Origin of the sequence: Massilia sp. Root418 (assembly GCF_001425265.1) — a bacterium.
Lineage (GTDB): Bacteria > Pseudomonadota > Gammaproteobacteria > Burkholderiales > Burkholderiaceae_D > Rugamonas.
Genome location: NZ_LMEC01000026.1, coordinates 1 through 57390 on the forward strand (window position 1 = coordinate 1; position 57390 = coordinate 57390).

Genomic DNA, 57390 nt, shown 5'->3' on the forward strand with positions numbered 1-57390 from the left:
CGACGCAATCAACAAACAACTTGCAGCCGCAACGGATGCCTTGGCGAAGGTCGATGCCGACTTGGCCTGGCAAGCAACCGGCGTCGCCGCCGACATCGCCGGCACGATTGACCCTACTCCTGTTTCCGACCTGGTCAGCGCTGGGGTGTCAGTGCGAAATGGCGACCTGTGGGGAGCCGCTCTCAGCACGGTAAGCATGGTCCCGTATCTTGGCGATGCGGTCGCAAAACCAGTCAAAGCCGTTCGGGCAACGAAAGCGATAGCTGGCTTGACGGAAAAGGCGACTGCGCTCAGGAAGACCATCACCGACCTGACCAAGGCAAAAAAAGAAGCTGAAGCGGCTGCCGAAATAACGGCCAAAGAAGCTAAAATCGCGAAAGAGGCCGAAGCGGCGAAGGATGCGGCCGCCCAGCAAGAAAAATCGACAGCTAAGAAAGCAAAGGATTGTGAGGATTGCGAGTTAGCAGGGAAGAAATCCTCGATTGGCGCCAAGTTTGGTAAGGCTGCGAGTAATGATTACAAAGCCACATTCTTCAAGGCGAATCCAGAATTACAAGGTAAGGTCGTAGTTCACCATGCGGTGGAGCAACAGGTCTTGAAGAAGTTTCCCGGCGTTGTGAGCGAAAGCGAAATGCATTCGTTGGAAAATTTGAGAGGGATACCTACAGAAATCAACGGCCCAGTGCATTTAAGCGAAATACGAGTCGAGTGGAATAGATTCTACAAACCGTTTATCGCAAACGGCACTTCACCAACCAAAGAACAGCTATTAAAAAAAGCTACTGAGATTGACCTAAAACTCGGAAGCCAGTTTAAACCAAAATTGGGAAATTAACATGCAATATTATTCGATTGAGCCGGAAGTGGCCGGGGGATTTGGTGAAAATACCGTTATAAGTCGGCCTAATGGAAAGATGATTGTAGAAAAACTTCATTACGAATTTCAAGGCTGGCTTGGCGATCCCATCCTCGAAAGTGTCCCCTGCTATATTATTACGACCGAATTGGCCTCAAAAATGACAGCCAGCGGGCTTACTGGTTTCTCCGTTGATAAGGTTGAAGTATCGGAGTCGGATGATTTTAGGCTTATCCAGCCAGATACGGTTTTACCGAAATTCGTATGGCTGAAAATCAGTGGTATTGCAGAAGAAGATGACATTGCTTTATCCGATAACCTGGAACTTGTAGTTTCCGAGCGAGCATTGGATATTTTACAGAAGAGTGGAATGACCCACGCAGAGATAGTTTCTTACCCTTAGGCAGATAACCCTCACAACTACGTGCACGCGCAATAGTAGTCGCTGTTCGACGGCACGCCCGCAGCACATCTGGTCGCCGCCGCGCCGCTCCTGATCGCCACTTCGCGCGAGCACGAAGCGCTGATCAAATGGCTGCTGCAGCTGGAACAGGCAGCGCCCAGCGTCAGCTGGATCGGCAGTCCCTACGCGCTGCCCGTGCTCACCCCCATGCTCACGCGCCGCCTGGACTGCGAGATCGACGACAGTCAAAAGGTCGTCATGCGCTTCTACGACCCGCGCATCCTGCTCGGCCTGCCCTCCGCGCTGGACGCGCACTTCGCCCCCGTAAGCGCCTATCAAACCGCAATCACACAGATCCACGCCGAAGTAGCCCGTAACGCGAAGGCATCGGTGCGCGAATTCGACCGGTTGGTGGAGCATGTGCTCTCGTTCTGTGATACCGGGTGCATTGCTCCGCTGCTGCTCTGCCTGGACGACCGGTTCGAAGCGCACGAGGCGATGTTTTCCATCATTCATGCCGCCGAGTCGTTCGCGGACGAGCCGTACATTCAAGCCTGCCTGGCGGCGCGGCCCGGGGTGATTGTCGATGCGCCGGAATGGGCCGACATCCTCTTAAGGCGTATCCAGAACAATGACGACAGCCGCGCAGTGCTGGAGTCATTGCTCGCAAAAGATTACGCACAACAGAACCGGAACGCTGCCCCATGTGATAAGCAGCAAGCCCTCCTCCAAAAGGCATAGCCGGCCATTTTTCCTTGCACCTGCCGCGTGGCGCTGGCTAAATCAGGGGCATGACAATATTGCCCACCCGACTTTTCCTGCGCGTCGCCCTGCTATCGGTGCTGGCTCTGCTAGCCAACTTCCCCGCCCGGGCGCTTGATCCCGCCGTCCCCATCACCGAATACCATCACGACATCTGGACCAGCCGCGATGGCGCGCCGCGCGAGGTGGACACCATGGCGCAGACCGCCGACGGCTGGCTGTGGCTTGGCACGGTCACCGGCTTGCACCGCTTCGACGGCGTGCATTTCGAGCCGTTCAAGCCGGCGCCCGGCGAGAACCTGCTGGGCAAGCGCATCACCTCGCTCACCGCCCAGCCGAATGGCGACCTGTGGATAGGCTACACCTTCGGCGGCCTAAGCCGGCTGCGCAACGGCCGCCTGCAGCACTTCGCCTCCGGCCCGGGCAATCCCATCGGCGCCACCTACAACTTGGCGGTGGAGTCCGACGACAGCATCTGGGTCGCGTCCACCAGCGGCTTGATGCACTACAGCGGCGGCCGCTGGGAAAAGATCGGGGCCGACTGGGACTACCCGGCCGGGCGCGCGGAGTGCGTCCACCTGGACCAGCACGGCCGGCTTTGGGCAGCGGACGGTAAGGCGCTTTATTTGCTGGACCGTGGCGTCCGCAAGTTCCGCCCCACCGGCCACGCCACGAGCTCGCCCCTGGTACTGGAGTCCCCCGATGGCCGCCCGTGGCTGATCGGCAAGGACAGCATGGCGCCGCTGCCGCCCGCGCCCGGCCAGCCCATGCCGCGCTCGCCGTGGACCAATCGCGCTGCCGCCCACTCCAGCCTGTTCGACCGCCACGGCAATTTCTGGACCGGCAACTGCCCCACCGGCCTGTGCCGCATGCTGCCCGCCACCTGGCAAACACAGGGCGGCGCTTTCCCGCGCCGCAGCGTGGACGACAAGCTGGACCAGCCCTGGCAGATGAGCAGCCTGAACGTGCATTCCATGCTGGAAGACCGCGAAGGCAATATCTGGGTCGGCACGCCGGCCGGTCTGGAGCGCCTGCGCCCGAACAAACTGAGGACGACAATTTTCCCGCCCGAGGCCGGCCGCCTGTCGCTCGCGCAGGAAGCGGACGGCACCACTTGGGTCGCTTCCTCGGAGACCGGCCTGCTGTGGCAGGTGGATGCCGCCGGACGCGTGGTGAAGCAGGATCCGGGGCAGACAGTGTACGTGGTGGCCAGGGGACGCGACGGCTCGGTGCTGATCGGCGGCAGCCAGCGCATCGAGCGGCGCAAGGCAGGCCTGGCCGAATCGTGGCCGCTGCCGCCGCTGCGGGACGGCGAGAACCCCAGGAATTTCGTGCTCCTGCTGGCGGACGACAGCAGCGGCACCTGGGTCGGCATCGGCGGACGCGGCCTGTATCGCCGCCAAAATGGCGACTGGATACCACAACCCGGCCAGAAGGGCTTGCGCGCGCCGCTGTTCATCGCGGTCGATGGCAAGGGTAGTAGCTGGTTCGGCCTGCGCAACAACAAGCTGATGCACGATGAGCATGGCAAGGTCACCGAATACGGGCCGGCGCAGGGCATCGACCTCGGCAACGTTACCTTTGTCGACGTCCAGCGCGAACTGCTGATTGCCGGCGACAACGGCATGGCGGTGCTGCGCGGCGGCAGGTTCGTGCGTCTGGCGGCCGCCGAGCCGGACTTGCTTTCCAACGTGTCCGGCATTGCCGTCACGCTGGACGGCGACCGCTGGATCAACAGCAGCAAAGGGGTGGTGCACGTGCGCGCAGAGGACTGGCAGCGCAGCATGGCCGACCAGCAAACGCCGCTGCGCTACGAATTGTGGGACAGCTCGGACGGCTATCCCGGCGCGGCGGACATCATCGTGCGCGTTCCGACCGCCATGGCGGGCATCGGCGGCAAGCTGTGGTTCGTCGGCACCGGCGGCATCGCCTGGGTCGATCCGGCGCGCGTGCACCGCAACACCAGCGTACCCGCCGTGCGCGTCACCGGTATGCAAAGCGACGGCGTGCAGCACGCGCTGCAAGCGGGCACGCGCTTGGCGCCCGGCACGGCCAAACTGCAGATCGACTACACCGCCCTCACCTACACCATGCCCGAACGGGTGCGCTTCCGCTACCGCCTGGACGGTGTGGACAAGGACTGGCAGGAGGCGGTCGCGCGCCGCACCGCTTACTACACCAACCTAGGCCCGGGCACTTATCGGTTCAGCGTGGAGGCAATCAACGAGGATGGCGTGTCCAGCGGCGTGCACAGCGCCGAGCCCTTCGAGATCGCGCCGCGGTTCACGCAGACCGCCTGGTTCGCGGGCCTGTGCGTCCTGCTGGCGGCGGCGCTGGCCTATGCCGCATACCGCATGCGCCTGCGCCAGCTCACGCGCCAGTTCCGCGAACGCCTGCACGAGCGGCTGGTGGAGCGCGAACGGATTGCGCGCGCGCTGCACGACACGTTCCTGCAAAGCCTGCACGGGCTGATCCTGCACTTCCAGGCGGTGGCCAACCGCCTGCCGTCCGACAGCGAAACGCGGCTACTGATGGACAAGACGCTGAACCAGGCCGACCAGGTGCTGGTGGAAGGCCGCGACCAGGTGATGGGCTTGCGCGTGACGCCTTCCGGCAGTTTGGCGCAGGCGCTCAGGGACGCGGGCGCCGTCATGGCCGCCAGCGGCGGCTGCCTTGATGGCGGGGACGGTTCGTTTGCGTTGTCGGTGCGCGTGTCGGGCAAGGAGCGCCAGTTGACGCCCGTGGTGCACGACGAGGTCTACGCCATCGCGCGCGAGGCCATGGCCAATGCCTGCCGCCACGCGGGCGCCAGCGTGCTGGACGTGGAGCTGGCATACGGCGCGCGCGAGTTCAGGCTTTCGGTGCGCGACAACGGCAAAGGCATGGACCACGACACCCGGCAGCATGGCCGCCCCGGACACTGGGGCTTGACCGGCATGCGCGAGCGCGCGCAGCAGATCGGCGCCCGCTTCAGCATCGCCAGCCAGGCGGGCGGCGGCGTGGAAGTGGCGCTCACGATCAAGGCCCCGCAGGCGTACGCCAGCAGCTAGCCGCTAGCCGCTAGCCGCTAGCCGCACATCATGTCGCGGCTGTCTGCATAGAGTTTGGCCAGCCAGGCCGACACCGCCTTGAAGCGGGCGATGGAGCCGGCGTCGCGGTGGCTGAGCAGCCATAGCTCGCGCTGCACTTCAGGCTTGCCGCCCAGGCGCCGCAGGCCGGGAGGATGCCCGACCAGGCAAGGCAGCAGCGCCAGCCCGAGCCCTTCCTCGCAGGCGCGCAGCATGGTGGTCAGGCTGTTCACGCGCACCGGGCCGCGTACGTCCGGCCCCAGGCTGCGTATCCATTTCATCTCTGGCACATGGGAGAGCTGGTCCCCATACATAATCCAGGGCTGCTGCGCCCATTGTTCGCGCGGCACCGGCTCCGCTTTCGCGCTGCCGTAGACCGTCCAGCCGATGTCTCCCAGCTTGCGCATCACCAGCGCGGCGTCCTCGCCCGGCTGCGCCAGGCGCAGCGCGAAGTCCGCCTCGCGGCGCGTGAAGGACAGGTTGTCGTTGTCCGCCATCAGGTGCAGGTCCAGCTGCGGGTACTGCGCGCTCAGCGAAGGCAACTGCGGCAGCAGCCAGTGGTCGAACAGGAAGTCGATCGCCGTGATGCGCACAGCGCCCGTAATGGCCTCGGCTTCGCGCGAAGACGCCAGCAGCATGCTCTGTACATTGCCGTACACCGCCTCGCCGTACTCCACGAATACCTTGCCGGCCTCGGTCAGCTGGTAGCGCGTGTTATCGCGGATGAAGAGGCGCAGCTGCAGCGACTTCTCGGCAGCGGCGATGCGGCGGCTGATGGTGGACGCGTCCACACCCAGTTCGCGCCCACTCGCGCTCATGCTGCCGGTGCGCGCCAGCGACAAGATCAGCGGTATGTCGTTCCAGTCGAAATCGTTAGCCATTCGTCGTCTGTGTTCCTATCCCTATAGTCAGATCCGCATTTTTACAAAGCGGCATTGCAGGTTTGTCCGTTCCCTTGCAGCGTTTTCGCCCCTAAGATGCATCCATCGAAACGCAAACAAACAAGGAGTCGCACATGAAAGCAGGCATCACCATCCAGGCGGAAGACGGCAGCTTTAACTGCTATGTGGCGCGTCCCGCCGGCGCCGCACCGGCTCCCGTGATCGTCGTGCTGCAGGAGATCTTCGGCGTGAACGCCGGCATCCGCAGCATCGCGGACGGCTATGCCGCGCAAGGCTATATCGCCGTCGCACCGGACCTGTTCTGGCGCGCCGAGGCGGGCCTGGACATGTCCGAGGCGAGCGAAGGCGACTGGGCCAAAGGCTTCGCCCTGTACAGCGCCTATGACTTCGACAAGGGCGTGCGCGACATCGCCGCCACCGTGGCAGCGGCGCGCACCATGCAAGGCGCCAGCGGCAAGGTGGCCGTCACCGGCTACTGCCTGGGCGGCCTGCTCACCTACCTGTCCGCAGCCCGCAGCCGCGCCGACGCGTTCGTGGCCTACTACGGCGGCGCCACCGAGAAGTACGCCGCCGAAGCGGCCAAGGTACAGGACCCGCTGCTGTACCACCTGGCCGAAGAGGACGAATACATCGGCAAGGAAGCGCAAGCCGCCATCAAGGCAGCCTTCAGCACCAACCCGAACATCGAGCTGCACACCTACCCGGGCTGCAACCACGCTTTTGCGCGCCCAGGCGGCAACCATTACGACGCGGCAGCCGCCGAACTGGCGAACGGACGCACCGCAGCCTTCTTCAAACAACACCTTGCTTAAGATAGCACAGCAATACCCACCTAACTATTCACTAAAAGGAAGAACCCATCATGTCCACCAAGCCCCAAGACCAAGCCGCCGATGAAGTGAACACCTCGCGCCGCAGCGCCCTCACCGGCGGCGCCGGCCTGGCCGCGATTGCCGCAGCCGCCATGCTGCCGCTGGCAGCCAGCGAAGCGCAGGCCGCGCCCGCCGCCAAGCCGATGCGCAAGACCGCCAGCACCATCACCACCAAGGACGGCGTGGACATCTACTACAAGGATTGGGGTTCGGGCCAGCCCATCGTGTTCAGCCACGGCTGGCCGCTGAATTCGGACAGCTGGGAATCGCAGATGTTCCACCTTGCGAACAATGGCTTCCGCGTGATCGCACACGACCGCCGCGGTCACGGCCGCTCCAGCCAGCCCTGGGACGGTAACGACATGGACCACTACGCAGACGACCTGGCAGCCGTGATCGAGGCGCTGGACCTGAAGAACGCCATCCTGGTGGGCTTCTCCACCGGTGGCGGCGAAGTGGCGCGCTACGTGGGCCGCCATGGCACCAAGCGCGTGGCCAAGCTGGCGCTGGTGTCGGCGGTGCCGCCGCTGATGCTGAAAACGGCCGACAATCCGGGCGGCCTGCCGATCGAGGTGTTTGACGGCATCCGCGCAGGTTCGGTGAAGGACCGTTCGCAGCTGTACCTCGATATCGCGGGCGGACCGTTCTACGGCTTTAACCGTCCGGGCGCCAAGGCTTCGCAGGGCTTGATCAATTCGTGGTGGATGCAGGGCATGATGGGCGGCCACAAGAATACCTATGATTCGATCAAGGCGTTCTCGGAAACCGACTTCCGCGCCGACCTGAAGAAGTTCGACAAGCCGACGCTGGTGATCCACGGCGATGACGACCAGATCGTGCCGATCGACGCGGCGGGCCGCGCATCGGCGGCGCTGGTGAAAGGCGCCAAGCTGATCGTCTACCCGGGCGCGCCGCATGGCTTGACCGATACCCACAAGGATAAGGTTAACGCGGATCTGCTGGCGTTTGCCAAGGCTTAAGCCTTCGCGACGCGTGGCGGGTTACGGCGTGCCGCCTAACCCGCCCTACGGGATTCCCACTTTTCGTAGGGCGGGTTAGCGCCGCAGGCGCGTAACCCGCCATCACTTGCCGCCGCCAACAGTCAACGTAGTGGCGGTAATATAAGAAGCCGCTGGCGACAGCAGCCACACCGCCGGTTCCGCAATCTCCTCCGGATTGGCGGGCCGGCGCATCGGTATGCCCGGCGCGGCGCGCTCCAGCCGGTACGCGTCGCCGCCGCGCGCGTGGATCTCGGTGAGCGTCATACCCGGCGCCACGCCGCACACGCGGATGCCCTCCGGCGCCAGCTCCCGCCCCAGCCCCATCGTAAACGCCTCCACCGCCGCCTTGCTGGCCGCGTAATGCACATAATCGCCCGCGCTGCCGCTGCCGGCCGCCGTGGACGAGATATTCACGATCACGCCCTTGTTGCCGCTGCGGTGGAACGATGCGATGGCCGCGCGGCAGCAATCCATCAGCCCCAGCACGTTTACCTGGAACACATGGGCGATGCCGGCCGGATCGGCGTCCATGAAGCGTCCCAGCCCGCCGGTGATGCCGGCGTTGTTCACCAAGGCCGTCACCGGCCCGAGCTCCGCCTCCACGGTGGCGAACAGGCGCGCCACGTCCTCCGGCACGCCCACGTCGCCCTGCACGGCCACGGCGCTTCCGCCCATGGCCGCAATTTGCGCCACCACCTTGCCGGCCGCCGCCGCGTCGCTGTGGTAGTTCACGCCCACCGCGTAGCCCTCCTGCGCTGCGCGCAAAGCGATGCTGGCGCCGATGCCGCGCCCGGCGCCGGTAACGATCAATACCTTTTTCATTCCGCCTCCTTCAGCCCACAATGCCGGCCAGTGTAGCGCAGCCGCACGCTGATTGGTTTGTCCGCCTTGCAAGATTGGCCTGTCCAAACTAAAATCTGAGCCACTTGCATCATTCACCACATTCTCTCGGACCCGCCCACTCAATGAAGAAAACTCCTGCGCCGCGCGAAGCCCCCGTCGCCGAGCCGCGCCTGTACCGGGTCGTCGCCTCTCGTATCCAGCAACTGATCAAGGATGAAGACATCCAGCCGGGCTCCCGCCTGCCGGCCGAACGCGAGCTGGCGGCCAAGCTGGAGGTCAGCCGCGCCTCGCTGCGCGAAGCGCTGATTGCCCTGGAACTGGGCGGCGTGGTCGAGGTGCGCGGCGGCTCCGGCGTGTACGTGTCCGAACTGGTGGAAACCCCGGCCGAAATGCCGGAAGTGGGCCCCGGCCCCTTTGAAGTGCTGGCCGCACGCCGCCTGATCGAGTCCGAAGTGGCGGCCATTGCTGCCAAGGTGGCCACCGATTCGGCCGTGGACGCCATCTTGAAGGCCGTGATGGAGATGGAGCGCCACCACGAGGACCGCACCAGCAACGAACAGGCCGACCGCAACTTCCACCTGGCCATCGCCCGCGCCACCGGCAACACGGCGCTGGTGGGCGTGATCGAATATTTGTGGAACCAGCGCGGCACCCTGTGGCACAAGCTGAAGGAGCACTTCCAGACCGAGGACTTGCGCAAACAGACCTTGCAGGATCACCGCAAAGTGCTGGAGGCGATCGCTTCCCACGACGTGGCCGGCGCCCGCCAGGCCATGCGCGCCCACCTGGAACGCGTTACCCGCACCTTCTCGCGCGGCTAAGCTCCCCGCACAGCACACCACCGCACCGCCCCCCCGCCAGCGCCGCAGCGCGCTGGCGCGCAGCTTCCCCTCTTCCGTTTCCCCTGCGATACACCAAGCGGCTAGTCCGCCTTGCACATTTGGTCAGACCAAACTAGAATGGCCTGACCAAATGACGCATCCATTCATATAGCAGCGCCAACGGAGACAAATGAATACCACCAAGAAACTGCTGGCCAGTGCGGCCGCCCTCACCCTGCTGCTGGGTTCCGCCCAGGCCGAAGGCCCTTACCGCAATCCGGACAACAAGAATCTCGCCGATCCCGGCGAGGGCACCTATCCAGTGCCTTACAAAATGCCGGTGGTATCCGAGATCACCGAGGTGCTGAACCGCATCCGCGGCTATATGGACGCTTCCACGCCCACCCGCGTGATCGACAAGAAGACCGGCAACCAGATCACCGACTTCAGCAAGCCCAGCAAGGACGCCGTGTTCGCGCCCAGCAATGGCGACTACGGCATCATGGTCTATGAAATGGGCGTGGTGCACGCCGGCCTGATGAAGTCGGCAGAAGCCACCGGCGACCAGCGCTTCACCGACATGACGCGCCGTCACTTCCAGTTCTTCGCCGACACCCAGCCCTACTTCCGCGCCCAGGAACAGCAATTCAAGCTGGAGCGCGCCAACAGCTTCTCGCGCTTCCTCGACCCGCGCGCGCTGGACGATTCCGGCTCCATGTGCGCCGCGCTGATGCGCGCCCGCGAGCGCAAGATCGGCCCCGATTTAAGCAGCATGATCGCCACCTGCAGCGACTGGGTGGCCAACAAGCAGTTCCGCCTGCCGGACGGCACCATGGCGCGCAAGCGCCCGCAAGCGGTCTCGCTGTGGGGCGACGACATGTATATGAGCATCCCCGCGCTGGCTGAGATGGGCCGCATGACCGGCAAGCGCGAGCATTTCGACGACGCCGTGAAGAACGCGCTGCAGATGTCGCACTACCTGTTCAACCCGCAGCTGAACCTGTACACCCACGGCTGGCACGCCAACATCCCGGACGCGCCGCGCTTCTACTGGGCGCGCGCCAACGGCTGGGCGGTGATGGCCATGTCCGACCTGCTGGACGTACTGCCGAAAGACCACCCCGGCTACCCCAAGGTCCTGGCCCAGCTGCGCCTGAGCCTGAAGGGCATCGCCGAGCTGCAATCGGGCAGCGGCCTGTGGCACCAGATGATAGACCGCAACGACTCCTACCTGGAGACGTCGGCCAGCGCCATGTTCGTCTACGTGATGGCGCACGCCATCAACCAGGGCTGGATCAGCCCCACCACCTACGGTTCCGTGGCACAGGCCGGCTGGGCCGGGCTGGTGTCCAAGGTCACGGCCAAGGGCGAAATCGAAGGCATCTGCGTGGGCACCACGCTGGCCGGCGACCAGACGTATTACTACCACCGCCCCACCAGCGTGGATGCGCTGCACGGCTACGGCCCCACCCTGCTGGCCGGCGCCGAGATGATCAAGCTGCTCAAGAACCCCAACGTGGCGGTCGAGCACCGCGTGCGCACCTACCATTACATGCCCAAGACCAGCGGCCAGACCGACTACCGCGAACACCACTAAGGAGACGCCATGAAAACCACCATCTCGCCCCTGCTGGCCGGTCTGCTGGCCGCCTCGCTGGCCACGCTGGCGCCGCTGGCCCACGGCGCCGGCTTCACCGTCAAGCTGAGCCACGACCTGGATATCGCCCGTCCGTCCGAAACCGTCACCATCCCTTGGGCGGAAGTCAACCGCCAGCTGCCCGGCGCGCTGATCCAGCGCCTGGCCGTGAAGGACGCCTCCGGCCGCGTGGTGCCGCACCAGGTAACCAACGTCAAGCCGCTGTCCAAGGACCCGAAGAATGAAGGCATCGCGTACGGCGAACTGATTTTCCAGCACAGCTTCGCCGCCGGTGAAAAGTCGGCCACCTACACCGTCGAGACCATCGACGGCCTGGCGCCGCCCTTCCCGAGCAAGGCGTCTGCCCGCTACGTGCAGGAACGCCTGGACGACTTCGCCTGGGAAAACGACAAGCTGGCGCACCGCACCTATGGTCCCGCCCTGGCCGCGCCTGCCGAACCCGGCAGCGGCAAGGAAGTGCTGGAGACCAGCGGCCTGGACCTGTGGTTCAAGCGCGTGAACTATCCCATCGTCGACCGCTGGTACAACAAGGGCCATGACCACTACCATCACGACGAAGGTGAAGGCATGGACATGTACAACGTCGGCAAGTCGCGCGGCGCGGGCGGCGCGGGTGTATGGCTGGGCGGCACCCTGTACACCAGCAGCAACTACGCCAGCTGGAAAGTGCTGGCCAGCGGCCCGGTGCGCGCCATCTTCGAACTGCACTACAACGCATGGAACGCGGCCGGCACCCCGGTGACCGAGGTGAAGCGCTTCACGGTGGACGCCGGCCACTACATGGACCGCATCGACAGCACCTTCACCTTCACCGGTCCGAAGACGCTGCCGATCGCCATCGGCCTGAACAAGACGCCCACCGACAAGGGCGAAGACCCCAAGATCGCCGTGGTCAAGGACAAGAACGCGTCCGCCGTGCTGCAGTGGGTGCAGCAAGCCACCAAGGGCGCCTTCGGCGTGGCCGTGGTGCTGCCGGGCGCCACCGACTACACCGAGGACAAGCTCAACGAGCTGATCGTAGCCAACGCCGAATCGGGCAAGCCGCTCACCTACTACGCGGGCGGTGCCTGGGAGCGTTCCGGCGACATCACCTCGCAAGCCCAGTGGGAAGCCTACGTGCGCAACACCGCAGCGCGCGCCCGCAATCCAGTGAAAGTGAGCTGGAAACAGTAAAGAAGCAGCAACAATTCAGCAGCGCAGTCTTACTTAATACAAAAAACCAACAGGGAGATAGTATGGACAACAGCGAACAACCTCAACGCCGACCGGGCCGCTTCACCGTGCGCCTGGCCGGCTCCACCTCGATCACCGCGATGGCCCTGGCCATCGGCGCGGCCTACGCCCCGGCGTATGCGCAAAACGCCGCACCGGCCGCGCCGCAGGAAACCGCCACCGTGGTGGTGACCGGCATGCGCGCCGCGCTGGAAAGCGCGCTGAACAAAAAGCGTGAAGACAACGGCATTGTCGACGTCATCAAGGCCGAAGACATGGGCAAATTCCCCGACACCAACCTGGCCGAGTCGCTGCAGCGCGTGCCCGGCGTGGTGATCGACCGCGATGCCGGCGAAGGCCGCAGCATCACCGTGCGCGGCCTGGGACAGGACTTCACCCGCGTGCGCATCAACGGCATCGAAGGCCTGGCCACCACCGGCGGCACCGACAGCTCGGGCGGCGCCAACCGCTCGCGCGGCTTCGATTTCAACGTGTTCCCTTCCGAACTGTTCAACTCCCTCACGGTGCGCAAGAGCTCCTCGGCCGACGTGGACGAAGGCTCGCTGGGCGCCACGGTGGACCTGCAAACCATGCGCCCCTTCGACCTGAAAGGCTTCAACGCCACCGTCATGGCCAAGGGCAAGTACAACGACCTGGCCAAGAAGACCGACCCGCGCGTGGGCTTCATGGTGTCCAACACCAATGCCGACCGCACCCTGGGCTTCCTGGTGTCCGGCGCCTACTCCAAGCGCCAGGTGCTGGAAGAAGGCTTCTCCACCGTGCGCTGGGATAACGGCCCCTCGTCCGGCGGCTGGTGCGCGCCGCAAGGCGTGACCGCCAATCCGGCCAACTCCACCGCCACTACCTGCGGCCCGGCCGCGCAAGGCGTGCCGCGCCTGGCCGCATCGGCCGCCGCCACCGCCGCCTACAACGACGCCAGCAAGGCCGAGAACTTCGTGCCGCGCCTGCCGCGCTACGGCCGCCTGACCCACGACCAGGACCGCCTGGGCCTGACCGCGTCGGTCCAGTGGCGCCCGGCACGCGGCTCGCTGCTGACCTTCGACATGCTGTACTCCAAGCTGGACGCCACGCGCCAGGAAGACTTCCTGGAAGCGATCTCCTTCAGCCGTACCGCCACCCAGGGCGGCAAGCCGCAGACCAGCGTGGTGGAAGCCCAATTCGCGCCCAACGGCTCGCTGCTGTACGGTAAATTCAACGGCGTGGACGTGCGCGCCGAATCGCGCTTCGACGAACTGTCCACCACCTTCACCCAGCCCACGCTGACCCTGGAGCAGGACATCGGCGACTCGCTGCGACTGCTGGCCAAGGTGGGCAGCGCCAAGTCCAAGTTCCGCAACCCGGTGCAGACCACCACCACGCTGGACGCGCTGAACGTGAACGGCTACACCATCGACTTCCGCGGCAACGACCGGATGCCGGCCATCAGCTACCCGTTCGACCCGGCCAACCCCGGCGCGGCCATGGGCATTGTCGGCGTGCCGCAGGTGGCCAGCGGCACCCAGCCCGCCTCGGTGCCCAACACCACCACCAGCGAAATCCGCATCCGTCCGCAAGGCGCCACCAACACCAACGACGTGGGCCAGCTGGACCTGGTGTGGGAAGCCAACGACCGCCTCAGCATCAAGGGCGGCGTCAACTACAAGAAGTACAAGTTCGACTCCTACGAGTCGCGCCGCGTGAACCAGGGCGACACCATCTTCGCGCCGCCGGCCGGCACCAGCATGGCCAGCCTGATGACCACCATCAGCGGTTTCGGCAAGGGCCAGGACCTGCCCGCCGGCACCGCCACTTCTTGGGTGATCCCGGACCTGAACGCCATCGCCAAGGCCTACGACATCTACTGCAACTGCATCAAGAACGGCCCCGCCGGCGGCCCGGGCGACTTCACTCTGTCCTCCATCACCAACGGCAACGCGCGCGGCAACAACCGCAACGTCACCGAAGAGGACAAGGGCTTCTACCTGATGGGCGAATTCAACCAGGAGCTGGGCGGCATTCCCCTGCGCGGCAACTTCGGCGCGCGCTACGTGAAGACCGGCCTGAGCTCCACCGGCTACCAGTCGTCCGGCGGCGGTTCGCAAGTGACCGTGGACCACGACTACTCGGACGTGCTGCCCTCGTTCAACGTGGCCGCCAGCGTGACCAAGGACTTCATCGTGCGCCTGGCAGCCGCCAAGGTCATGACCCGTCCGCAGCTGAACAACCTGTCGCCCGGCGGCACCGTGGCCACCACCGGCACGCCGTCCATCACCAGCGGCAACCCGCTGCTCAAGCCCTTCCGCGCCAAGACCTTCGACACCAGCTTCGAATGGTACTTCGACAAGAACGCCTTCCTCGGCCTGGGCCTGTTCCAGAAGAATATCGGCACCTACATCCAGAGCCTGCGCACCAACGTGCCGTTCAAGGAAACCGGGCTGCCGATGTCGCTGCTGCCATCGAACTTCAACGGCGACGAGATCTTCCAGGTCACCGCGCCGGTGAACACCGACGGCGGCAAGCTGAAGGGCTTCGAGCTGAACTACCAGCAGCCGTTCACCTTCCTGCCGGCATGGGGCCGCAACTTCGGCACCTTGCTGAACTACACCTTCGTCAAGTCCAAGATCGAATACCTGGTCTCGCCGACAGCCAACGCCACCATCACCGACGACCTGCTGAACCTGTCGCCGCGCTCGTGGAACGCCACGCTGTACTATGACGACGGCAAATTCAGCGCCCGCCTGTCCGCCTCGCAGCGCGCCTCCTTCGTCACCCGCGTACCGGGCCAGAACAACAACGACGTCGAGGGCAAGAACAAGTCCACCAACGTCGACGTGTCGTTCTCGTACAAGGTCAACGACAAGCTGGACCTGACCCTGGAAGGCGTGAACCTGACCAACGAGCCGAACGACCAGTTCGTCAGCCGCGCCCGCAACAGCGTGGTGGTCAACAACGTCACCGGCCGCGAGTTCCTGGCCGGCCTGCGCTACAAGTTCTAAGCCTCCCCGCAGCACAGCAGTCAAGGCCCCTTCGGGGGCCTTTTTCATTGTATCTACCGCGTTGACACACGCCCGGGGCGCCAATACACTGGCTGCACCAGCAGCAAGGAGCGCATCATGGCCACATACGCAGTCGACACTTCAGTCAACCAATGGGGAAATGGCTTGGCAGTCCGTATCAGCAAAGCGGTCCCCAAAGCTGCAGGGGTCACCGAGGGTACGCGCGTTCGCATTACCGCGCAGGAAGGCCGCATCATTGTTGAAAAAGTCGAGCCATCTCCCTCACTCGACGCCATGCTCGCGGCATTCGACCCCGAACAGCACGGGGGCGAGGCAATGGCCTTCGCTCCTGTCGGCAACGAGGTCATTTGATGGCGCCTGGTGCAAAGAGCAATTGGTGCCTGGATAGGGGTGAAATCATCTCTATCCAGCACAGCCCGCAGGCCGGCAAGGAAATCCCCGGCGTGCATCCCATGCTGGTGTCCTCGCCTCGTGCGTTCAATGAACGTACCGGAATAGTCATCGGTTTCCCGATGACGCACGCAGAATTCAACACAGACAATCCATTTGCCGTAGCCGTACAAGGGCCGAAGCATGAGATCGGCTATATACTGGCATTTCAACCGAAATCGTTCGACTGGCGCGAGCGCAAGGCCGGTCCGCATCCCTGGGGCGGCGGCCATGAGACCATCTTGGCGGCAGCGCTAGCCAAGCTAGACACTATCTGTGGAATAAGCCAACCTTGATCAAGACAACCAGCCTCGCCCTGGCCGGCCTTGCAGCCCTGCTCGTCGGCTGCGCCAGCGTGCCGCCTCAGAAAATCCCGCCACCCGCACACGCGGTGGCCCAGCCCAAGCAGCTGTACCAGATGAGTCCGCAGGAAGCGGACGGCTACATCGCCCAGATGCAGCAAGCCGAGCCGGACCTGCGCAAGCGCATTGCCGCCATCGGCCGCCGCAACATCGGCCAGCCCTACAAGCTCAATCTGCTGGGCGAATACCCGTTCGAACTGCACGACACCCTGCCCACCTTCAGCCTCGCGCAAAGCGACTGCGTGGTGTTCGCCGAACACACTTACGCCATGGCGCTGTCGCGCAACTGGAAAGAGTTCTACTGGATGCTGCAGCGGATACGCTACAAGGACGGCGTGATCGGCGTTGCCACGCGCAACCACTACACGGAACAGGACTGGAACATCAACAACGGCTGGCTGGTCACGGACGTGACGCGCGAACTGGCCGGCGACAGCGCCGCCACCTACCCCTTGCGGGTGGACCGCCAGCGCTTCCTGAAAACGCGCCACCAGACCGACGCCAGCCTGCCGGTGCAGACCAGCACGGAATACTACATCCCCAAAGACCGGGCGGGCGAGGTGCTCGCAAAGCTGCAGGACGGCGATTTCGTCAACGTCGTCTCCACGCGCGACGGCTCGTATTGGGTCTCGCACGTGGGCCTGGTGGTCACGGCGCCGGACGGCAAGCGCATGTTCCTGAACTCCGCCGAACCGCAAGTGCGCGAAGAAAGTTTCGACCAATTCTTCGCCCGCAGCGCCGAACGCGAAGCACGCAACGCCGCAGAAGGCAAAAACGGCCAGAAGCTGGCCGGTTTCAAATTCCTGCGCCTGAACGACAGCATCATCGTCCCGCCCGCCCTGCCCCAGCCCCGCCCCTAAGTCGCCTTAGGCGGGGCGGGAAGGGCTTACTTCAGTTCGGTGATGAACTGGTCGCGCGGACGGCGCACCTTCTTCAGGTTGACCAGCCAGTCGCCCTCGTCGGCGCGGTAGCCCAGCGGCAGCATCACCACCGAGCGCAGGCCGCGCTCGCGCAGCTTCAGGATCTCGTCCACCTTGGCCGGGTCGAAACCTTCCATCGGCACGGAGTCCACCTGCTCCTGCGCAGCGGCGATCAGTGCCGTGCCCACGCCGATATAGGCTTGGCGCGCGGCGTGCTGGTAGTTGGTCTCCGCATCGCGCTGCGGATAGCTGTTCAGCAGCTGCTGGCGGTAGGCTTCCCAGCCTTCATTCTTGAAGCCACGCACCTCGTTCACCAGGTCGAACATCTCGTTGATGCGCTCGGTGGTGTAGTTGTCCCAAGCGGCGAACACCAGCAGGTGCGAGCAGTCCGTCACCTGGCCCTGGTTCCACGCGTGCGGCTTGATCTGCTCGCGCAGCTCGGGATTGGTCACCACGAACACTTCATACGGCTGCAGGCCGCTGGAACTGGCCGTCAGGCGCACCGCTTCCAGGATGCGGTCGACTTTGTCTTGCGGGACCGCTTTCGACGGTTCCATCTTCTTGGTGGCGTAGCGCCATTTCAGGACTTCCAGCAAATCGGACATGGGAACACACTTTCTTGTTGGTTGATCTAGGCCCCATATTTAGGCGGCCTCGGCCTTTTCAAGTCACTTCATTAGTGAAGTGTTGAATTGGCTGGCACGCATCCTGCTCAATGCCCCCTAGGCGCTGTTGCCTATGCTTGTAACCGGGGTTGGAAATGAACACTGAACTTGTCCGCAAAACCGTCTCCACCGCACTGGTGGCCGCATCGATACTCGCTCTGGCGCCTGTTGCCCACGCAGCAGCCACCAGCGCCAGCAAGGACGACCGCCCGTCCTGGCTGCTGGGCGCCTTGAGCATCGTCGTGGCGATCGCCGTCCGGCGCAAGACTGTCAACACTGACGTGTAAAAAGCCGCCGAAAGGCGGTTTTTACATGCAAAACTGACACGTGACTTACATAATGATTCCCTAGGTACAATATTTCACTGGCGGATGCGCGTCCGCTATGCGAGACTCACCATATCTGCTATTGAAAGGCGGTCCGGCAACGCAAGCGCCGTTCCGTCCCCGGAAAGATATGGAAAACCACGCCGCCGAAGTCACCAGCCCACCGCAAGACGTCCCCCAATTCAAGCATTATCAGATTCTCGCGCGCCTGGGCGCCGGCGGACACGGCGAAGTGTACGAAGGCTGGGACAGCCGGCTGCGCCGCAAAGTCGCCATCAAGCGCCACCGCGCCCTGGATCCCCTGCGTGATCCGGCCAGCCTGGTCAAAGAAGCGCGCATGACCGCGTCGCTGCACCACCCGGCGTTCGCGCAAATCTATTCCATCGAACAGGACGACGAAGGCTGGGCCATCGTCATGGAGCTGATCGCCGGCAAGACCTGGCGCCAGCTGGCCCAGGACAAGGAAAATCCGGTCGACCTGCCCACCCTGCTGGGCTGGATGAGCCAGCTGGCGGTCGCCATGGAAGCGGCCCACGAGTCCGGGCTGATCCACGGCGACCTGAAGCCGTCCAACCTGATGCTGGACCCTGCCGGCAAAGTCCGCATCCTCGACCTCGGTCTGGCCTTCCACGACGACGCGCAAGCCACCACCTCGGTGATGCAGCTGGAGCAGCAAGGGACGATTGCCTACATGGCGCCCGAAGTGCTGCTGGGCGCCCAGCCGGGGCGCCAGTCAGACATTTACGCCATGGGTGTGATCCTGTTCGAACTCGCCACCGGCGCCCGGCCCTTCGGCACGATGAGCGGGTTGGCCTTGGCTGCCGCGCAGATGCAGTCGTCCTCAGCCGACTGGACCTTTCCCGACACCTTGCCAGAAGAAGTGGTCAAATTGATCCGTGCAATGACCGCCCGTCGCCTGGATCTGCGCCTAGCTACGATGAAGATCGTCGGACAACGTGCAGCCGCCTGCTCCGAGCAACTTTCGCAGGATTCTGCAGCTACTGCCAAAGATAGCTCACCAAACCGCAGACGACGCGCGAGCTCCAAGTGGATTACAGAATTACGCAGCACCTTGCAAAGGCGGCGAGGAATCGTTATCGGCACAGCGATAGGTGTACTGCTATTGGGTGTAGGAAGCTGGCAGTTGGTCTTGAATTCCCCATTACTCGGCCCCGGCCTGCCTACATTTTCCAAGGCGCAGGCAATCTCGCGCGCTCTAACCGCATTGCAACAATTCGAGCAGCCGGAACGACTTGAGTCGGCAGCTAGAGACTTCAATGCAATTTTGGATGTTGACCCGGAAAATGCGGCCGCCGTGGCAGGTATGTCCCTAGTCTACAGTTTCCGATACGCGAATGACATGCAGGACGAAACTTGGCTGCAACGTGCAACCGCAAGTGCTCAGCAGTCCATCAAACTTGATAGTCAGCTCGCTCTCAGTCACGTTGCGCAAGCTTGGGTCGTAAGCAAACAAGGAAAGCACGATCTTGCTCTGGCGGAGTGCGAACGGGCGCTGGCACTTGAACCCGGCCACTATTTCGCCATGTTTGGCAAAACGGAAGCCTTACGGCAGTTACGACGCTATGAAGAAGCGCGCCAAGCTGCCGAACAAGCCATGCAGCTATACCCTGGTCAGCGCAGTTTCGCCGATATGCTCGGTACTGTATTCTTTGAGCAAGGCAATTACGACGCCGCCGAGCAAGTTTTCCGCCACAGCATACAACTACAGCCGGATTCGGCATTCGCGTATGCTAACTTAAACGCCACGCTCTTACGACTGAACCGCAGCGACGAGGCATTGCGCACCCTACAGCAGGGGCTGCAGGTCCGCCCGAATGGACTGCTATATAGCAGCTTGGGCAACGCTCTGTTCAAGCGCGGGGACTATGTTGGTGCTGCTGATGCATTCGAGCGCGCTGTCACTCCACCTTTTGGCAATCCGAATAATTACTTGCGGTGGGCCAACCTGGGAGACACTCTGCTGTGGATTCCTGGCAAAGGGGATCAGGCACAGAACGCCTACAAAAAAGCGCTGAAGCTCCTAGAGCCACGACTGGACCGTACACCTCAAGATGCCACCCTTATGTCCCGGATGGGCCTGTATTCAGTGCGGGCCGGTGACAGCGCTAGGGGCGAGGACTTGTCAAGGCGAGCAAGTGAGGCAGCACCAACTAGTCCCGACGTCCACTTCCGCGCCGGATTGGCATATGAATTGCTAGGCAAGAGAGATCTTGCACTAGCAGCACTTGCGCAAGCAAAACAAAATGGGTACCCGTCTAGCGCCATCGATTCCGAGCCGGACTTGGTGGGGCTGCGCAGGGATATCCGGTACCTGTCCCAACCAACTAATGGAGTCAAGCAATGAGAGAAGTCATCCTCACCGCCACATTCGATATCGACCAGGATAGCCAGCTACTGCGCTGGTCTTTTCTGGCAGACGGCAAACCAATTTCCGGTGACGGTGTCGAAACCGGTCTGCTAGCTTTCCAAGTCAATGACTCGCTGAATGTCAGGGTAGTTGCAAACAGTAAAAATCGCACACTCCGTCAAGTTGACATCAACAGCTGCCACATCATTACCACGCCACTCGCCTTCACTAAGCGAGAAAACCCAGATCGTGCTGGCGAGTTCCCGGACCCGTCGCCATTTGGAGACGAATACGCAGTAATCGACCTCGGTTATGGCACATGCGAAAATGACGCGGAACTGGCAAAGGGAATTTGGAACGCCAAGCTGCCACTTCAGTGTGACAACACGGGTCGTTGGGAGCTGTCCTTCATCATCACCGTCACGATCGCCTACTCAAGCGGCCACGTAGAACGGCGCGTGTTCGAATTCGACCCTGAATGTGAAGTGGGCGCAGGCGCCTGAAGCATACGGTATCAGTATGCGGCGCAGCCGCCAACTGCGTCGCGCGCTAAACAGCAACGCAGCGCCTCGGTAAATGCCTTCGCCGACACGTTACGATAATCCTTTTACTATCTCCAAGGGTATTAGCATGCAACACGAACAACACAAATCAATCTTCTCCAACGTTAGTAAATTTTTTTCTGACAAAACGCCCGCGCAGAAGCCGGTGACTGGAATGCGCCCACTAACTGCCGACGAATTGCGATCGGTGGCTGGCGGCCCCGAAGTCGAAGTAGACAACGGCAATGGACTCGCAACTATTGTCCAGCGAGCCGAGGTAGCATAACGTTTCGTTAGGCGATGATTCATACCACCACAATCGTTTCAAGGAACAATATGTCACACGTAAAACAAGAATGCAGCTTCGCCAGCGTCTGTAAAATTTTTTCGGGCGAAAAGCCAGCACAGAAACCCTTGACGGAAATGCGCCAACTGTCCGACGACGAGCTGCGCGCAGTTGCCGGCGGCCCCGAATTTGAAGTGGGCAACGGCCAGTAGAATAGCTGGCACACTCAACTAATCCCCAACGCCCCGAGGTAACGCCTTAACGCCTCGGCCGGCGTTCTGAGCTGCGCGGCGCAGCGGTCGACGGCGCCGTCGCAGGCTGCGAGCGCGGTGCGCAGTTCTTCTTCGGCGATCCGCTCGGGTCGCCGAATCTGTGGATGCTCGTCCAGCAGCTTGTACATGGTTGGCCGCGAGATGCCCAGCGCCTGCGCGGCACTCAGGATTCGCCAGCCGTTGTCGTCCATCGCAGCCAGCACTTCCTGCTGGTCCGGCATCGCGCGACGTCCGCGCTTGGCTTCCGCCGGGGCCGCTGCGCCATTCCCCGCCCTACCTGCCGCGCTTGGCGCCGCGCCGTGCGCAGCAACCGCATCCGCGCCACCCTCCTCGCCCAGCACAGCAATTGACGACGCCAGCCTGGCCGCACTGCCCTGCGGCGTCGCTACACTGCGCGTTAGTGCGCTCAGCAGCGGCACCTCGCCCATGCGCACCGACAGCAGCGCGCGCCGCACCACTTGCGCCAGCTGGCGCACGTTGCCCGGCCAGTCGTAGCAGGCGCAGTCGCTCACCAGCGCGAACGGGAATTCTTCGGCCGTCGCCCCGCCTTCGGCCAGGAAGTGCTGGATCAGCACGCCGATGTCTTCGCGCCGCTCGCGCAGCGGGGTCATGGGAATCACATAGCTTTCCAGGCGCCGCAGCAGCGCGTGATTGAAGGAGCCGCCGTACAGATCCTGGTCGGTCGCTGCGATCAGGCGCGCGCTGCTGCGCCGGTCGCCCTGCGCGCCCACGGGCCGGTAGTCGCCGCTCTCCAGCACGCGCAGCAGCATGGGCTGCACCACCGACGGCGTGTTGCCGATTTCGTCCAGGAACAAGGTGGCGCCGTCCGCCTCGCCGAACAGGCCGATGCGCACGCCCTGCGCGCCGGTGTAGGCGCCCTTGGCTGCGCCAAACAGTTCCACCGCCGCCAGCGATTCGTTCAAAGTGGCCATGTTCACCGCCACCAGCGGCGCGCCGGCGCGCGGCCCCATGGCGTGGATGGCGCGCGCCGCTACTTCCTTGCCGCTGCCGGTCTCGCCCAGCAGCAGCACCGGCATATTGGTCTGCGCAGCGGCGCGGATCTGCTCGCGCATCATGATGGCGGCGCTGCCCACGCCCAGCAGCCCGGCCACCGGATTGTGGCGCGGCAGCGAGGTGGCCCAGTGCAGGCACAGCAGCACGGCGCGGCCCAGGCCCAGCACGGCGCCTTCGGCCACGCGCTCGGGCCCCAGGTGCTGTACGGTGCGCACTTCCTCGCCGTCTAGCTCGAAGATCATGCGGCTGTCCGGCGGCGTGATTTCCACGCCACCATCCGGCGTGCGGGCGATGCGCAGCGGCTGGCGCGAAATGCCGCCATAGCCCAGCGGCAGGCGATCCTTGCCGGGCCGGCTGAACATAGGCATGAAGCGGCCCAGCTCGATCACACCGTCACCGCTGCCGTCCAGGTACTGTTCGCCGATCCGCGCGGAATCGGGATGCCACAGCACCGTCACCGCCAGCACCGGGCCGCCTGTCACTTCGGCGTCCCGCAGGGGCGAGGTCAGCGTGTAATCGGAATCGTTCAAGCCTGCAACCAAAGTCTTCTCCTAGTGTAAATGTCAATGTAAAGCCCGCCGCTTGACATGTCAATTAATGAAACGGAATGGTTGCAATATGCAAATGACGCGTTTTCCCACTCTTGCGCGCAGGCATGAGGATTGCTATTGACATTCAGTAATGATGAATTGCAGGAGCAACAAGATGAAGACACGCAGTGAATTGACCGATATTCCGATGAACAGCACCTACCAGGACGGCCTGTGCGCCGAGGTCGCCATCGTCGGCGCAGGCGCGGCGGGATTGTACAGCGCCTGGCGGTTGGCGACCGACGGCGGCCTCCCCGGCTCCCAGGTGCAGCTGTTCGAGATGGACGACCGCATCGGCGGCCGGCTGGAATCGGTCACCCTGCCGGGCATGGACGTGGTGGGCGAACTGGGCGGCATGCGCTACATGCCGTCGCAGGCCATCGTCGCCACGCTGATCGAGCAGGTGTTCAGCCATGCGCTGGAAAGCGTGCCCTTCCCCATGGACGACAACGCGCACCTGTTCGCCTTCCTGCGCAAGCAGTACCTGCGCGCGGACGCCTGGAAGCGCGCCCAGGCCCGCGGCGACCGCCAGCTCACCCGCTACATGCTGAACGAGGCCGACATCGGCTACAGCGCGGACCAGCTGTTCAACAAGGTGGTGTATGAGGTGCTGACCGCCGACCCGTGGTTCAACGCGCGCTATGCCGACAAAGTGAAGCACTACGGCGCTTACGACTACACCTTCGAGCTGAACGCCGAGGACTGGAGCCGCATCAAGCCGCAGCTGCGCTACTGCTTCGCCGGCCCGTATCAGGATGCGCTGGTGAACGAACTGGGCTTCTGGAACATGCTGAAGGACCGCGTGGGCCAGGAGGGCTACAACTTCCTGGCGGACGCCGGCGGCTATTACTCCAACACCATCAACTGGAACGCGGCCGAAGCCCTGCCCTACATGGTGGGCGACTTTTCCAACGCCGGCACCGAGTACAAGACCGTCGCCGGCGGCTACGACGGCATCGCCTACGCCCTGGCGGACGCCTACCTGGCCGAGCCGGGCGCCTGCATCTGGCGCGAAAACCAGCTGCTGGGCTTCACGCGCTCGAGCAAGCCGGGCTACCGCTACACGCTGCATTTCCTGAACCGTCCCGGCCGCGCGCCGTGGGCGGTGCACGCCAACAGCGTGGTGCTGGCCATGCCGCGCCGCGCGCTGGAACTGCTGGCGCAGGACAGTTTCTTCTTCCGCAACGAGGAACTGCAGCGCAACCTGGCCGCCGTGATCCCCGAGCCGGCCTACAACATCCTGATGGGCTTCGAGCAGCCATGGTGGCAGCAGAGCTTCGGCGCGCAGTCCGGCCACGCCATCACGGACCTGCCGCTGCGCCAATGCTATTACTTCGGCGCCGATCCGTCCAACAGCCACTCGCTGCTGCTGGGCAGCTACAACGACATGCGCGCCACGCCGTTCTGGCAGGTGCTGGCGCGCCATCCCGAGCGCTTCACGCCGCGCGCCACGGCGCTGGTGGCGCCCTTGCAGCTGGAAGGCCTGCAAAACGTACAAGCCTCGCAGCGCATGGTGAACGAGGTGATGAAGGAGCTGCGCGAACTGCACGGCAGCGGCGTGAGCATCCCCGATCCCTACATCACCTGGTTCAAGGACTGGTCGGCCGATCCCTACGGCGGCGGCTACCACGCCTGGCAGGCCGGCTACACGGTGGACCGCGTGATGCCCTTCATGCGCAAGCCGGACCGCGCCGAGGCCATCCACATCGCCGGCGAGGCGTATTCGAATCAACAGGGCTGGGTGGAAGGCGCGTTCTGCGTGGCCGAGCGCATGCTGCAGGAGCACTACGGCTTGCGCCGCCCGCAGTGGCTGGACCCGCGCTACCACCTCGGCTACTAAGGAGCGGCCATGCAAGTATCCTATCAAGTGGAGCTGGACCCGGTACAACTCGAACTGCGCGTGCAGCTGCACATATCCGGGCTCACGCCGCGCGAAACCACGCTGCTGGCACCGGCCCTGGCGCAGGGCGACTATGACTTCGAGCAGTTCTGCCGCGCCGTGGGCGACGTGCGCGCCTTCGATCCGGCCACGGACAAGGGCATCGAGATGCACCGCCACGGCTGGTCGTGCTACACGGTACAGCAGCGTTCGGACAAGCTGGGCGTGTCCTACCTGCTGTCGGCGCAGATGCAGGGCGCTGGCGGTCCGGCGCGCATCGCTGCGGCTGGCTGCTATCTGCGCCTGGCGCCGCATGCGGGCCCCTGCCGCGTGCTGTACGCCATGCCGCGCGGCTGGGCCGTGCGCCATCCCGCCGGTGCGCGGGCGCTGGGGAAGAACTACTGGGAATATGCGAACTACGAACAACTGCTGGCCACGCCGGTGTCGTTCGAGGAAGAACGCCACGCGCTGCTGGCGCACGTGGCGGATTGAGGAATTACTTGTAGTACGCTTCGACCTTGCCGCTCAGCTTGATCAGCATGGGGCGGCCCTTGCGGTCCAGCGATTTGCCTGCAGCCACTTTGATCCAGCCTTCGCTGATGCAGTACTCTTCGACGTCCAGACGCTCTTTGTCGTTGAACTTGATGCCGATGTCGTGCTGCAGCACAGGCAGGTGGTGGTGAGGGCTCTTCGGATCAACCGACAGGCGGTCCGGCAGTGGTGGTGGGGTAGTGGTAGCGTTCATGGGCATCAATTATCCACTAAAACAAGTTTCCCGCCTAGCTGGTCCGGATCAAGCTGCCCGGTGCGAGACAGCGGCCAATACCGCAGGGGAGTAACATGGCAGCCATGCGCGCTCCCTTCCGCAACGATCCCGAGTCCGTATTATCCGCGCCGCTGGCCCCGGCCGCGCCCTGCCGCGCCGCCCTCTTCCTGGCCGCGCTGTGCGCCGCCGTTCCGGCGCACGCCGCCGAGCCGGGACTGGCAAGCCTGATCAACGCCTACCGCGCCGCGCCGGAACCCTGCGGCAGCGTGCCCCGCGCGCCGCTGCCGCCGCTGGCAACGCCGCCCGCCCTGTCCTCAGTGAGGCTGGGCACCGGCGCCTTCATCGAACTGGCGCTGGAACGGGCCGGCTATCCGGTGGAGCATGCCTCCGCCATCTTCGTGACCGGCGCGCCGGACGCCGCTGCAGCAATGGCCGTGCTGCGCGAAAAATACTGCCGCCAGATGCTCAGTCCGCAGTTCACCGCCGTCGGCGCCGCGCGCAACGGCGACACCTGGCAAGTCCTGTTGGCCGAACCGCTGCGCCCGATTCCCCTACCCGACCCTGCCCAGGCCAGCGCCGCCGCGCTGGCGGCCGTGAACGCGGCCCGCGCGGCGCCCAGGCTGTGCGGCGCCCGCCTGTTTGCCGCGGCTCGGCCATTGGTGCTGAATTCCGCGCTGGCCCAGGCCGCCCTGGTGCACAGCCGCGACATGGCTACCCAGCGCTACTTCAGCCACCAGGCGCGCGACGGCAGCTATGTGGCCGAGCGCGCCCTGCGCGCCGGCTATGCCTGGCGCTGGGTGGGCGAGAACATCGCCTCCGGCATCAACACCGCCGAAGACGCCGTGGCCGGCTGGCTGGAAAGTCCCGGCCACTGCGCCAACATCATGAATCCCGCCTTTATCGAAATGGGCGTGGCTTCCTCGCTCAATACCGAACGCCGCATGATGTATTGGACCCAGGTTCTGGCCGCGCCGCGATAAGCGCGCATAAGCACGCATAAGCCTCAAATAATCAATTCCTTGAGCAATTCAAGGCGCGTTATGCCCTTCCAATATAGCTTTTCTCCAATTCGATATAGCTAAACAGGGCAAAAACAACAACCCTGCTCATTGCTGTGATTATTTCCTGAGCGATAAACACACGTCCGTTCTCCAACAATAAACTCTGTTCAAACTAATAAGTCCTTACATGGGAGACGGAGAGATGCACATCATCGCCAATGGCCAACTTCGGCCGAAACGTTTGAGTTACGCAATTGCCCTGGCACTGGCCAGCAATATGGCCTTCGCACAGGATGCACCAAAAGCCGAAGCACCGGCCAAAGAAGCGACGGTGCAAAAGGTCGTAGTCAGCAGCACCCGCGCTTCGCAGCAAAGCGGTATCGACCGCAAAAAGAACGCCGCGACGGCGCAGGATTCCATCGTCGCCGAAGACGTCGGCGCATTCCCCGACCGCAATATCGGCGAAGCCATTTCCCGCATTTCCGGCATTGCACTGGACCGTGGAGATTTCGGCGAAGGTGTATCGGTGGCCGTGCGCGGCAATTCGGCCGACCTCACCCGCGTCGAGATCGACGGCCAGGGCGTTCAGTCCGGCGGCGGCACCGACCTGAATGGCGGCGGCAGCGGCCGCGGCGTGGAATTCCGCGAAATGTCGTCCGACCTGATTAAAAGCGTGGACGTGGTCAAAGGCTCCACCGCCGACATGACCGAGGGCTCGCTGGGCGGCGGCATCATCATCAAGACGCGCACCGGCCTGGACTTCAAGAAGCCGTTCTACTCGCTGCGCGTTGCCGCGTCGCAGGGCTCGCTGAACAAGGAATGGTCGCCGGACACCAACCTGATCCTGGCCAACAAGTTCCTGGACGACCGCCTGGGCGTGCTGCTCAACGTGTCCACCTCGCAGGCCCACAACGAAGGCCATTCGTCGCAAGTGGCCACCAGCGCCAACCAGGGCTACGCGCGCGCGGTGGACTTCGACAATTCGCCCAACAAGACTTTCTCCTTCAACCCGAGCACAGTGTCCACCACGGACCCGCTGGCCACCACGACCCTGTTGGCCAGCCCGCTGAGCGCCGGCGGATTCTTCAACGCCGCCAGCCCGCTGGAGCTGGTGACGCGTTCGGCCAGCGCCAACTCCAAGGCGGACTGCTACTCCACCTTCCCTGCCCTGACCACCGCGCAGACCAACGCCATCAGCGGCACCACCGCCCGCAACGCTGCCATCAACCAGCGCGGCAACGAGCTGATGACCTGCCTCAACCAGTGGAACGACTACACGCCGTCGCTCATCCGCTACATCGAGAAAAAGCAGATCGACAAGCGCCGTTCCGCCGACCTGCGCCTGGACTTCAAGGTCAACAACGAGCTGACCGTGTATGCCAAGGGCAGCATCCAGCGCCGCCGCATTGACGACAACTTCCAGGTCTACGGCCTGGGCGGCCTGACCACCAACCCGGCGGCCAGCAACACCCCAACGTACAACGGCCCCACGTTCACCGACTCGCCCACGGGCGTGCGCAGCGCGGTGCCAGGCTCGGGCTACTTCCTGTACGACACGCCCAGCTTCCGCAGCAACACCTTCCCGGCCACGGGCACGGTGGCCAATGTGGACCCGCGCTCGGTGGTGGTGGACGCCAACCACCACGTCACCAAGTACACCATCAGCGACGGCAGCGCGGCCGTGGACCAGATCCACAACATCATCGAAACCAGCAGCCGCTACCTGCAAACGGGCGGCACCTACCGCAACGGGCCGCTGCTGGCCGAATTCTTCATCGGCGACGCCAAGTCCGACTTCACGCGCGGCGACAAGCGCACCGCCTGGAGCTACAACTATGGGCCGGCCACGCTGAGCGTGCTGCCGAACGGCTTGTGGACCTACAGCTTCCCTCAGGGCAGCAACTTCAACCAGTCCAATCCCGCCAACTACACCGCGGCGCGGCCGGCGGTTGCCCCCACCCAGGCGGTGGCAGCGTCGGCCACGGTGCCGGTGGCCATTCCGGCCTATACCATCGCCCAGCAGCCGCTGCTCACCCAGTCACCTTCGCTGCAGTTCACGCCGCGCGGCAGCGAAGGCGGCGAACGCACGGCCAAGGTGGACCTGACCTACGCGCTGAACGACCAGGTTCCTTTCCTGTCCCGTATCAAGACCGGCATCAACCTGCGCGACACGCGCGGCGAGAGCTGGAACCCGAACGGCGGCTACGTTGTGCAAAGCGCCGTCGGCACGTTTGGCCAGGCAGGCTATGTGCCGGCCATCAACATGCCGCAGTCCATCGTCCGTTCGTCCTTCATCGGCTGCGAAAACACCGCGGGTTCGCTGGGCGCGGGTGGTTCGCCATGCAAATACGGCTACAATCCGAGCACCAACCCCGCCACCGCGCTGTCGGGCCAGGTGGTGATGAACCAGCAGCAGTTCCAGGACATCATCACCGCCGCCATGACCGGCCAGAGCACGCGCTTCTTCAACGGCGCCAAGGACCGCCCTGCCGGCCTCGTGGAAAGCTGGAGCACCATCGACGTGGAGAAAGTCTTTGCCATGACGGGTGTCCCCAACGTCAACTATGACTGCCTGAAGGAGTGCACGGCCAGCGACGGCAAGGTGTATGCCCAGCCTTCCAACAAGTTCACGGAAAAGGTGCGCTCCGGCTACCTGATGACCGATTTCACCGTGGACCGCGTGCCGTTCACCAGCAAGGCACTGCCGTTCAACTGGGAACTGGAAGGCAACTTCGGCTACCGCATCGTCAACACCAAGGTGTCGGGCACCGGCGTCATGGGCTTCCAGACCATCCGCAAGACCGGCGGATTCAACCCGAGCAATCCGGATGCGGCAGCGGGCATCACGTCGAGCACCCTGATTGTGCCGACCACACTGAACGCCAGCACCACCGACTACATGCCGGCGCTGAACCTGGCGCTGTGGGCGGTGCCGGACCAGGTGGTGCTGCGCTACAACCGCGCCAAGACCATTGCGCGTCCACCGGTCGAGCGCCTGCTGCCGGCCGGCACGTGTACCTATGATGAACGCAAGGTCGATGCCCTGAGCGGCACCGAACTGGACCAGACCTGCACCGGCAACCTGGGCAATCCAGCCTTGCGCCCGCAGACCAACTGGAACCAGAACCTGAGCGTCGAGTGGTACCCGAACCGCGACACCATGTTCACCGCGTCCGCCTTCCACCAGAAGGGCATTATCGGCCCAAGCGAACTGGTGGGCCGCAGCGACGTGAAGCTGTTCTCCGGCACCGAGCTGGTGGACCCGGTCACCGGCAAGTCGCTGGGCGACCTGGACTTCAACTACCGCACCTGGGACAACGGCGCGGCGACCACCCGCAAAGGCATCGAGTTCAGCTCCAAGACCGCGTTCACCTTCCTGCCGTCGGTCCTGAAATACACCGGCCTGGACGCGAACTACACCAAGCTGCGCTCGGCCGTTTCGGCAGTGAACGTGGTAGACCTGATCACCGGCACCCCGCTGCCGCCGGCCCGCGAATCGAAGTACTCGTACAACGCGTCGCTGTGGTACGACGATGGCGCTTTGTCCGCCCGGGTAGCGTTGCAATTCGTGGCGCAGCAGTTCACCTGCATCGCCGCCTGCGGCGCCAACTCGGTCAACAACTATCCGAGTTCGCCCGGCGTGACCCGCGTAACGGTGACCCCGTTCAACCCCGGCTCACCCAACTTCAAGGACGCGACCCGCTTCATCGACGCCAAGATCGCCTATCGCTTCGCCAACGGCATCGAGCTCTTCGCCGAGGGCCGCAACCTGGGCAACGCTGCCACTTCCAACAGCCAGGGCCCGTACACGCCGTTCTCGGACGGCACGCCCAACCTGCTGGACTATGCCTACGCCGGCCGCCGCATCATGATAGGCGTCACTCTGCGCAACTAAGTCACCAACCGCTTCGTTGTTTGTCCTTTAACCCGGCCCCGCGCCGGGTTGTTTTTTTGCATTGTGGCTATACTTAAGCTGCCTACACACTGCAAAGGAACTCGCATGAGCAAAGACACGGGCAACACCACGGAAACCGCACTGCTGGCAGGCGGCTGCTTCTGGGGCATGCAGGACTTGATCCGCCGCTATCCGGGCGTGCTGGCCACCCGCGTGGGCTATTCGGGCGGCGACGTGCCGAACGCCACCTACCGCAACCACGGCAGCCACGCCGAGGCCATCGAGATCGTATTCGACCCGGCTGTCATCAGCTACCGCAAGATCCTGGAATTCTTCTTCCAGATCCACGACCCGAGCACGCCCAACCGCCAGGGCAACGACCTGGGCACGAGCTACCGCTCGGCCATCTTCTACACCAGCGCCGAGCAGAAGCGCGTGGCCGAGGACACCATCGCCGACGTAAACGCGTCCGGCCTGTGGCCCGGCAAGGTGGTGACCGAACTGGCCCCGGCCGGTCCCTTCTGGGAAGCCGAACCCGAGCACCAGGATTACCTGGAGCGCATCCCCAACGGCTACACCTGCCACTTCATCCGCCCCGACTGGAAACTGCCCGCGCGCAGCTGACCGGCGGCAAAGATGGAACTCTTCAGTAAATTCATGGTCTGACCTTGAGGGCGGCAACCTTGCCGCCATCAAGGAGCAGCCATGAAAGATTGCACCTCCGAAGCCTGCATCCAGGGCAAATACAGGTCACTGTGGTCGGAATTGGCCGAGTACGCCGGAACCCTCCTGCGCAAGCTGCTGCACACACCCGAACAGCATTACGCCTGGGATTACTTCATGCTGGTCAAGACCGAGCGCGACGGTCTCGATCCGGCCACGCTGACCGGCTCGCCCGCCCAACTGCGCTGCGATGAGCTGATCCGTAACCTGTGCGGGAAATACTGCCGCATCCGCTACAAGCTGTCGATCCAGGAAGTATGGCAAGTCGACCTGGCGCTGGTGCAGATGCTGCCCGGACTGGCGCTGCGGGCCAAGGCGGCCAGCGTCTATGCCGCCTACCGCAAACTGGCCGGCGAAACTGGCGGCAGCGCGCCGGAAGCGGCGGCAGTGCCCGCGGCGGTATCCGCAGCGGGCCCTGCGCTGGCGGAAGACTGCCTGCGCGCGGAAGTGACCGACCTGATGCGCGGCAAGTTCTGGCACCAGCTCAACGCCATGCTGCTGGAACGGGGTTTCCGCGCCCTCAAGCGCGTGCTGCTCGATTACGCCACCCGGGGACTGGTGCTCAGCGCGGCGCTGGCCGCGCTGCTGCAATTGCTGCCGGGACGGCTGGGCGACGCGCTCACCGTGGGCATGCTGTGCCTGTACTTCGGCGTGCTGGGCGCCGTGATCAGCGTGGCACGCCGCACGCGCAACTTCAACGACATCGCCACCTCGGACAGCGATCCCGTCATCCGGCTGATGCGCATCGAAAACGGCAAGACCGGCATTCACCTGTCGGTCATCACCGGCGGCGTGTTTGCCGTTATCCTCTACCTCGGGCTGGTGGCGGGCATCCCCGGCGACTCGCTCAAGACCAGCTTGCTCCCGCTTTTTCCGCACACGGCCAATGCCATCGCGGCAGGCGACATGGTGCCGCTCGACGCCGCCTCGCTGGCCAAACTGTTGCTGCTGGCCTTTATGGCGGGCTTCGCGGAACAACTGGTGCCCGACGTGCTGGACCGCTTCACTGCGCTGGCGCAGGGCACGGGCAAGCGGCACGCGTGAGCTTGACCGTTACTGCTCCGGCATGCCGCGCAGGTGCTCGATATCGGCCACCGCGCTCTTCCAGCTGGCCTCGTCGCCCAGGGCGGCGAGCGTGTCCAGTGGCAATTCGATTTCCTTCAATACCTTGCCTTCCAGCGAGATGCGGTAACGCAGGCTGCTGTACTCGATGTCGTAGGATTTGCGCAGGCCTTGCTGCCTGACATAGCTTTCTTGTGACATGGCCATGATGATCTCCCAAAGTAAGAACGATAGGGTGCCTTTAGCATCCTAAGCATAGCAAAATATGGCCGGTGGCGCGGCACGCCTTGTCGGCCTAGTCCGACAAGGAAATGGGAAGTACGGCGGTATATCCGGCCGGGGAATCCGATTAGCATCATTGGATAACGTCGAAAAGGAGAACCCCATGCTTAACCGACTCATCACTATGGCCGCGGTGGCGGCAGGCGGCTACCTGGTAGCCAAGCAGCTCAAGAAAAACAAGGCTGCGGGCGGCGAATCGAGCGTGAAGGAAAGCATCACCGTCAACGTGCCGGTGCGCACCGCCTACGACCAGTGGACCCAATTCGAGCAATTCCCCACCTTCATGGACAGCGTGCACGAAGTACGCCAGCTGGACGACAAGCGGCTGCACTGGAAGGCCGACGTGCTGGGCAAGCCGGTCGAATGGGACGCGGAAATCACCGAACAGATTCCGGACCAGCGCATCGCCTGGCGCAGCACCACCGGCAAGCTCAACAACGGCGTGGTGTCCTTCGATTCCCTGTCGGATAAACGCTGCCGCATCACCCTCACCATGACGTACCAGCCCGAGGGCGCCGTGGAAACCATCGGCGACGCCCTGGGTGCGGTGCGCCTCGAAGCGTCCGGCAACCTGAAACGCTTCAAGGAAATGATGGAGCAGCGCGGCAGTGAAACGGGCGCCTGGCGCGGCACCATCAAGGACCAGGGCCCGGCCACGACCGCGCACTGATCAAGGGCAGTTGCCGATGACGTAGTAGCCGGCCGAGGTTTGCGCCAGCGTGGTGGTGTAGAAGGTGTTGTTCAAGCCCATGTTCTGGTTCGAACCCTTGGCCAGCGCGTAGCCGCCGCTGTTGAGGGCGCGCCCCGCCGTCACGTGTGCGTAGTTGCTGGACGTGGTGGCGCTGCACGTGTAGCCGGTGCCGGTGGTGGTGGCGTTCACCGCCGCCGACGCCGTACCGGCCTGCCCGCCCGCATCCACCGCCCTCACCGTGTAGCTGTAGGCGGTGGCGGGGGCCAGGCCGGTGTCGGTATAAGCCAGTGCGGTCAGCAGGGTGGAATTGACCTGCGTGCCGCCCCGGTAGACGTTATAGCCGGCCGCGCCGGACACGCTGCTCCACGCCAGCGCCACGCTGTTGCTGGTGACGCCGGTGACGTTCACGCCGGCCGGCGCCGGCAGCGCGCCGCCGCCACCGCCGCCGCCTGCCGACACGCGGTCCACCATGCCCTTGATGGCCGCCATCTGGCGCCCGCTCTTCTTGGCGTAGTTCGCGTCGTCATACCCCCACCAGTCCCAGCAGCCGTTCGGGTTGCCAGCGCTGCTGGGCGCGGTCTGCGGGTACAGCATAATGATGCCGTTGGTGTCGGCCCACTTGTTATAGCCGGTGCTGCGGTAATACTTGTCCTGGATCTTGGTCGGGTCCTGCTGGCAGCCGTGCACCACCACGTGCACCTTGCACTGCTGGCCGCTGCCGCAGCTGGCCGGCACGTAGGCCCAGCCGCTGGACGCCATGCCGTGCGTGGCGGGACTGGCGATGAACTCGGCCTGGTTGAATTCCACAAAGCTGCCGCCCAGCGTGCCGGTGTTCTTCGCGTTCAGCGGGCCGTAGATCCATTTCAGGATTTCACCGGCCAGGTCGAAGTTACACTTGTTGATGTAAGGGCTGGCCTTGGTGCTGCAGCCGCTGCCGAAATAGTCCGTCACCATGGCATGCTCGGAAGCCAGGTTGTTCTTGTAGAAGATGTTGGCGCTGGCGATGTAGTTCTTGTAGTAGGTGTCCGCCTCGTTCATCACCAGCTGCTTGACGGTGCTGTCGATGGTGCCGGAATACAGGTAGACCCTGGAATTGGCCAGGTTGCTGGTGGGATCGATCAGGCCCTGGCTGGCCCAGCTGTTGGTGGTGGACACCAGCGTGGACGTGGCGGGCTTGCTGATGGAGGTGGCGGCCATGCAGGGGCCGGTGGCGGTGCCGACAGCGCCCTGCGCGCAGTAGTAAGGACCGCCCGCGACGATGCCGGCGCCGGCCTTGAAGGTGGCGGAAAACGCCACGTGGAGCTGCACGGCCATGAAGCCGCCGGAGGACAGCCCGGACACCGACGTGAGCGCGGGGTCGACGTTATACGACGGCAGCGCGACGGGGGCGGCGAAGGCCGATTGGACCGCCGCACCGCCAACACCGAGGGCAAACAAAACAATGCTGCGAATGCGGAACTGGCCAGCGAAATTCGTCATTGTGAGTCTCCTTTATGGTTATGCGGAAGCGCCGCCTCCGCAGGGAACCGATAGTAATTGGAAACATTACGAATTTATTAGACTTGGTAGCCCGCTAGTAGTTCTACTGTTGCGCCGCTGTCGCATCCTCCCGCGCATCCTCCCTGGCTTCCTCTTTGATACGCGCTTCCAGCTGCGCCAGGCGGATGCGCATCTGGCGCTCCTCGCTCCAGCGCTGGGTTTCATCGCGCACCACGGCCACGATGGCGGTCACTTTGCGGGCCTCGTCGTACAGCATCGCCACCGTGAAGGCGATGGACAGGTTGCGCCCGTCGCGGTGCAAGGCCGGCACGCGCAGCACGTCGTTGCCGTAACGCGTTTCGCCGGTGGACATGGACTTGTTGTAGCCGTCCCAGTGGCGCTGCCGCTGGCGCTCGGGAATGATGATGTCCAGCGACTTGCCCAGCGCTTCCTCGCGCGTAAAGCCGAACATGCGCACCGCCGCGTCGTTCCAGACGATGATGGCGCCGGCCGCGTCGCACACCACCACCGCGTCGCCGATGGATTCAACCAGCTTCTGATAATCAATTTGTTGCATCGCTCTCTCCCCAAATGAACAAGGGCGGAATAAATCCGCCCTCGCCTTATTTTATAACCGTCTTACACGGCCTTGGCTTCGTGCAGTGCGGCGATTTCGCGCGAGCTGTAACCCAGCGTCTCCAGCACCTCGTTGGTGTGCTCGCCCAGCAGCGGCGAGCCGGTGATTTCCACCTTCAGGTCCGAGAACTTGATGGGGCTGCCCACGGTCAGGTATTTGCCGCGTTCCTTGTGGTCCACTTCGGCGATGGTGCCGCTGGCGCGCAGGGACTCGTCGTTGGCCAGTTCCTTCATCGTCATCACCGGCGCGCAAGGAATGTCGAACTTGCGCAGGATGTTCACCGCTTCGAACTTGGTCTTGTCGGCCAGCCAGGCTTCGATGGTGCCGAAGATGTCGAAGATCTTGTCCTGGCGCGCCGAAGCGGTCATGTAGGCCGGATCCTCAATCCACTCCGGCTTGCCGATGGCGCGGCAGATCGGCGCCCAGGCGTGGCCCTGGATGGTGAAATAGATGTAGGCGTTCTTGTCGGTTTCCCAGCCTTTGCACTTGAGCACCCAGCCCGGCTGGCCGCCGCCGCCCGCATTGCCGCCGCGCGGCACCACGTCGGTGAAGCTGCCGTGCGGATATTGCGGATACTCTTCCAGGTAGCCGACGCGGTCCAGGCGCTGCTGGTCGCGCAACTTCACGCGGCACAGGTTCAGCACGCTGTCCTGCATGGACACGGCCACCTTCTGGCCCTTGCCGCCGTTGCGGTTGCGCGCGTGCAGCGCGGTGAGGATGCCGATGGCCAGGTGCATGCCGGTGTTGCTGTCGCCCAGCGCGGCGGCGCTCACGGTGGGAGGGCCGTCGTCGAAGCCGGTGGTGGAAGCGGCGCCGCCGGCGCACTGTGCCACGTTCTCATACACTTTCAAGTCTTCGTAGTGGTGGCCGTCGCTGAAGCCTTTCACGGACGCCACGATCATGCCGGGATTCAGTTCCTTGATGTGTTCCCAGGTGAAGCCCATGCGGTCCAGCGCGCCGGGGCCGAAGTTTTCCACCAGCACGTCCGACTGCTTGATCAAGCGGGTCAGCACTTCCTTGCCTTCGGCGGTCTTGGTGTCCAGGGTCAGGGACTTCTTATTGCTGTTCAACATGGTGAAGTACAGCGCGTCCACGCCGGGGATGTCGCGCAGCTGCGAGCGCGTCACGTCGCCTGCGCCGGGGCGCTCAACCTTGATCACGTCTGCGCCATACCAGGCCAGCAGCTGGGTGCACGCGGGACCGGCTTGCACGTGGGTGAAGTCGATGATCTTGATGCCTTCTAACGGTTTGGTCATGTTAAGTCTCCTGTGTTGTTCGGATTACTTCTTGCCTGCGGTGCTGGGATTCAGGTTGGTGAGACGGCCGCTTTCCGTGCCTGCGGTTTCGTCGATGACGGCGTTGATCAGCGCCGGCTTGCCGGCCGCGATGGCTTCGGTGAGCGCGCGCGTCATTTCCTCCGGCGTGGTGACGTGGTAGCCGATGCCGCCGAACGCCTCGATCATCTTGTCGTAGCGGGCGTTCTTCACGAATACGGTGGGCGCCACGTCCTTGCCGCCGGTGGGATTGACATCGGTGCCGCGGTACACGCCGTTGTTGTTGAAGATGATGGTGGTGACCGGCAGCTCGTAGCGGCAGATGGTTTCCAGCTCCATGCCGCTGAAGCCGAAGGCGCTGTCGCCTTCGATCGCCACCACAGGCTTGCCGCTGGTGACTGCCGCGCCGATGGCGAAGCCCATGCCGATGCCCATGATGCCCCAGGTACCCGAATCGAAACGCTTGCGCGGCTCGTACATGTCGATGATGCTGCGGGCGAAGTCCAGCGTGTTGGCGCCCTCGTTCACCACATTGATGTCCGGCCGGGTTTTCAGCACGTCGCGGATGGAGCGCAGCGCGCTGTGGAAGTTCATCGGCGATGGGTTCTGCGCCAGCATGGCGGCCATCTTGGTGAGGTTCTTGTCCTTGCGCTCGGCGATGGAGCCGGTCCAGGCCGGGTCGGGCTTGCCGTGGCCGCCGCTGCGGATGCCGTCCAGCAGCGCGGTGACGCAGGAGCCGATGTCGCCGATCACCGGCGCGGCGATCGCCACGTTGCTGTCGATTTCAGTCGGCGAGATATCGATCTGGATGAACTGTTTCGGCGCGCCCCAGGTCTTGCCCTTGCCGTGCGCCAGCAGCCAGTTCAGGCGCGCGCCGACCAGCACCACCACGTCCGCTTCGGCCAGCACATAGGAGCGCGCGGCGGAGGCCGACTGCGCGTGGGTATCCGGCAGCAGGCCCTTGGCCATGGACATCGGCAGGTAGGGAATGCCGGATTCCTCGACGAAGGCGCGGATGTCCGCGTCGGCCTGCGCGTAAGCGGCGCCTTTGCCCAGCAGGATCAGCGGCTTCTTCGCGCCTTTCAGCAGCGACAGCGCGCGCTGCACCGCATCCGGCGCGGGGATCTGGCGCGGCGCCGGATCAACCACTTTTACCAGCGAGCGGCGGCCGTGTTCCGCGTCGATCACTTGCGCCAGCAGCTGCGCCGGCAAGTCCAGGTACACACCGCCCGGACGGCCCGACACGGCAGCGCGGATGGCGCGCGCCACGCCGATGCCGATGTCCTCTGCCTTGTTGATGCGATAGGAAGCTTTCGCATAAGGCTTGGCGGCGTTCAGCTGGTCCATCTCTTCGTAATCGCCCTGCTGCAGGTCGACGATTTCGCGTTCGCTGGAACCGCTGATCAGGATCATCGGGAAGCAGTTGGTGGTGGCGTTGGCCAGCGCGGTCAGCCCGTTCAGGAAGCCCGGCGCGGACACCGTCAGGCAGATGCCCGGCTTCTGCGTCATGTAGCCGGCGATGGCGGCGGCGTTGCCCGCATGCTGCTCGTGGCGGAAGCCGATGAAACGCATACCTTCAGCCTGCGCAAGGCGCGCCAGGTCGGTGATCGGAATGCCGACAAGGCCGAAGATGGTGTCGATGTCGTTGTGTTTGAGCGCATCCACTACCAGGTGGAAGCCATCGGTCTGTTCGGCGGACTGTGTGCTGTTGGTCATAATGAGTGTCTCTTATATTTGGTTTAACAAAGGTGTTGAAGCCATCATAGCGAGCCCCTTTGTTTTCTCTCATTGACCGCGGTCAAGATTCAAAGGAAGATGTCCAACATTTCCAGATCAGTAATCGATACAGGTCATGACGCTGCTAGCCAATCACCCCGAACGCAACATCCTGCGCGTGCAACTGCGCCAGAACATCGTGCTGAAAGAACTGCGCGAAAGCGAGATGGCGGCCCTGGAGCCTTACCTCACCGTGGTGGACTACAACAAGGGAGACCTGCTGCTGAACCAGGGCGTGCACGAGATGGAGCAGTACTTCATCCTGGACGGCATCCTGAAGCGCGTGGTCACCAACCAGGAAGCCAAGGAAATGATTTTGCGCTTCGCCGCCGAGCGCGACATCGAGACCAGCTACGCGGCCTGGCGTTTGAAAACGCCCACGCCCTACAGCATCGTGTGCGTGACGAAAGCGCGCGTGGCCAAGCTGGCCATGCCGCAGTGGGTGGCGTTTTTGGAAAGCCACTCGCAGCTCAAGCAGGGCTTCGAATATGAGGTGATGCATTTGATGAGCGAGATCATGGGCCACACCATCACCCTGCACCTGCTCGATGCGCCGGGCCGCGTGCACCGCTTTGTGCGCAAGCACAGCGAAATGTTCGAGCGCTTGCCGAAGAAACAACTGGCTGCCTACCTGAATTTATCTCCGGAAACCCTTAGCCGGCTGAAAAACCAGGGCAAGATCTGATCCCGCGCAACGCGGAATCTTGACCGCGGTCAAGAATCCCGAAAACAGATTTATCGTGTTTTCGTGGGTTTTTCATAGGCAATATTCACAGAAGTGATACCTGATATGCGCCGCCTCAATTGGCGGCGCTGTTTCGTGCTGCCTATACTCATTTCATACCAACGCGGCACCAACATTTTTTAACTCTAAGGGAAATAATCATGACCACCATCACCAACAAACAAACCCATACCGCCACTGAACAAGCGCAGCCTTTCAGCCTGATGTTCATCATCGAAACCATCTTCGGCGTGCACCTGCGCGAACAGCTCGATGCCAACACCGCCGGCGACAAGAGCGACGCAAAATACACCTGGGGCATGTAATTGTTCTGGGGTAGAAAGCAAAACGGACGTCCTTGTGAGACGTCCGTTTTTTTATCAAGCTGCCAGTTTTTGTAGCCTGAGCTGCCCTCTCTCCTCGGTCATGGTCCGTTCCAGCAATTTGACCAGCGCATAGACCGCGTCGATATGAGGTGTGGCGGTATCGGTAAACCGCCCCAGTTCAACCACCGAGCCGACCAGCGCGTCGATTTCCGGCCCGCGTCCCGCCTCGACATCCATCAGCATCGACGTTTTGTGCCGCCCTACTTTCTCGGCGCCCGCGATCCGCTTGTCCAGCGTTACGCGGAACGTCACGCCCAGCTTGTTCGCCACCGCCTCCGCTTCCTTCATCATGTCCGCCGCCAGCGAGCGCGCCACCGGATACTGGCAGATGCCCTCCAGCGTGGCGTGGCACAGCGCGCTGATCGGATTGAAGGTCAGGTTGCCCCACAGCTTCAGCCAGATCTCGGAGCGGATGTTGTCCAGCACCGGCGCCTTGAAACCGGCCCTGGTGAAGCACTCCGAGATGGCCTGCACGCGCGGCGTGGTGGAACCATCCAGTTCGCCCAGCGGAAAACGCTCGCCCTCCACGTGCCGCACCACGCCCGGCGCCACCAGCTCCGAGGCCGGATAGACCACGCAGCCGATCACGCGCGACGGCGGTATGCGCGCCGCCAGGGTGCCGTCCGGGTCCACGCTATGCACCGTGCGCCCCTCCAGCGGTCCGCCATGCTGGTGGAAGTACCAGTACGGTATGCCGTTCTGCATGGTGACCACGGTGGTGTCCGGGCCGAACAGCAGCGGCAGCTGGTCCGCCACCGCCGCCACCTGGTGCGCCTTCAGCGCCAGGACTACCACGTCCTGCGGGCCCGCTTCGGCGTAGTCGTCGGTGGCCGCCACGTTGGTGGCCACCTGCTCCGTGCCGTCATGCTCGATCAGCTTGATGCCCTTGTTGCGGATCGCCAGCAGATTGGCACCCCGCACCAGAAACGTCACCTGCTCGCCTGCCAGGGCCAGCCTGGCCCCCACTAATCCTCCTATTGCCCCCGCCCCTACAATGGCGATTTTCATTTTCAGCTCCTTGGTTTTTACTCAAAACGGTTGCTGAGCTTTCCTATGCCGTCGATCTCCACTTCGACTATGCTGCCAGGCCGCATCGAACCGACGCCGACCGACGTGCCGCACAGGAGGATATCGCCCGGGTCCAGCGTCATGTCCTTCGAAATCTTGCTCACCAGCTGCGCGGCGGAGAACACCATGTCGTTGATGGGGTAGTCCTGCCGCACCTCGCTGTTGAGGATGGTCCGCACCACCAGCATCGCAGGGTCCAGGCCGGTGGCGATCACCGGCCCGAAAGGGCAGAAGGTGTCGAAACCCTTGGCCCGCACCCACTGCGGAAAGGTGGGATCGCGCTTGATGATGTCGTTGACGGTGACGTCATTGGCGCAGGTGTAGCCGAAAATATGGTCCGGAGCGTCAGCCTCGGAGACGTTGAAACAGGTCTTGCCGATCACGATGGCCAGCTCGCCCTCGAAAGCCACCTTGTCGTCGCACAGCGGCTTGCGGATGGTGCCGCCGGGCGCCAGGTAGGAGTTCGGCGTTTTCAGCAGGTACAGCGGTTCCGGCGGCGGCTCGATGCCGAGCTTGCGGCCCAGCGCGTGGAAGTTGTTCCACATCGCCAGCACCTTGCCGGGAACGACGGGGGTGAGCAGCTTGACGTCCGACAGGTGCAGCGTGAAATCGGTGGGGCTGGGCGCATCGAACATGTCGCCCTGGTAGATACGGATTTTGTCGCCTTCAACGGTGCCGAAACGCACCGTATCGAAATGTTGAAAGCGCAGCCAGCGTTTGATCATGTTGTTCTCGCTCGTTCTTGCTGCCGATCGATGGCGCCGGACGCAGCCGGCGCCATCGATTGCACGCTAGTTGGCCAACCGCGCGGCGGCGGCCAGGGACTTGTCATCCGCCTCGGAGACCGGGGTCACGGCGGTATCCATGAAGCGCTTGCGCATCGGCCGCAGCACCCACCAGGCCATGAAGGCAGCCACTGCGTTCAGGCCGCAGCCCACGAAGAACACCGCTTCCCAGCTGCCCGTGGCGGCCGTGAGGACGCTGGACAGCGGCACGAAGATGGACGCCGTGCCCTTGGCCGTGTACAGCAGGCCGGCATTGCCCGCCGCGTTCTTGGTGCCGAAGGTATCGGCGCAAGTAGCGGGGAACAGGCTGTAGATCTCGCCCCAGGCAAAGAACACCAGGCCGGTAAGGATGACGAACATGATCGGATCGCGGCCCCAGTAGTACAGCGCCAGGATGCCCACCGATTCCATCGCAAAGGCGATAAACATGGTCTTCTCGCGGCCGATCTGATCCGACACCCAGCCGAAGAATGGACGCGTCAGGCCGTTCAGCACCCGGTCGATCGCCAGGGCGAAGGTCAGCGCCGGCAGTATCATGCCCATCACGTTGAAGGTCACCCCGTCGATCTTGAAGTCCTTCGCGATCGGACCCATTTGCGCGGTCGCCATCAGGCCGCCTGCAGCCACCAGGACGAACATCACGTACATGACCCAGAACACCGGTTTGCGGATGATCTGCGACGGGCCGAAATCGGCGCGGCCCTGCTGCACCTTGGTCTGCTTCTGGATCTTGCTTGGCACGTGGGCTGGCGGACGCACCATCAGCAGCGCCAGCAGCATCACGATGGCGCCCTGGCCGATACCGAAGGTGAAGAAGGTCGCTTCGTAGCCGCTTTTGGCGATCATCATGGAGATCGGTATGATGGTGGCCGCCGATCCGGCCCCGAATCCCGCCGCCGTCAAACCCGCTGCCAGGCCGCGTCGGTCCGGGAACCACTTCAGTGCCGAACCCACGCAAGTGCCGTACACGGCGCCGGCGCCGATACCGCTGATGGCCGCTGCGATGTACAGCATGGTCAGGGAGTCTGCGTAGGAGTTCATGATCCAGCCCAGCGCGCACAGCAAGCCGCCGAACAGCACCACGGGACGTGGTCCCCACTTGTCCACCGCCCACCCTTCGACCGGCACCAGCCAGGTCTCGGTCAGGATGAAGATCGTAAAGGCGACCTGGATGGCAGCCTTGCTCCAGCCGTACTTGTCGGCGATAGGATTCACAAACAGGGTCCAACCGTACTGCAGGTTGGCGATCATGGCCATACAGACTATGCCCATGAGCAGTTGTAGCCAGCGGTACGAAGGAGGCCTGATCACCGGCGCAGTGTCATCGTCATGCTTCATTTCGTTATCTCCATATAGTTTTTTAGTTGGACCGTGTCTGGTTGACCGTTGTCACGAGATGATTGTGGAAGAAGCAAAACCCGATATCCTTGACCGCGGTTAAGATTCGACATTCTTTCATTTTTTTCAAGCGAAAAATAGCGTCTTCGCGAGGCCGCTCAAAAACCCACTTCACCGCGCTGCATGCTGTTTTGGACAGCGAGCTGCGCGCCCTGCCGCTCACCCACGCGGGCGGCCGTGCCGGCAGCGCCGCAGCCTGCGCCGGCGGTCTCCAGGCAGCGCGCCATCACCTTCTGGATCGCGTTCACCAGGAACTCCGCGTCGTATACCTTCAGCATGTGCGGATGGTGGTTCTCCACGTAGCGACGCAGGTGCGAGCGCTGGCTCTCCACACCCATCTGGCCCGCGTAGTCGCTGCTGCCCCAGAACCAGCGCAAACCCAGTTCCGCAAAGGCCGCGTTGTAAGCCTGGCGCTGCGCGTCGGCCAGGTCGGACGTATCGATATGCATCATGGTCTGCTCCCTCTCTGTTGGAATAATGTCGGTTGACTAAGTACATCCTAGGGGCTGACAATGATTAGGTATAGTTAAAGGTTTTTGGCTTTTCCATTCACGATACTGTATACATGAGATTCCCATGAAACACGCCACCCTGCGCCAGCTGAAGGTCTTCGAAGCGGTCGCCCGCCACCTGAGTTTTTCGCGCGCCGCAGCCGAGCTGCACCTGACGCAGCCGGCCGTATCGACCCAGATCAAAACGCTGGAGGGCCACGCCGGCCTGGTGCTGTTCGAGCAGTTGGGGAAGAAGGTGTACCTGACGCCGGGCGGCGCCGAACTGCTGTACCACAGCCGCGCCATCATCCAGCAGTTCCAGGAAGCCGAAGACGCGCTCACGCAGTTTCGCGGCATCGCCGGCGGCAAGCTCAATGTGGCCGTGATCAGCGCAGGCGACTACTTCTTCCCGCGCCTGATGGTGGAATTCGCCCGCCGCAATCCGGGCGTGAAGCTCAACCTCACGGTGCACAACCGCGCGGAGCTGCTGGAGCAGCTCTCCAGCAACCAGACCGACCTGGCCGTGATGGTGCGCCCGCCGCAGCCCGCCGACGCCGCCCAGGCAGCGTTTGCGCCCCACCCTTACGTGATCGTCGCCCCGGCCCAGCACCCACTGGCGGGCAAGCGCCGCATCCCGATCGAGCGGATCGTCGAGGAACCGTTCGTGGTCCGCGAGCGTGGGTCGGATACGTGGAATTCAATGGAAGACGGCTTCGGCGCCCACCTAGAGCGCCTGAACGTGGCGATGGAGATCCGCAGCACCGAGACCATCAAGCAGGCCGTCATTGCCGGCATGGGCGTGGCCTTCCTGTCGGCGCACACCATCAGCCAGGAGCTGAAAGCAGGCAGCCTGGTAGTGCTGGACGTGGCGGGATTTCCGGTGATGCTGAACTGGTACGTGGTGCACCGCAAGAACAAGCGCCTGCCGCCGGTGGCGCAGGCGTTCAAGGATTTCCTGCTAACCGACGGCGCCGCGCTGATCGAACACTATCTCTCACCAAGTTAGACACGTTGCGCCACTTTGCACCTCGGTGGCAATTTGGCACCGTGGTGCTACCATGAACTTGGCTATACAGCCAGCGAACTGGCCTTGGCTCAACTTGGAAAAGAGGAAATCGCCGATCGCGTCAATGCCAGCGTTTTCCTTCTAGCCGCCCCAGCGGCGCCAGGCTCTTTCGCAAGGTGGAGCAATGCAAACTGACTTGACCGCTGCCGACGCTAACGCCATTCTTCAGCAACTCGTCGGACTGCCCGTCTCGGTCCCGCAGAAAACCTAGCCCATCAGCGCCCGCACATGCGCAGCGGCGCCGCCGGTGAGGCCAGCCATGCTGTAGCCACCTTCGAGAATCGAGACAACGCGTCCCTGCGCGGTGTCCGCCGCGACTTCCATCAACTCGCGCGTAATCCAGTGAAAGTCGGCATCCACCAGCTGCAGGCCAGCGAGCGGATCGTCGCGGTGCGCGTCGAAGCCGGCGGAGATGACGATCAGCTCGGGCGCCCAGTTGCGCAGCGCGGGTATGAGCTCGTGCCGGATGCGGTCGCGGAACATGGGCGAGTCGCAGCCGGGCGGCAGCGGGATGTTGAGGATGTTGTTGCGGCTGCCGGTCTCGCTGCGCAGGCCGGTGCCGGGATACAGCGGAGACTGGTGGCAGGAGGCGTAGAACAGCCCTGGCAGCGGCGCGAACGCGGCCTGGGTGCCGTTGCCATGGTGGACGTCGAAATCGACCACGGCCACCCTCTCCAGCTCATACGCGCGGCTGGCGTGGGCGGCGGCGATGGCGGCGTGGTTGAAGATGCAGAAGCCCATGGCGCGGTCAGGCTCGGCGTGGTGGCCGCAGGGGCGCGTGGCGCAGAAGACGTTGGCGGCTTCGCCCAGCATCACGTCGTCCACGGCGGCGCAGGCGGCGCCGATGCAGCGCATCACAGCGCGCCAGGAGCCGGGGGATAGTACCGTGTCGCCGCCGTCCAGCGGGACCACGCCGCGCTCGGGCAGCGCTTCCAGGATGGCGTCGTAGTAGTCGGCATCGTGGATCAGTTCCGCCTGGGCGCGCGTGCCCAGGGGTGCGGGTTGCCAGTCCAAGGCCGAGAACTCGGACGTCTTCAGCGCTTCGAGCACCAGCGCCAGCCGCTGCGGCGATTCGGGATGGCCGTCGCCGGGCTGGTGGTCGTAGCAGTCGGCATGGGTGTAGACGCGGGTGCGCTGTTTCATGTGGGGTCGTCCTGCAGGAACAGGTTGTCGGAGCCGGTGTCGCGGATGACGGCGAGTGCCTGGGCGCGGCCGGTGAGGAAATGGTCTGCCGCCTCGCCCGGGCCTGCCGGATGCGCCGCGCACGCGCCGCTGACGATGCTGGCGGCGCTGACCATGCTGGCGGCACACGCGGCGTCGGCCACGCTGTGCGGAGCGATCTGCAAGGCGATGCCGTGCGGCTTGAGCGCGGCGGCGGCGTAGCGCAGGTTGTTCACCAAGGTCTGGCGCGCCAGGTCGGGGGCTAGGCCGGGCAGCAGCAGCCCGGCCAGGCAGCGCAGCTGGCGCGTGCCGAGCGGGCGGGCGTAGCGGATGGCTTCCTCCACTCCGTAGCGGAATTCGCTGATGCGCGCGGGGTGGCAGGCGATGCCGCGCTCGCCGCCCGTCCAGTCGCCGGCCGGCAGGCAGAATCGCACCAGCTGCAAGCCGTGGCTGCACAGGCGGTGGGCGATCTGCTCCACCGGATACGAATACGGGAACATGAATTCCACGCGGCCGTAGCCGGCTTGGGCTGCGGCGTCGAAGCGGTCCAGGAACGGCAGGTCGCCGAACAGGCGGTTCAGGTGCGCCGCCGGCTTGTGCGCGGCGGGCGCGCCCGCGCTGAAACCGGCGCAGGGCGCTGCGTGGCCGGCGCCGGTGCCGGCGTCGGCGCTGGAGGTGGCATGGTGCATGACGCGAGGTCCGCTGCCAGTCGGCTCAGATCACGCGCTCGTCGCGCAGCGCGGCGATCTGCAGATCGTTGTAGCCGAGCTCGCGCAGCACTTCGTCGGTGTGCTCGCCGAGCAGCGGGGAACGCGTGATGTCGGTGGGGCTGTCGGAGAGCTTGATCGGGTTGCCCACCGTGAGGTATTTGCCGCGCTCGGGATGGTCCACTTCCACGATGGTGCCGCTGGCGCGCAGTGACGGTTCCTCGGCGATCTCTTTCATCGACAGGATGGGGCCGCACGGGATGTCGTACTTGTTGAGGATGTCCATTGCCTCGAACTTGGTGTGCTCGCGGGTCCACTCTTCCACCGTGGCGAAGATGGACATGAGGCGCGGCAGGCGCGCGCGCGGGGTGGCGTAGTCCGGGTCGGTGATCCAGCCTTCGCGGCCGATCACGCGGCAGATGGCGGGCCATACCGGCGCCTGGGCGATGAAGTAGATGTAGGCGTTGGGATCGGTCTCCCAGCCTTTGCACTTGAGGATCCAGCCCGGCTGGCCGCCGCCGGAGGCGTTGCCGGCGCGCGGCACGGAGTCGCCGAAGGTGCCGTCGGCATACTGCGGGTATTCTTCCATGGTGCCGGTGCGTTCCAGGCGCTGCTGGTCGCGCAGTTTTACGCGGCACAGGTTCAGTACCGCGTCCTGCATGGCGGTGTCCACCTTCTGGCCACGGCCGGTGGCGTTGCGCTGATAGAGGGCGGTGACGATGCCCAAAGCGAGGTGCAGGCCGCTGCCGCTGTCGCCGATCTGGGCGCCGGTCACCACCGGCGGCCCGTCGGCGAAGCCGGTGGTGGCGGCCGAGCCGCCGGCGCACTGCGCCACGTTTTCGTACACTTTGCAGTTCTGGTAGGGGCCCGGGCCAAAGCCTTTCACGGACGCGACGATCATGCGCGGGTTGAGTTCCTGGATGCGCTCCCAGCTGAAGCCCATGCGGTCCAGCGCGCCGGGGGCGAAGTTCTCCACCAGGACGTCACAATCCTTGATCAGGGTTTCCAGCACTTCCTTGCCCATGGATTTTTTGGTGTCCAGCGTGATGGAGCGCTTGTTGTGGTTCAGCATGGTGAAGTACAGGCTGTCCACACCGGGGATGTCGCGCAATTGGCCGCGGGTGGCGTCGCCCTCCCCGGCGCGCTCCACTTTGATCACGTCGGCGCCGAACCACGCCAGCAACTGGGTGCAGGTCGGCCCGGACTGCACGTGCGTGAAATCAAGGACGCGCACCCCGTCTAATGCTTTGCTCATGGACTGTCTCCTGGTAGATGTAATTTTTTGATAGCTAGTATGGCATGCGGTTCGCACCGCGAGATAGTTGCATGATAGGCAGCGGCCCTGACAACGTGCATTGACCGGGGTCAAGATTCGCAAGATGGCCATATTCTGGAAAATTGACTGCGGTCATGGGGAATTTTTCAAGGCCCGCCTAGCATTGTTTCCTCTATTTCTAGAAGGGGGAACCATGCGCGCGATAGAAATTACCCAGCCGGGCGGCCCGGAAGTGCTGCAGTTGTGCGAGCGTCCGCGCCCGTCGCTGTTGCCGGGGCAGGTCTTGATCAAGGTCCATGCGGCGGGGATTAACCGGCCGGATTTGCTGCAGCGCATCGGAAAATATCCGGTGCCGGAAGGGGCCTCGGATCTGCCGGGGCTGGAGGTGGCGGGCGAGATCGTGGCGGGGCATGTGGGCGATAGCGGCTGGCATATCGGGGATAAGGTGTGCGCGCTGGTGCAGGGCGGCGGGTATGCGCAGTATTGCCCGGCGCAGATTGAGCTGTGCTTGCCGATTCCGGATGGGTGGTCGATGGTGGAGGCGGCTTCGCTGCCGGAGACGTTCTTCACTGTGTGGAGCAATGTGTTTGACCGGGCGGCACTGGCGCCGACGGAGACGCTGCTGGTGCAGGGCGGGACGTCCGGGATAGGCGTGACGGCGATCCAGCTGGCGAAGGCGTTTGGGCACAGGGTGTTTGCCACGGCCGGGTCGGACGAGAAGTGCCGGGCTTGCGAGGAGCTGGGGGCGGATCTGGCGATCAATTACCGGACGGGAGATTTTGCGGCGGCGGTGAAGGATGCCACGCGCGGCAAGGGGGTGGATGTGATCCTGGATATGGTGGGCGGCGATTATGTGCCGCGCGAGTTGAGCTGCCTGGCGGATGACGGCAGGCTGGTGTTTATCGCGCTGCTGGGAGGGGCGAAGGTGGAGGTGCCGCTGGGGCAGATTTTGCTGCGCAGGTTGAGTGTGACGGGGTCGACGCTGCGGCCGAGGCCGGTGGCGTTCAAGGCGGCGATTGCGCGGCAACTGCGGGAGAAGGTGTGGCCCTTGATCGGGGATGGGTTGATCAAGCCGGTGGTGTATCGGAGTTATCCGCTGGAGCAGGCGGCCGAAGCGCACGCGCTGATGGAGTCCAGCGCGCATATCGGAAAGGTGATGCTGGAGGTGGGGTGAGTTGGGGCTGCGGGCGGTGCATCGGCGGGTTACGGCGCGGTGCGCCTAACCCGCCCTACGGCCGGCGCGATCACCAGGGCCGGGCGGCGTACGAATTTCGTAGGGCGGGTTAGGCGGCGCAAGCCGCCGTAACCCGCCAAAGCGCCGCCGACGACGCATCCGTGATTACGAGCCGGCAGCAGTGGCGACGCCGGCACGCACCGTCGCCGGCGTCAGCCGCGCGAGATTGGCCTGGATGGCCGCCAGCACCGCCGGCTGCAAGCCCTCCCCGCCCTGCTCGGCCACGTGCGCCAGCAGCTGGCGCCGCATTTGCGGCGCCCAGAAGCGCTGCAAATGGCTGGCGATCTCGCTGCTGGCCTCTTCCTGGTCCGGATAGGACGCGAAGAAGGAGCCGATCTGGTTGGCCATGGTGACCAGGTGATGAATATTCATCGTCTCTCCTCGTTAAGCCGGCTGCGCGGCAGCGGCATCCTTGTGCGCCATCTGCTCTTCGTGGAAGCGCGCAAACTCCAGCTGCCAGTCGGACTGCTGCTGCACCGGCATCACCTGCACCGCCGTCACCTTGTATTCGGGGCAGTTGGTGGCCCAGTCCGAATTCTCGGTGGTGATCACGTTCGCGCCCGACTCGGGGAAGTGGAATGTGGTGTACACCACGCCCGGCTGCATGCGCTCGGTCACCAGCGCGCGCAGCACGGTTTCCCCTGCCCGGCTCTGGATGCCCACCCACTGGTCGTCCTTGATGCCGCGCTCCTGCGCATCGTGCGGGTGGATCTCCAGCCTGTCCTCGGCGTGCCAGCGCACGTTCTCCGTGCGCCGCGTTTGCGCGCCCACGTTGTATTGGGACAGGATACGCCCCGTCGTCAAAATCAGCGGATACATGCGCGTCACCTTCTCGTCCGTCGGCACGTACTGCGTGATGATGAAGCGCCCCTGGCCGCGCACGAAGCGGTCGATGTGCATGGTCGGCGTGCCTTCCGGCGCCTCGTCGTTGCACGGCCACTGGATGCTGCCCAGCTTGTCCAGCTTGGCGTAGCTCACGCCGCTGAAGGTTGGCGTCAGGCGCGCGATTTCGTCCATGATCTGCGACGGGTGCGTGTAGTTCATCGGATAGCCCAGGCGGTTGGACAGCTGCACCGTCACTTCCCAGTCGGCATAGCCGGCCTTCGGCGCCATCACCTTGCGCACGCGCGAGATGCGGCGCTCGGCGTTGGTGAAGGTGCCGTCCTTCTCCAGGAAGGAGGAACCGGGCAGCAGCACGTGGGCGTACTTGGCGGTCTCGTTCAGGAAGATGTCCTGCACCACGATGCACTCCATGGCTTCCATGGCGGAGATCACATGCTGGGTGTTGGGGTCGGACTGCACGATGTCCTCGCCCTGGCAATACAGGCCCTTGAAGCTGCCGTCCAGCGCCGCCTCGAACATATTGGGAATGCGCAGCCCGGGTTCGGCCTGCAGCTCCACGCCCCACGCGGCTTCGAACTGCATGCGCACGGTGGTGTCGGACACGTGCCGGTAGCCCGGCAGCTCGTGCGGGAAGGAGCCGATGTCGCAGGAACCCTGCACGTTGTTCTGGCCGCGCAGCGGGTTCACGCCCACGCCTTCGCGGCCCACGTTACCGGTGGCCATGGCCAGGTTGGCGATGCCCATCACGGTGGTGGAGCCCTGCGCATGCTCGGTCACGCCCAAGCCGTAGAAGATGGCACCATTGCCGCCGGTGGCGAACAGGCGGGCCGCGGCGCGCACCTGCTCGGCCGGCACGCCGGTGACCGCTTCCATGGCTTCCGGCGAGTTCGATTCCTGCGCCACGAAGTCGCGCCATTGGTTGAAAGCGCGCAGCTCGCAGCGCTCGGCGATGAATTCCTCGGCCAGCAGGCCTTCGGTCACGATCACGTGCGCCAGCGAGCTGACCATGGCCACGTTGGTGCCGGGGCGCAGTTGCAGATGGTGCTGGGCGCGGATGTGCGGCGACTTCACCAGGTCGATGCGGCGCGGATCGATCACGATCAGCTTGGCGCCCTGGCGCAGCCGGCGTTTCATGCGCGAGGCGAACACCGGGTGGCCGTCGGTCGGGTTGGCGCCGATGACCATGATGACGTCGGACTTGGCCACGGACGCGAAGGTCTGGGTGCCGGCCGATTCGCCCAGTGTCTGCTTCAAGCCGTAGCCGGTGGGCGAGTGGCACACGCGGGCGCAAGTGTCCACGTTGTTGTTGCCGAAGGCAGCGCGCACCAGCTTCTGCACCAGGTAGCCTTCTTCGTTGGTGCAACGCGAGGACACGATGCCGCCGATGGAATCCTGGCCATGCTTGGCCTGGATGCGCTTGAATTCGGAGGCCGCATAGTCCAGCGCCTCGTCCCACGACACTTCCTTCCACGGGTCGGTGATCCTGGACCGTATCATCGGCTTGAGGATGCGGTCCTTGTGGGTGGCGTAGCCCCACGCGAAGCGGCCTTTCACGCAAGCGTGGCCTTCGTTGGCCTTGCCGTCCTTGCTCGGCACCATGCGCACCACTTCGCTGCCCTTCATCTCCGCGTCCAGCGAGCAGCCCACGCCGCAATAGGCGCAAGTGGTGGTGACCTTGTGTTCGGCCTGGCCCATCCAGATCACGGTTTTTTCCTGCAGCGTGGCGGTCGGGCAGGCTTCCACGCAGGCGCCGCAGGACACGCACTCCGATTCCATGAACGATTCGCTCTGCCCGGCCGACACGCGCGACTCGAAGCCGCGTCCGGAAATGGTGAGCGCGAAGGTGCCCTGGGTTTCCTCGCAGGCCCGCACGCAGCGGTTGCAGACGATGCACTTGGACGAATCGAACGTGAAGTAGGGATTCGATTCGTCCTTCTTCAGTTTCAGGTGGTTGGCGCCTTCATAGCCGTAGCGCACTTCGCGCAGGCCGGTCACGCCGGCCATGTCCTGCAGCTCGCAGTTGCCGTTGGCCGGGCAGGTCAGGCAGTCCAGCGGGTGGTCGGAGATGTACAGCTCCATCACGCCCTTGCGCAGCTCCTGCAGTTTGGACGTCTGCGTGCGCACCACCATGCCCTCCTCCACCGGCGTGGTGCAGGAGGCGGGATAGCCGCGCCGGCCTTCGATCTCCACCAGGCAAAGGCGGCAGGAGCCGAAGGGCTCCAGGCTGTCGGTGGCGCACAGCTTGGGAATGTTGGTGCCGCTTTCGGCGGCGGCGCGCATCACGGACGTGCCGGCGGCCACGGTCACGCGCTGGCCGTCGATCGTGAGCGTGACAAAGTCCGTGGCCAGGCTGGGCGGGGTGCCGAAGTCGCGGCTGATTATGGTTTCGATCATCTGTGTCTCCTAGGCGGCGCGCTGGTCTTCAGAGACCTGGCCGAAGTCTTGCGGGAAGTGGTTCAGGGCGGACAGCACGGGGTATGGCGTCATGCCGCCCATCGCGCATAGCGAGCCATGCAGCATGGTGTCGCACAGCTCGCGCAGCAGGATCACCTGGCGCGGACGTTCGCCGTCCGTATTGGTGCGGATCTTGTCGATGACTTCCACGCCGCGCGTGGAGCCGATGCGGCATGGCGTGCATTTGCCGCACGATTCCACCGCGCAGAATTCCATCGCGTAGCGCGCCAGCTTGGCCATGTCGGCGCTGTCGTCGTGCACCACGATGCCGCCGTGGCCCAGCACTGCCCACAGCGAGGCAAAGGCTTCGTAGTCGAGCGGCGTGTCCCATTGCGATTCGGGCAGGTAGGCACCCAGCGGGCCGCCCACCTGCACCGCCTTGATTGGACGGCCGGAAGCGCTGCCGCCGCCGTATTCATACAGGATGTCGCGCAGCGTCACGCCGAAAGCCAGTTCGATCAGGCCGCCGTGCCGGATGTTACCTGCCAGCTGCACCGGCAAGGTGCCGCGCGAACGGCCCATGCCATAGTTTTGGTAGTAGGCTGCGCCCTTGTCGAGGATGAGCGGCACGGCCGCCAGCGACAGCACGTTGTTGATGACGGTGGGCTGGCCGAACAGGCCGGATAGCGCCGGCAGCGGCGGTTTGGCGCGCACCACGCCGCGCTTTCCCTCGATACTCTCCAGCAGCGCGGTTTCCTCGCCGCAGATGTAGGCGCCGGCGCCCTTGCGCACTTCCAGCTCGAACGCGCGCCCCGAACCCAGGATGTTGGAACCGAGGTAGCCCGCCTGCACCGCGCTGTTGATCGCGTGGTTCAAGTTGGCGATGGCGTGCGGGTACTCGCTGCGCACGTAGATGTAGCCCTTGTCGGCGCCAACGGCCAGGCCGGCAATGGTCATGCCTTCGATGAGCATGAAGGGATCGCCCTCCATCACGATGCGGTCGGCGAAGGTGCCGGAGTCGCCCTCGTCGGCATTGCAGACGATGTACTTCTGCGGACCGGCCGCTTTCAGCACGGTGTTCCATTTGATCCCGGTCGGGAAAGCGGCGCCGCCACGGCCGCGCAATCCGGACGCCGTGACGGCGGCGACGATGGCGGCCGGCTCCATCGCCAGCGCGTTGCGCAGTCCCTTGTAGCCCTCGTGCGCCTCGTAGTCGGCTAGCGACAGCGGATCGGTAATGCCGGCGCGCGCGAAGGTCAAACGGCTTTGCCTGGCCAGGTAGGGAATCTGCTCCACCAGGCCCAATGCCAGCGCGTGCTTGCTCTCGCCGAGATGGAAGCCCGCATCGAACAGTGCGGACACGTCGCCCGCGTCCACCGGGCCGAAGCCGATGCGCCCTTCCGCCATACCCACTTCCACCAGTGGCTCCAGCCACAGCAAGCCGCGCGTGCCGTTGCGCACAATGTCGATATCCACGCCGCGCCGCGCCGCTTCGGCGGTAATGGCAGCCGCCACGTCGTCGGCGCCCAGCGCCAGAGCGGTGGAATCGCCGGGAATGTAGATGCGGATGCTCATGCTGCCTCCTTTGCCTTGGCCAGCAGCGCATCGAAGCGCGCAGGGGTGACGCGCGCATGCAGCGCGTCGTTGATCATCATGGACGGCGCGGTGGCGCACTGGCCCAGGCAGTACACCGGCTCCAGCGCGAACTCGCCGTCCGTGCTGTGCGCGTGCAGCTTGCAGCCCAGCGCGTGCTCGGCGTGCGCCAGCAGCGCATCGCCACCCATGCTCTGGCAGGCTTCGGCGCGGCAGATCTGCACCACCTTGCGCGCCGGCGCTTCGGTGCGGAAGTAGTGGTAGAAGGTGATCACACCATGCACTTCGGCGCGCGACAGGTTGAAGGTGGACGCGATTTCCTCCACCTGCTCCGGCGGGATATAGCCGATGGCATCCTGGATCGCGTGCAGGACCGGCAGTAACTGGTCCTGCTCGCCGCTGCTGGCGGCAAGGATCGCGCTTGCCTGGGGAATACGCTGCTGCATAAAGCCTCCGTCGTTTTTATTGTCTGCTTTGTGAACATTTCACTGGCCAAGTTATGTTCTCTAAAACATATATTCCGGTTAATATTCACGCATGAGCCTAGGCTAGCACTGTAAAAACACCAACGCAATATGAAGGATTTTGCATATGTTCAAAGTTGAGATACGCCCGGATTGGGTGCTGCGCCATCCAAACGGCCAGGCCGTGCCCCTGCCGGTGCTGCTGGACCTGCTGGCGGCCGTGCGCAGCTCGGGCAGCATTAGCCAGGCCGCCAAGGACTGCGGCATCTCCTACCGCCACGCGTGGGGGCTGCTGAACGCCTTCAATGAGCAATTCGGCGCCGAGCTGGTACACAAGTCGCGCGGCTCGGGCACCGTGCTGTCGCCGCTGGCGGACAAATTGATCTGGGCCGACAAGCGCATCGCCGCGCGTTTGAGTCCCATGCTGGACAGCCTGGCGTCCGAACTGCAGCAGGAGCTGGCCAGCCTGCTCGACGAGCGGCCGCCCGCGCTGCGGCTGACCGCGTCGCACGGCTTCGCGGTGGCGGCGCTGGTGAGCCGGCTGGAGCAGCAAGGCGTGCTGGTGGACCTGCAGTACCGCAGCAGCACCGAAGCGGTAGCGGCGCTGGCGCGCGGCGAATGCGACCTGGCCGGCTTCCACCTGCCGATGGGAAAATTCGAAAGCGCGGCCGCCGCGAAATACCGCCCGCTGCTTGACCCGGGCAGGCAGATGCTGATCCACCTGGCCTACCGCATGCAAGGCATCTTCACCGCCAAAGGCAATCCGAAAGACATCCGCACGCTGGACGACCTGGCGCGGCCGGACGTGCGCTTCGTGAACCGCCAGCGCGGCTCTGGCACGCGGCTGCTGCTGGAACTGCTGCTGGACGGCCACGGCATTGCACCGGACCGCATCAACGGCTTCGAGAGCGCCGAATTCACGCACGCGGCGGTGGCTGCCTACGTCGCCAGCAACATGGCCGACGCCAGCTTCGGCGTGGAAACCGCCGCCCGCCGCTTCGACCTCGATTTCGTGCCCGTGGTGCGCGAACGCTACTTCTTCGCCTGCTCGCGCGAAGCCCCGAATGCCCCGCTGGTCGCCGCCGCGCTGGCCGTGATGGAAAGCGATGAATTCAAGGCTACGCTCGCCTCCCTGCCCGGCTACGACGGCGCCCTGAGCGGCCAGCGCCTGGCGCTGCAATCGCTGTTCTGATCTTTTCAACGGCCACTGATTGGGGTCAGGTCCGGCATCACGACACGAGCCCAACCTTACCCCGCCTGAGCTCGTGACGCGATGCCGGACCTGACCCCGCTGGAGGAGCGTTGCCGACCGTAGGGCGGGTTAGGCGGCGCGAGCCGCCGTAACCCGCCAGCGCCGCCAATTAAGCCTGGCGCTTCAGCTCCACAGTCTGCGGCGACAAGTACGCTGCCGTCATCTGTTGCCAGGCTGCGTCCATCTGGTCCATCGCTGCCAGCTTGACGTGGCCGTAGCCGCGCACTTGCTCCGGCAATTGCGCCAGCTTCAGCGCGGCGGCCTTGTTGTGCAGCTCCAGGCTGGCCGACAAGTCACGCGCGAAGCCCAGGTAGCGGTCGCGCAGGGCGCGCTCGCGGCGCCGCTCTTCGGTGTAGCCGAAGATGTCCAGCGGCGTGCCGCGCAGGCCTTTCAGGCGCGCCAGGCCGCCGAAGCCTTTCATCATCCAGCCGCCGAATGCCATCTTGGCCGGCACGTCAGAGCCCGGCTTCTTGCGCGCCAGCAGCGGCGGCGCCAAATGGAAGCCCAGCTTGTAGTCGCCTTCGAACTGCGCGGCGATCTGCTCGCGGAAGCCCGGGTCGGCGTGCAGGCGGGCCACCTCGTACTCGTCCTTGTAGGCCATCAGCTTGAACAGGCTGCGCGCCACGGCCTTACTCAGTGCGCGCTTGGAATCTGCGCCTTCCAGCGCCACTTCGCGGCGCTCGACGGCGGCCACCGCGTCCTGGTACACGCGGGCGTAGGCGGCGTTCTGGTATTTGGTGAGCCAATCCGTGCGGAAGGCCACCAGCTCGGGCAGCGACTTGGGCGCGATGAACTGGATCACTTGCTGCTGCGGTTGCGCCAGGCGCGCCAGGGCGTCCTTGTCGGCTGCGGCCAGGCGGCCCAGCATGAAGGCGCGCTTGTTCATGTCGATGGCGACGCCGTTCAGCTCAATGGCGCGCATCAGCGCTTCGAGTCCGGCGGGCACCAGGCCTTTTTGCCAGGCGTAGCCCATCAGCAGGATGTTGCCGCCGATCGGGTCGCCGAGGAAGCGCGCAGCGATTTCCTGCGCGTCGAGCTGCAACACATTGGAACCGCCTGCGGCGGACGCCAGCTTTTCCAGCAGGCCTTCCTTGTTAATGGAGGCATCGCGGTCGCGCGTGAATTCGGCGGTGGGGATCTCGCGTTCGTTAGCCACCACCTGCGTGCGGCCGTGCTTCATCACGGACAGGCTGTCCGGCATGGCCGCTACCACCAGGTCGCAGGCGAACACCGCGTCTGCCTGTTGCAGGTCGATGCGGACCTGGTTCAGCGCCGAAGGCGACGCGGCCACGCGCACGTGCGACAGCACCGCACCGCCCTTCTGCGCAAAGCCCATGAAGTCCAGCGTGGAGGCGCCCTTGCCTTCCAGGTGCGCGGCCATGGTGATCAGCGCGCCGACGGTGACGATGCCGGTGCCGCCCACGCCCGCCACCAGGATCTCGAACGGCTTGTCCAGCGCGTGCGGCGCGGGCGCGGGGTAGCGGCCCAGCGCCTGCTCCAGGTCCGCCAGGGTGAGCGCCACGCTGGCCGGCTTGCGCAAGGTGCCGCCCAGTACCGACACAAAGCTCGGGCAGAAGCCTTCTACGCAGGAGTAATCCTTGTTGCAGGAGGACTGTTCGATCTGGCGCTTGCGGCCCAGTTCCGTTTCCAGCGGCAAGATGGACAGGCAGTTCGACTGCACACCGCAATCGCCGCAGCCCTCGCATACGGCCGGGTTGATCACCATGCGGCGCGCCGGATCGGGAAACACGATTTTTTCAGGCTTGTTCTTCTTGCGGCGGCGGCGCTTCTCGGCCGCGCAGGTCTGGTCGTACACCAGCACCGTCACACCGGCGATCTCGCGCAGCATGCGCTGCATGGCATCGAGTTCGCTGCGGTGGTGCACGGTGACGCCG

The 57390-nt window shown here is 64.2% G+C and carries 52 protein-coding genes (1 of these 52 only partly in view); 30 read left to right on the forward strand and 22 right to left on the reverse strand.

Annotated features, from left to right (window positions below):
* From ASC94_RS33050 to ASC94_RS28500, 4 genes are all read left to right on the forward strand, one after another.
* The coding region (locus tag ASC94_RS33050; RefSeq protein ID WP_200955848.1) for a hypothetical protein at positions 1–835 on the forward strand (835 nt) is incomplete at its 5' end.
* Between the two features lies 1 nt (position 836).
* The gene (locus ASC94_RS32840; RefSeq protein ID WP_157201630.1) at positions 837–1259 is read left to right on the forward strand and encodes a hypothetical protein; all 423 of its coding nucleotides are present in this window, start codon (positions 837–839) and stop codon (positions 1257–1259) included.
* Positions 1260–1301: 42 nt separating this feature from the next.
* Positions 1302–2000: an Imm30 family immunity protein gene (locus tag ASC94_RS28495; protein ID WP_267875143.1), complete on the forward strand. Its 699-nt coding sequence runs from the start codon at positions 1302–1304 to the stop codon at positions 1998–2000.
* A gap of 59 nt (positions 2001–2059) precedes the next feature.
* Positions 2060–5071: a sensor histidine kinase gene (locus tag ASC94_RS28500; protein WP_056404384.1), complete on the forward strand. Its 3012-nt coding sequence runs from the start codon at positions 2060–2062 to the stop codon at positions 5069–5071.
* Positions 5072–5088: 17 nt separating this feature from the next.
* Here the strand turns inward: ASC94_RS28500 and ASC94_RS28505 are convergent, their stop codons facing one another.
* A complete protein-coding gene (locus tag ASC94_RS28505; protein ID WP_056404386.1) occupies positions 5089–5970 on the reverse strand; it encodes a LysR family transcriptional regulator in 882 nt (293 codons plus the stop codon).
* A gap of 134 nt (positions 5971–6104) precedes the next feature.
* Here ASC94_RS28505 and ASC94_RS28510 point away from each other — a divergent pair, with 134 nt between their 5' ends.
* Positions 6105–6803, forward strand: a complete 699-nt coding sequence (locus tag ASC94_RS28510) for a dienelactone hydrolase family protein (RefSeq protein WP_056404388.1) — start codon at positions 6105–6107, stop codon at positions 6801–6803.
* A 50-nt stretch (positions 6804–6853) separates the two neighbouring features.
* A complete protein-coding gene (locus ASC94_RS28515) occupies positions 6854–7843 on the forward strand; it encodes an alpha/beta fold hydrolase (RefSeq protein WP_056404391.1) in 990 nt (329 codons plus the stop codon).
* Between the two features lie 102 nt (positions 7844–7945).
* On the opposite strand, the gene ASC94_RS28520 is transcribed toward ASC94_RS28515, so the two are convergent.
* Complete coding sequence (locus ASC94_RS28520; protein WP_056404393.1) at positions 7946–8686, reverse strand: SDR family oxidoreductase; 741 nt, start codon at positions 8684–8686, stop codon at positions 7946–7948.
* Between the two features lie 143 nt (positions 8687–8829).
* Here ASC94_RS28520 and ASC94_RS28525 point away from each other — a divergent pair, with 143 nt between their 5' ends.
* From ASC94_RS28525 to ASC94_RS28555, 7 genes are all read left to right on the forward strand, one after another.
* Positions 8830–9528: a FadR/GntR family transcriptional regulator gene (locus ASC94_RS28525; RefSeq protein ID WP_056404395.1), complete on the forward strand. Its 699-nt coding sequence runs from the start codon at positions 8830–8832 to the stop codon at positions 9526–9528.
* Positions 9529–9718: 190 nt separating this feature from the next.
* Complete coding sequence (locus ASC94_RS28530) at positions 9719–11125, forward strand: glycoside hydrolase family 105 protein (RefSeq protein ID WP_056404397.1); 1407 nt, start codon at positions 9719–9721, stop codon at positions 11123–11125.
* A 9-nt stretch (positions 11126–11134) separates the two neighbouring features.
* On the forward strand, positions 11135–12358 hold the full coding sequence (locus ASC94_RS28535; RefSeq protein ID WP_056404399.1) for a DUF4861 family protein: 1224 nt from the start codon (positions 11135–11137) through the stop codon (positions 12356–12358).
* 62 nt (positions 12359–12420) lie between these two features.
* Positions 12421–15393: a TonB-dependent receptor gene (locus ASC94_RS28540; RefSeq protein ID WP_056404401.1), complete on the forward strand. Its 2973-nt coding sequence runs from the start codon at positions 12421–12423 to the stop codon at positions 15391–15393.
* Between the two features lie 117 nt (positions 15394–15510).
* The gene (locus ASC94_RS28545) at positions 15511–15765 is read left to right on the forward strand and encodes a hypothetical protein (RefSeq protein ID WP_229417442.1); all 255 of its coding nucleotides are present in this window, start codon (positions 15511–15513) and stop codon (positions 15763–15765) included.
* Positions 15765–16139: a type II toxin-antitoxin system PemK/MazF family toxin gene (locus tag ASC94_RS28550; RefSeq protein ID WP_056404403.1), complete on the forward strand. Its 375-nt coding sequence runs from the start codon at positions 15765–15767 to the stop codon at positions 16137–16139. Before ASC94_RS28545 ends, ASC94_RS28550 begins: the two co-directional genes overlap by 1 nt.
* Positions 16136–17065 carry an N-acetylmuramoyl-L-alanine amidase-like domain-containing protein gene (locus tag ASC94_RS28555; RefSeq protein WP_229417443.1) on the forward strand — a complete coding sequence of 310 codons (930 nt, stop codon included), beginning with the start codon at positions 16136–16138 and terminating at the stop codon, positions 17063–17065. Before ASC94_RS28550 ends, ASC94_RS28555 begins: the two co-directional genes overlap by 4 nt.
* 26 nt (positions 17066–17091) lie before the next feature.
* Here the strand turns inward: ASC94_RS28555 and ASC94_RS28560 are convergent, their stop codons facing one another.
* Positions 17092–17730, reverse strand: coding sequence for an NAD(P)H-dependent oxidoreductase (locus ASC94_RS28560; RefSeq protein ID WP_056404405.1), 639 nt, complete (start codon positions 17728–17730; stop codon positions 17092–17094).
* 155 nt (positions 17731–17885) lie between these two features.
* On the opposite strand from ASC94_RS28560, the gene ASC94_RS28565 reads away from it, so the two are divergent.
* The 5 genes from ASC94_RS28565 to ASC94_RS32850 all read left to right on the forward strand — a co-directional run bounded on the left by ASC94_RS28565 (position 17886) and on the right by ASC94_RS32850 (position 21524).
* Positions 17886–18077: a hypothetical protein gene (locus tag ASC94_RS28565; RefSeq protein ID WP_056404407.1), complete on the forward strand. Its 192-nt coding sequence runs from the start codon at positions 17886–17888 to the stop codon at positions 18075–18077.
* Positions 18078–18246: 169 nt separating this feature from the next.
* A complete protein-coding gene (locus tag ASC94_RS28570) occupies positions 18247–20481 on the forward strand; it encodes a serine/threonine-protein kinase (RefSeq protein ID WP_056404409.1) in 2235 nt (744 codons plus the stop codon).
* On the forward strand, positions 20478–20987 hold the full coding sequence (locus ASC94_RS28575) for a hypothetical protein (RefSeq protein WP_056404412.1): 510 nt from the start codon (positions 20478–20480) through the stop codon (positions 20985–20987). The genes ASC94_RS28570 and ASC94_RS28575 overlap by 4 nt, the downstream gene beginning before the upstream one ends.
* Before the next feature lie 127 nt (positions 20988–21114).
* Entirely contained in the window at positions 21115–21312 is a 198-nt protein-coding gene (locus ASC94_RS32845; RefSeq protein ID WP_157201631.1) for a hypothetical protein, read from the forward strand.
* Between the two features lie 14 nt (positions 21313–21326).
* Positions 21327–21524 (forward strand): hypothetical protein, encoded by a 198-nt coding sequence (locus tag ASC94_RS32850; protein ID WP_157201632.1) that lies wholly within the window; start codon positions 21327–21329, stop codon positions 21522–21524.
* Between the two features lie 14 nt (positions 21525–21538).
* Here the strand turns inward: ASC94_RS32850 and ASC94_RS28580 are convergent, their stop codons facing one another.
* Positions 21539–23128, reverse strand: a complete 1590-nt coding sequence (locus ASC94_RS28580; protein WP_056404414.1) for a sigma-54 dependent transcriptional regulator — start codon at positions 23126–23128, stop codon at positions 21539–21541.
* A 175-nt stretch (positions 23129–23303) separates the two neighbouring features.
* Here ASC94_RS28580 and ASC94_RS28585 point away from each other — a divergent pair, with 175 nt between their 5' ends.
* Together ASC94_RS28585 and ASC94_RS28590 are read left to right on the forward strand one after the other, a co-directional pair.
* Positions 23304–25028 carry an FAD-dependent oxidoreductase gene (locus ASC94_RS28585; protein ID WP_056405383.1) on the forward strand — a complete coding sequence of 575 codons (1725 nt, stop codon included), beginning with the start codon at positions 23304–23306 and terminating at the stop codon, positions 25026–25028.
* A 9-nt stretch (positions 25029–25037) separates the two neighbouring features.
* On the forward strand, positions 25038–25559 hold the full coding sequence (locus ASC94_RS28590; RefSeq protein ID WP_056404416.1) for a hypothetical protein: 522 nt from the start codon (positions 25038–25040) through the stop codon (positions 25557–25559).
* Positions 25560–25563: 4 nt separating this feature from the next.
* Here the strand turns inward: ASC94_RS28590 and ASC94_RS28595 are convergent, their stop codons facing one another.
* Positions 25564–25812, reverse strand: coding sequence for a DUF3297 family protein (locus ASC94_RS28595; RefSeq protein WP_056405384.1), 249 nt, complete (start codon positions 25810–25812; stop codon positions 25564–25566).
* Between the two features lie 95 nt (positions 25813–25907).
* Between ASC94_RS28595 and ASC94_RS28600 the strand changes: the two genes are divergently transcribed.
* The 4 genes from ASC94_RS28600 (at position 25908) to ASC94_RS28615 (ending at position 32496) form a co-directional block, all read left to right on the forward strand.
* On the forward strand, positions 25908–26813 hold the full coding sequence (locus ASC94_RS28600; RefSeq protein WP_082616912.1) for a CAP domain-containing protein: 906 nt from the start codon (positions 25908–25910) through the stop codon (positions 26811–26813).
* A 262-nt stretch (positions 26814–27075) separates the two neighbouring features.
* Complete coding sequence (locus ASC94_RS28605) at positions 27076–30729, forward strand: TonB-dependent receptor (protein ID WP_056404420.1); 3654 nt, start codon at positions 27076–27078, stop codon at positions 30727–30729.
* 105 nt (positions 30730–30834) lie between these two features.
* A complete protein-coding gene (gene msrA, locus ASC94_RS28610) occupies positions 30835–31353 on the forward strand; it encodes a peptide-methionine (S)-S-oxide reductase MsrA (RefSeq protein ID WP_056404422.1) in 519 nt (172 codons plus the stop codon).
* 81 nt (positions 31354–31434) lie between these two features.
* Positions 31435–32496 carry a hypothetical protein gene (locus tag ASC94_RS28615; RefSeq protein WP_056404425.1) on the forward strand — a complete coding sequence of 354 codons (1062 nt, stop codon included), beginning with the start codon at positions 31435–31437 and terminating at the stop codon, positions 32494–32496.
* A gap of 9 nt (positions 32497–32505) precedes the next feature.
* Here ASC94_RS28615 and ASC94_RS28620 read toward each other — a convergent pair whose 3' ends face one another.
* Positions 32506–32721, reverse strand: coding sequence for a hypothetical protein (locus tag ASC94_RS28620; protein WP_056404427.1), 216 nt, complete (start codon positions 32719–32721; stop codon positions 32506–32508).
* A gap of 178 nt (positions 32722–32899) precedes the next feature.
* Here ASC94_RS28620 and ASC94_RS28625 point away from each other — a divergent pair, with 178 nt between their 5' ends.
* A complete protein-coding gene (locus ASC94_RS28625) occupies positions 32900–33466 on the forward strand; it encodes an SRPBCC family protein (RefSeq protein WP_056404429.1) in 567 nt (188 codons plus the stop codon).
* On the opposite strand, the gene ASC94_RS28630 is transcribed toward ASC94_RS28625, so the two are convergent.
* The 4 genes from ASC94_RS28630 to oxc form a co-directional block, all read right to left on the reverse strand.
* Entirely contained in the window at positions 33467–34966 is a 1500-nt protein-coding gene (locus tag ASC94_RS28630) for a fibronectin type III domain-containing protein (RefSeq protein WP_229417444.1), read from the reverse strand.
* A 103-nt stretch (positions 34967–35069) separates the two neighbouring features.
* Positions 35070–35543: a PAS domain S-box protein gene (locus ASC94_RS28635; RefSeq protein ID WP_056404432.1), complete on the reverse strand. Its 474-nt coding sequence runs from the start codon at positions 35541–35543 to the stop codon at positions 35070–35072.
* A 62-nt stretch (positions 35544–35605) separates the two neighbouring features.
* Positions 35606–36859 carry a formyl-CoA transferase gene (frc, locus tag ASC94_RS28640; protein ID WP_056404434.1) on the reverse strand — a complete coding sequence of 418 codons (1254 nt, stop codon included), beginning with the start codon at positions 36857–36859 and terminating at the stop codon, positions 35606–35608.
* 24 nt (positions 36860–36883) lie between these two features.
* On the reverse strand, positions 36884–38593 hold the full coding sequence (gene oxc / locus ASC94_RS28645) for an oxalyl-CoA decarboxylase (RefSeq protein WP_056404436.1): 1710 nt from the start codon (positions 38591–38593) through the stop codon (positions 36884–36886).
* A 136-nt stretch (positions 38594–38729) separates the two neighbouring features.
* Here oxc and ASC94_RS28650 point away from each other — a divergent pair, with 136 nt between their 5' ends.
* Positions 38730–39338 carry a Crp/Fnr family transcriptional regulator gene (locus ASC94_RS28650; RefSeq protein ID WP_056404437.1) on the forward strand — a complete coding sequence of 203 codons (609 nt, stop codon included), beginning with the start codon at positions 38730–38732 and terminating at the stop codon, positions 39336–39338.
* A 200-nt stretch (positions 39339–39538) separates the two neighbouring features.
* The gene (locus tag ASC94_RS32855; protein WP_157201633.1) at positions 39539–39703 is read left to right on the forward strand and encodes a hypothetical protein; all 165 of its coding nucleotides are present in this window, start codon (positions 39539–39541) and stop codon (positions 39701–39703) included.
* A gap of 54 nt (positions 39704–39757) precedes the next feature.
* Here ASC94_RS32855 and ASC94_RS28655 read toward each other — a convergent pair whose 3' ends face one another.
* The 4 genes from ASC94_RS28655 to ASC94_RS28670 form a co-directional block, all read right to left on the reverse strand.
* A complete protein-coding gene (locus ASC94_RS28655) occupies positions 39758–40771 on the reverse strand; it encodes a 2-dehydropantoate 2-reductase (RefSeq protein ID WP_056404438.1) in 1014 nt (337 codons plus the stop codon).
* Between the two features lie 17 nt (positions 40772–40788).
* Complete coding sequence (locus ASC94_RS28660) at positions 40789–41556, reverse strand: fumarylacetoacetate hydrolase family protein (RefSeq protein WP_056404445.1); 768 nt, start codon at positions 41554–41556, stop codon at positions 40789–40791.
* 66 nt (positions 41557–41622) lie between these two features.
* Positions 41623–42954, reverse strand: a complete 1332-nt coding sequence (oxlT, locus tag ASC94_RS28665) for an oxalate/formate MFS antiporter (RefSeq protein ID WP_056404446.1) — start codon at positions 42952–42954, stop codon at positions 41623–41625.
* Between the two features lie 158 nt (positions 42955–43112).
* Complete coding sequence (locus ASC94_RS28670) at positions 43113–43466, reverse strand: hypothetical protein (RefSeq protein WP_157201634.1); 354 nt, start codon at positions 43464–43466, stop codon at positions 43113–43115.
* Between the two features lie 118 nt (positions 43467–43584).
* On the opposite strand from ASC94_RS28670, the gene ASC94_RS28675 reads away from it, so the two are divergent.
* Positions 43585–44511, forward strand: a complete 927-nt coding sequence (locus tag ASC94_RS28675; RefSeq protein WP_056404450.1) for a LysR family transcriptional regulator — start codon at positions 43585–43587, stop codon at positions 44509–44511.
* Positions 44512–44778: 267 nt separating this feature from the next.
* On the opposite strand, the gene ASC94_RS28680 is transcribed toward ASC94_RS28675, so the two are convergent.
* From ASC94_RS28680 to frc (ASC94_RS28690), 3 genes are read right to left on the reverse strand one after another with little or no spacing between them, the layout of a single operon-like run.
* Positions 44779–45714 (reverse strand): histone deacetylase family protein, encoded by a 936-nt coding sequence (locus ASC94_RS28680; protein WP_056404452.1) that lies wholly within the window; start codon positions 45712–45714, stop codon positions 44779–44781.
* A complete protein-coding gene (locus tag ASC94_RS28685; RefSeq protein ID WP_056404454.1) occupies positions 45711–46421 on the reverse strand; it encodes a TIM barrel protein in 711 nt (236 codons plus the stop codon). The genes ASC94_RS28680 and ASC94_RS28685 overlap by 4 nt, the downstream gene beginning before the upstream one ends.
* Before the next feature lie 25 nt (positions 46422–46446).
* Positions 46447–47694 carry a formyl-CoA transferase gene (frc, locus tag ASC94_RS28690; RefSeq protein WP_056404460.1) on the reverse strand — a complete coding sequence of 416 codons (1248 nt, stop codon included), beginning with the start codon at positions 47692–47694 and terminating at the stop codon, positions 46447–46449.
* A 214-nt stretch (positions 47695–47908) separates the two neighbouring features.
* Between frc (ASC94_RS28690) and ASC94_RS28695 the strand changes: the two genes are divergently transcribed.
* On the forward strand, positions 47909–48889 hold the full coding sequence (locus ASC94_RS28695) for an NAD(P)H-quinone oxidoreductase (protein ID WP_056405389.1): 981 nt from the start codon (positions 47909–47911) through the stop codon (positions 48887–48889).
* A gap of 165 nt (positions 48890–49054) precedes the next feature.
* On the opposite strand, the gene ASC94_RS28700 is transcribed toward ASC94_RS28695, so the two are convergent.
* From ASC94_RS28700 to ASC94_RS28715, 4 genes are read right to left on the reverse strand one after another with little or no spacing between them, the layout of a single operon-like run.
* Positions 49055–49321, reverse strand: a complete 267-nt coding sequence (locus tag ASC94_RS28700; protein WP_056404462.1) for a formate dehydrogenase subunit delta — start codon at positions 49319–49321, stop codon at positions 49055–49057.
* A 12-nt stretch (positions 49322–49333) separates the two neighbouring features.
* Positions 49334–52186, reverse strand: a complete 2853-nt coding sequence (gene fdhF, locus ASC94_RS28705) for a formate dehydrogenase subunit alpha (protein ID WP_056404463.1) — start codon at positions 52184–52186, stop codon at positions 49334–49336.
* 9 nt (positions 52187–52195) lie between these two features.
* Positions 52196–53761 (reverse strand): NADH-quinone oxidoreductase subunit NuoF, encoded by a 1566-nt coding sequence (locus ASC94_RS28710; RefSeq protein ID WP_056404466.1) that lies wholly within the window; start codon positions 53759–53761, stop codon positions 52196–52198.
* Complete coding sequence (locus ASC94_RS28715; RefSeq protein ID WP_056404471.1) at positions 53758–54225, reverse strand: formate dehydrogenase subunit gamma; 468 nt, start codon at positions 54223–54225, stop codon at positions 53758–53760. The genes ASC94_RS28710 and ASC94_RS28715 overlap by 4 nt, the downstream gene beginning before the upstream one ends.
* A 145-nt stretch (positions 54226–54370) precedes the next feature.
* On the opposite strand from ASC94_RS28715, the gene ASC94_RS28720 reads away from it, so the two are divergent.
* A complete protein-coding gene (locus tag ASC94_RS28720) occupies positions 54371–55435 on the forward strand; it encodes a substrate-binding domain-containing protein (protein ID WP_056404473.1) in 1065 nt (354 codons plus the stop codon).
* Positions 55436–55604: 169 nt separating this feature from the next.
* Here the strand turns inward: ASC94_RS28720 and ASC94_RS28725 are convergent, their stop codons facing one another.
* Positions 55605–57390, reverse strand: the 3' portion of a protein-coding gene (locus ASC94_RS28725; protein ID WP_056404474.1) for an indolepyruvate ferredoxin oxidoreductase family protein. The gene runs 1754 nt beyond the window's last position; 1786 of the gene's 3540 nt are visible here — the last part of the coding sequence; its start codon lies off the right edge, out of view — the gene reads right to left on this strand; it ends in the stop codon at positions 55605–55607.

Bases quoted from the DNA above. Each gene is read 5' to 3' on its own strand.
- ASC94_RS32840 (WP_157201630.1), top strand. From the start codon at position 837: ATGCAATATTATTCGATTGAGCCGGAAGTGGCCGGGGGATTTGGTGAA.
- ASC94_RS28505 (WP_056404386.1), bottom strand. From the start codon at position 5,970: ATGGCTAACGATTTCGACTGGAACGACATACCGCTGATCTTGTCGCTG.
- ASC94_RS28510 (WP_056404388.1), top strand. From the start codon at position 6,105: ATGAAAGCAGGCATCACCATCCAGGCGGAAGACGGCAGCTTTAACTGC.
- ASC94_RS28515 (WP_056404391.1), top strand. From the start codon at position 6,854: ATGTCCACCAAGCCCCAAGACCAAGCCGCCGATGAAGTGAACACCTCG.
- ASC94_RS28520 (WP_056404393.1), bottom strand. From the start codon at position 8,686: ATGAAAAAGGTATTGATCGTTACCGGCGCCGGGCGCGGCATCGGCGCC.
- ASC94_RS28525 (WP_056404395.1), top strand. From the start codon at position 8,830: ATGAAGAAAACTCCTGCGCCGCGCGAAGCCCCCGTCGCCGAGCCGCGC.
- ASC94_RS28530 (WP_056404397.1), top strand. From the start codon at position 9,719: ATGAATACCACCAAGAAACTGCTGGCCAGTGCGGCCGCCCTCACCCTG.
- ASC94_RS28535 (WP_056404399.1), top strand. From the start codon at position 11,135: ATGAAAACCACCATCTCGCCCCTGCTGGCCGGTCTGCTGGCCGCCTCG.
- ASC94_RS28540 (WP_056404401.1), top strand. From the start codon at position 12,421: ATGGACAACAGCGAACAACCTCAACGCCGACCGGGCCGCTTCACCGTG.
- ASC94_RS28545 (WP_229417442.1), top strand. From the start codon at position 15,511: ATGGCCACATACGCAGTCGACACTTCAGTCAACCAATGGGGAAATGGC.
- ASC94_RS28550 (WP_056404403.1), top strand. From the start codon at position 15,765: ATGGCGCCTGGTGCAAAGAGCAATTGGTGCCTGGATAGGGGTGAAATC.
- ASC94_RS28560 (WP_056404405.1), bottom strand. From the start codon at position 17,730: ATGTCCGATTTGCTGGAAGTCCTGAAATGGCGCTACGCCACCAAGAAG.
- ASC94_RS28565 (WP_056404407.1), top strand. From the start codon at position 17,886: ATGAACACTGAACTTGTCCGCAAAACCGTCTCCACCGCACTGGTGGCC.
- ASC94_RS28570 (WP_056404409.1), top strand. From the start codon at position 18,247: ATGGAAAACCACGCCGCCGAAGTCACCAGCCCACCGCAAGACGTCCCC.
- ASC94_RS28575 (WP_056404412.1), top strand. From the start codon at position 20,478: ATGAGAGAAGTCATCCTCACCGCCACATTCGATATCGACCAGGATAGC.
- ASC94_RS32845 (WP_157201631.1), top strand. From the start codon at position 21,115: ATGCAACACGAACAACACAAATCAATCTTCTCCAACGTTAGTAAATTT.
- ASC94_RS32850 (WP_157201632.1), top strand. From the start codon at position 21,327: ATGATTCATACCACCACAATCGTTTCAAGGAACAATATGTCACACGTA.
- ASC94_RS28585 (WP_056405383.1), top strand. From the start codon at position 23,304: ATGAAGACACGCAGTGAATTGACCGATATTCCGATGAACAGCACCTAC.
- ASC94_RS28590 (WP_056404416.1), top strand. From the start codon at position 25,038: ATGCAAGTATCCTATCAAGTGGAGCTGGACCCGGTACAACTCGAACTG.
- ASC94_RS28595 (WP_056405384.1), bottom strand. From the start codon at position 25,812: ATGAACGCTACCACTACCCCACCACCACTGCCGGACCGCCTGTCGGTT.
- ASC94_RS28600 (WP_082616912.1), top strand. From the start codon at position 25,908: ATGGCAGCCATGCGCGCTCCCTTCCGCAACGATCCCGAGTCCGTATTA.
- msrA (WP_056404422.1), top strand. From the start codon at position 30,835: ATGAGCAAAGACACGGGCAACACCACGGAAACCGCACTGCTGGCAGGC.
- ASC94_RS28615 (WP_056404425.1), top strand. From the start codon at position 31,435: ATGAAAGATTGCACCTCCGAAGCCTGCATCCAGGGCAAATACAGGTCA.
- ASC94_RS28620 (WP_056404427.1), bottom strand. From the start codon at position 32,721: ATGGCCATGTCACAAGAAAGCTATGTCAGGCAGCAAGGCCTGCGCAAA.
- ASC94_RS28625 (WP_056404429.1), top strand. From the start codon at position 32,900: ATGCTTAACCGACTCATCACTATGGCCGCGGTGGCGGCAGGCGGCTAC.
- ASC94_RS28630 (WP_229417444.1), bottom strand. From the start codon at position 34,966: ATGACGAATTTCGCTGGCCAGTTCCGCATTCGCAGCATTGTTTTGTTT.
- ASC94_RS28635 (WP_056404432.1), bottom strand. From the start codon at position 35,543: ATGCAACAAATTGATTATCAGAAGCTGGTTGAATCCATCGGCGACGCG.
- frc (WP_056404434.1), bottom strand. From the start codon at position 36,859: ATGACCAAACCGTTAGAAGGCATCAAGATCATCGACTTCACCCACGTG.
- oxc (WP_056404436.1), bottom strand. From the start codon at position 38,593: ATGACCAACAGCACACAGTCCGCCGAACAGACCGATGGCTTCCACCTG.
- ASC94_RS28650 (WP_056404437.1), top strand. From the start codon at position 38,730: ATGACGCTGCTAGCCAATCACCCCGAACGCAACATCCTGCGCGTGCAA.
- ASC94_RS32855 (WP_157201633.1), top strand. From the start codon at position 39,539: ATGACCACCATCACCAACAAACAAACCCATACCGCCACTGAACAAGCG.
- ASC94_RS28655 (WP_056404438.1), bottom strand. From the start codon at position 40,771: ATGAAAATCGCCATTGTAGGGGCGGGGGCAATAGGAGGATTAGTGGGG.
- ASC94_RS28660 (WP_056404445.1), bottom strand. From the start codon at position 41,556: ATGATCAAACGCTGGCTGCGCTTTCAACATTTCGATACGGTGCGTTTC.
- oxlT (WP_056404446.1), bottom strand. From the start codon at position 42,954: ATGAAGCATGACGATGACACTGCGCCGGTGATCAGGCCTCCTTCGTAC.
- ASC94_RS28670 (WP_157201634.1), bottom strand. From the start codon at position 43,466: ATGATGCATATCGATACGTCCGACCTGGCCGACGCGCAGCGCCAGGCT.
- ASC94_RS28680 (WP_056404452.1), bottom strand. From the start codon at position 45,714: ATGAAACAGCGCACCCGCGTCTACACCCATGCCGACTGCTACGACCAC.
- ASC94_RS28685 (WP_056404454.1), bottom strand. From the start codon at position 46,421: ATGCACCATGCCACCTCCAGCGCCGACGCCGGCACCGGCGCCGGCCAC.
- frc (WP_056404460.1), bottom strand. From the start codon at position 47,694: ATGAGCAAAGCATTAGACGGGGTGCGCGTCCTTGATTTCACGCACGTG.
- ASC94_RS28695 (WP_056405389.1), top strand. From the start codon at position 47,909: ATGCGCGCGATAGAAATTACCCAGCCGGGCGGCCCGGAAGTGCTGCAG.
- ASC94_RS28700 (WP_056404462.1), bottom strand. From the start codon at position 49,321: ATGAATATTCATCACCTGGTCACCATGGCCAACCAGATCGGCTCCTTC.
- fdhF (WP_056404463.1), bottom strand. From the start codon at position 52,186: ATGATCGAAACCATAATCAGCCGCGACTTCGGCACCCCGCCCAGCCTG.
- ASC94_RS28710 (WP_056404466.1), bottom strand. From the start codon at position 53,761: ATGAGCATCCGCATCTACATTCCCGGCGATTCCACCGCTCTGGCGCTG.
- ASC94_RS28715 (WP_056404471.1), bottom strand. From the start codon at position 54,225: ATGCAGCAGCGTATTCCCCAGGCAAGCGCGATCCTTGCCGCCAGCAGC.
- ASC94_RS28720 (WP_056404473.1), top strand. From the start codon at position 54,371: ATGTTCAAAGTTGAGATACGCCCGGATTGGGTGCTGCGCCATCCAAAC.